The organism is Planococcus soli (assembly GCF_016881065.1).
Taxonomy (GTDB): domain Bacteria; phylum Bacillota; class Bacilli; order Bacillales_A; family Planococcaceae; genus Planococcus; species Planococcus soli.
In genome coordinates this window covers 1-57,671 of record NZ_WXYN01000011.1, presented here as the reverse complement: position 1 = coordinate 57,671, position 57,671 = coordinate 1, and the positions used below count along the sequence as shown (strand labels likewise).

Genomic DNA, 57,671 nt, shown 5'->3' with positions numbered 1-57,671 from the left:
CATGAAATCAAAACAGCCCGTTATATTCGCAATTACTATGAGCAATTAGGTGTTGATGTAAAACACAGTGTTGGCGGAAACGGTGTAGTGGCGACGATCCAAGGCGCCAAACCTGGTAAAACTGTCGCATTGCGCGCCGATTTTGATGCATTGCCGATCCAAGACCAAAAAGAGAATGTTTCTTATAAATCAACCGTTGCTGGCGTCATGCATGCATGCGGCCATGACGGCCACACGGCAACGCTTCTGGTGCTCGGCAAGACTTTGTTCAATATGCGGGACAACTTGGAAGGAACCTATGTATTGATTCACCAACACGCCGAGGAACTGGTGCCTGGTGGCGCAAAATCGATGATTGAAGCAGGTGTCCTGGACGGGGTTGACGCGATTTTCGGCACACATCTTTGGTCCACGACGCCGTACGGCAGAATCGATACGCGCGTCGGCCCAATTATGGCTGCTGCAGACAGCTTTGAGCTCAAAGTCCAAGGACGCGGCGGCCACGGTGCCAGCCCTCACGAAACGATCGATGCGGTTGTCATCGGTTCCCAGATTGTCTCCAACCTTCAGCCGCTAGTATCCAGACGTGTAGATCCACTGGAATCTGCAGTCCTATCGGTTGGTTCATTCGTGGCGCAGAACCCATTCAACATCATTGCAGACCAGGCCATACTTTCTGGTACTGTCCGTTCATTCAAAGAGGATGTTCGGAGCTTGATGGAAACGGAGATGGAGCGTGTTATCGAAGGAACCAGCATGGCCAACAACAGCCGCTATGAATTCAATTTCAAACGAGGATATCCACCGGTCGTTAACCATGAAAAAGAAACTTTGTATGTAAAAGATATCGCAGAAACCGTTCCCGGCGTAGAAGAAGTCTATGACTGTCCGCCTCAGATGGGCGGAGAAGACTTTGCGTATTACTTGGAGGAGATTCCGGGAGCATTCTTCTTCACAGGGGCAATGCCTGATGGCGAGGTTTATCCTCACCACCACCCAAAATTTGATTTCAAAGAAGAAGCCATGCTGCTGGCCGCTAAAACACTTGGCGCTGCAGCAATCAATTTTCATAAATAAAACAAAAACCAAGCCCGGCATCTGAAAATAGATACCGGGCTTGGTTTAATTTTTTTTGGTTTTTAAAACTGTAGCAGTAATGAGAGAAACCGCTAGAATGACGCCAAAAGTCAACAAGGCAGTAATTGCCTCCCCCATCACCAGCAAGACCCCTGCAGAAGCTATGCTTTGCAGAATCTGCATCACCAAGATAAGTTTCCGGACAGCCTGCTGTCTGCTGAATCGGGTCAATGGAAACAGATTATCCATCCGGAAATGCTGGGTATGCGTCAGTCCTTGCCAGATTTGAATGACCGTAGCGAATGCCAATGCTCCGGCAAACAGCGCGACGCCAATCTGGAATGGAATAAACCACGCTCCTACCATAATGATGGCGGTCAGGCGTACCCACAGATAAAACAACTCATCCGATCGGATAAAAGTTCTCCAGACAAGATACAAGTGAGCGTTTTTCGGACCCGGCTTGATAAATCGATAAATCCAGTTCAGCCAAGTTCTCGCTTTGATTTTCCCCTTCAGATGGGGAACATCGGTAAAGTAGTTGGCAAATTGATAGAAACGCAGCATGCGGTTTTCTTCCAAGCCGATAAAATGTTCATAGGCAAAAGGCTTGCCGGCCGCTTTACCCGCAATCCATTTTCCGTAAAGGATGATGGCAAACAGCACCACAACCGCGATGATTAATTGCTCTTCTATATAAAAATAAACAAACAGCCCGACCAGAATAAAGCGCAGCAGCCGGTCCAGCCACACCCGTTCTCCCGACCCTTGCCTGCGAAAAGCGAATTCCGTCTGGACATTCCACCATTTGATCAGCAGCAGCAAAATCGGAAAACCGATTAAGAAAGACGATGGCAGTCCATAGAGCGCATTAACCATCGGCAGCGAGACGATAAAAACGAGGACCGGCAAATACAATTGCGAAAAGAACGACCATTTCAATGCCGGCTTTAAAAACTCATCCAACTTGCTTTCCAAAGGCAAAAAATATACCGAATCCGCTTCCTTCAACAAAGTGGACGGCGGACTGATTGCAAGCAATACGGCGAAGATCACTGCCAATACGAGTGCTCCTGGAAATTCAGGCGGTACATCCTGTATCCATTCGCTGTAAGCGAATCCAGCCGCCCCAATAGCAAACAGCAGGACGACCGCAATATGGCCAGTAAATATATACTTCAGGTAATTTTGGACTTCAACTGTGTATTTATGAAGCCGCTTCGACCAGACATCATGCAAATTCTTCATTGAGTTCATCCTCGGTCATCGCAATATATAAATCGTCCAGTGATGCGTCCGGCATATTGAAGGCTTTCCGCAAATCATCCATTGTTCCGCTGGCCCGCACCCGCCCATTATGAAGCAGGATGATCCGATCGCAATAGCGCTCTGCCGTAGAGAGAATATGAGTCGACATCAGTACCGATGCCCCTGTTTTCTTTTGCTTTTCCATTTGATCCAATAAAGATTTGATACCCAGTGGATCCAGTCCGACAAAAGGCTCATCAATGATGTAAAGCGCCGGATTCACTAGAAACGCACTCATGATCATCACCTTTTGGCGCATCCCTTTGGAGAAATGCGAGGGAAACCATTTTAGCCGTTTTTCCATGCGAAATTCTTTTAGGAGTTCGGCAGAGCGTTTTTCAAACAGCTTTGGTTCTATATTATAGGCCATCGCAGTCAATTCCAAGTGTTCCCGCAGCGTCAGCTCCTCGTATAATACCGGTGTTTCCGGAATATACGAAAAAGAGGAACGGTACGTATCCATATCTTCTTCGAAGGTTTTTCCATTCAATCGGATCTGTCCTGATTTCGGCTCCATCAACCCGATAATGTGTTTGATTGTAGTACTTTTACCGGCACCGTTCAAACCGATCAGCCCAACAAGTTCACCTTTTCCAATCGAAAACGTCACTTCCTGCAGGACCGGCTTGCGTGTATATCCGCCCGTTAATGCATCAACTTCCAAAATAGCCATATACCACACCTCTTTCTTTCTAAAATAAGTTGAACTGAAAAAATCGCTCTAGGTGGACACGTTTCCTTTAAAAGTTATAAAACCGAAATCAAAGGAAGATCTCCTAATTGAATAACTCATAAACTCTTTAACTTATTCATTTATCTATTGTATCAAAACTAACTGCCTAATTCTTTTCGGATATGACAGATATGGTAAAATGAGAAAAATAGAAAGGATGATACTAATGACAAATTGTATTTTCTGCAAAATCATTGCTGGCGAAATTCCGAGCGTGAAAATTTATGAAGATGAACATGTCTTCGCTTTTATGGATATCATGCCCTTATCTAAAGGTCATACCTTGCTTATCCCAAAAACGCATCGTGAGTTTGTCTATGACATGACGCCTGAAGAAGCAGGAAACCTGTTTTCAGTTGCGCCAAAAATCGCCAAAGCCATCAATGAGACGTTTCAGCCTGAAGGAATGAACTTGTTGAACAACAATGGAGCAAAAGCTGGGCAAAGCGTTTTCCATTTTCATCTGCACTTTATCCCCCGCTATGGACAAACTGACGGCTTTGGCGCCAAATGGGTGACTAAAGAGAAAGAGTTCACTTCCGAACGCATTCAGGAGCTGGCCGAGAGCGTCAAGCAAAAGTTAACCGCTGACGCTTGATTTTATAGAGTCGACAGGATAGAATCAGAAATAAGTTTTTCGCCGGCGGTCATGAGGACACGACCGGGAAAAGAACTAGCACATAGCTGAGGAGAGATGAGAAATGAATACGAAGAACCTAGTTTTAATGGCGCTGCTGGTCAGTGTTGGAGCCACACTTTATGTGGTGATTCCAGGCATCAACGGAGGAATGAAACCCGATTTCATGTTGACAATGATGTTTGTCGGCATTCTTTTATTCCCAAATGTAAAAAGTGTATTTTTATTGGCGGTAACAACGGGTGTCTTATCCGGGTTGTTTTCTACCTTCCCAGGTGGATTTTTCCCGAATATCATCGATAAATTCATCACTGCTTTCGTTTTTCTTGCTTTGGTGATGATCCTGAAGAAATTTGTTTCCAAACTGCCAGTCACTATTGCCCTTTGTGCAGTCGGAACGCTATTGTCCGGAACGATTTTCCTTTCAGCAGCCATTTTCGTAATTGGCGCTAATATTCCATTCAGCCTGTTGCTTGCAACAGTGGTTTTGCCTGCAGTGCTGATGAACGGAGTCGCTTTCGCCTTTATTTATCCGATTGTCATCACATTGGTCAAGCGTTCAAAGTTCGATACGGCTGTTTCTCAAGCCGCGTAATACAGAAGCTTTTCGTCATTATTTTTGGCGAAAAGCTTTTTTTATTGAATAGTCATTCATCTTTATGTTTTAATTAGGTTAAATAAAGGAAAAGAGTTTATAGGAAGAAAGGGGCGTTTCATATATGAAAGCATCAAAGTTTTTCTTAGGACTTGCTACAGGGTTGGCAGCTGGAGCTGCAACAGCCTTATTCTCTGCTCCACAGTCTGGAGAAGAGTTCCGTACGACTATGAAGTCGACATCCTCTGAGTGGAAAGAGTACTTAAATGAATTGAAAGAAAAAGTGAACGGACTTAAAGAGTCGATTAACCATTTGACGGAAGAAGCCAAAGCACAATTGCCTGAAGCAGTTGATGGTTTGAAAGCTTCGCTTGAAACTTGGACGGAGAGCACTGCTCCCGCTAAAGAACATCTTCAGCTTGAAATCATGGCTATTCAAAATGCCATCGAAGAGCTGCAGAATACGATCAGCAAAGATAAAAAAGACAAAGATGATGATAAGCCGAAAAAGGAAAAAGTCGACGACGATACACAAAGCGCGTAAACAGCTGCCTCGGGCGGCTGTTTTTTTATTTTGTTGAAATTTATTACTCAATACCCGATCGGAATATGTTGAAGTTAATGGCAATATTCAGAATGCACCATTTCTTTTTCTCAGAAAATTTTCTCTGCCAGTTTGCGGAAAGGGTTAATTGTAAAGGAGAGCTCAGCTTTATAAGTCGATGCCCAAGACTTTATGAGCACTTCTTTTATTCGCTGTAAATTATTTTACTATTCTTACTTTAATTAAGTTTGCTTTACTGCTATAATAAAGAAAATATTTCGGAAGAAAGTTGGTGCTTGTGTGAACGAGAAGGAATATACCATGAAAGAGGCTATGCTGTTTAGCCAACGCATCGGGCAATTGTCGAAAGCTCTTTGGAAAGCTGTCGAAAAAGATTGGCAAATGTGGATAAAACCTTATGATTTGAATATTAATGAGCACCACATTCTTTGGATTTCCTACCACTTAAAGGGAGCTTCCATATCAGATGTTGCCAAATTTGGTGTGATGCATGTTTCCACCGCCTTTAATTTCTCAAAAAAATTGGAAGAACGTGAACTCTTGTCTTTTTCAAAGCGGGACACAGATAAACGCAATACTTACGTGCAGCTAACTGAAAAAGGTGAAAAATTGATGCAGGAAATGATTGAAAACTATCATGAAACTCCTCACTCAGTCATCGATGGTTCTCTTCCGTTACGTGAAATGTATGGAAAATTCCCTGAGTTCATGGATATCATGGCCGTGATCCGCAATATTTATGGAGATGATTTCATGGAAATTTTCGAAGCTTCCTTTAAAAATATCGAGAATAGATTCAGCGAAGAAAACCATGTAATTACGCATCAGGAAAGCAAGCAATAATCAACAATTTCCTAAATTGAATTTATGGTTGCATTTCCCTATAAATCGTTGTATTGTATGTATCGACTCGAAAATGAATTTAGTATTTAGGAGATGCATACATGCACTGCTGGAAAACAATCAATGTGAAAAAACAATATGGATTTGATCGTCTTTTTATGATATCGGCACTTTTTGGAATCGCGGTTTTTATGGCGTCCTATATTGGGCTGGCGATGGCTTATGCCACACCATTATCCGATCAGTATTTCCTGTTTTTCATTCTGGCTCTACTGGCCACCTATCCGGCTCACAAAATCTTGCATTTCTTACCGATGATCGGCTGCCATAAATCATTAAAACTCATCATTCGAAAACATATGAAGGTTTGCCCGGCAATTTTGCTCCATATCAATGAACCGGTTTCCAAGTTCCGATTTCTATTGTCGCTGGCTACACCGTTTCTTGTACTGAATACTGCCATCGTGATTGGAAGTTTGACAATGCCTGAATTCAGCCACTATTTTGCTATGCTTTTGGCCTATCATTCTGCATTGTGTTTAACGGACATCATCTACCTTCGCAACTTGGTTCGTTCTCCCAAGTATGCGTTTATAGAAGAAACAGATACCGGTTTTGAAATACTTGTGCCTCCTGTCATTAGCTGAATCCTGTTTTTTCTTCCCGTCTTTGTTATACTAGGAAGTAAAGTCAGAGGGGAGGAAATCCATGATTATCGCATTCATTGTTATGTTCTCCGTGTTTTATCTTTTCCAGATCAACCGGATGACATTGGCACTTGTCACTTCTCGGGAAATTCCGGAAGAAAATCATCAAAAAATATTCCGCACGATAAATATATTAATCACAATATTACTGGTATCGTTGTATGTAGGCGTAGAATTTACACCTTAAATCCACTTGCCTCTTGGCAAGTGTCTTTTTTTAGGAACTTTTTAAATGTCAAAACGTTTATAATATTGGTAACTACTGCATCTAGATAAGAAGTTGGGAGCGAAATTCAATGAAAAAATCTTTTTTAACAATTACTTTGGCAGCATCTGTACTGGCTTTGGCCGCATGCAGCGACAATGGTGACGGAGAAGTTATCATAACCTCCGACGCTGGGGATGTAACAAAAGATGAGCTTTATGAAGAAATGAAAACGTCGATTGGTGAACAAGCGGTACAAATTCTTATGATCGAAAAAGTTCTTGCTGAAAACTACGAAGTGACCGACGAAGAGGTAAATGCCGAGTTCGAGAGCAATAAAGAAGAGCTTGGAGAAAGCTTTGATCAGTTTCTGACTCAAAACAATCAAACAGAAGAAAGCTACAAAAAAGTCATCCGTTTGAATTTATTGCAGGAAAAAGCATTAACTGAAGGCGTCGAAGTAACAGACGAAGAAATCCAAGCACAATACGACCGCCAAGGTACTGAGTTGAACGCACGCCATATTCTTGTGGCTGATGAAGAGACAGCGAACTCTCTCAAAGAGGAATTGGATGCGGGCGGCGACTTTGCTGCATTAGCCGAAGAAAATTCGACTGACACCGCTTCTGCTGCAAACGGCGGCAATCTTGACTGGTTCGGACCAGGAGCGATGGTTCCTGAATTCGAAGAAGTTGCATATGGCCTTGAAGTGGATGAAATCAGTGAGCCTGTAGCTTCTGAATTCGGATTCCACATTATCCAGGTTCTTGAGACACGCCAGGTGGAAGATCAACCGGCACTGGAAGATCAAGAGGAAGATATTCGTTCTGAATTGGCACTTTCAAAAGCGGATCAAACCACTTTACTCCCGAAAGTTGCTGAATTGATGGAAGAAGCAAATGTAGAGATTCAAGATGAAGATCTTGAAGGCGCTTTGGATGATATTCTGAATCCGCAACCAGCTCCAGAAGCTGCTCCTGCAGAATAATACTTAAAGACTTAAACCCCTTGCTTCCTTTGCTGGAAACAAGGGGTTTTCAGCTTGTTGAAAAAGTCTTCACGCTTTCATTTCGCTTCAGGCGGACGCGTTCCAGGGGCACGACTTCTGCCGCTTCCCTCGCTACGCACACAGTTGCTCGAGCATTGTTCCTGTTGGAGTCGCCGCCTTCCGCTGCATATGCTCCGAAAAATCACGGTTTGTTAGAAGTTTCCCGACAGTCTGAAAACCCCCGCTTCCTTTCTCGGAAGCGGGGGTTTTCATCAAATTTTCGGTTTGTAGAATGAACGATTATCCAGTGCAAAGACGCGTTCTGAAAACTCGCCTTCCTTGGTTTTTCCAAGGACACGGTCCAGCATCATCATCTTGGCATCAATATTGTCGATATAGTGCAAGATTTCGGCTTCTTTGAGCATCGGCTTTTTCGGACTGCCCCACTCTTCCTTGCCGTGATGAGAAAGGATGATATGCTGCAGCAGCATGACTTCTTCCCCTTCAATCTCCAACTCTTCTGCAGCTTTCGCCACTTCTGTCACCATGATGGAAATATGGCCGATCAAGTTGCCCTCTACTGTGTAAGTTGTCGCAATCGGACCGGAGAGCTCAATCACTTTGCCGATGTCATGCAGGATGATCCCTGCAAAAAGCAAATCCTTGTTCAAACCCGGATAAATTTCAACAAGCGCCTTGCCCAACTTCAGCATTGAAACGACATGATCCGCCAAACCGGAAACGTAGTCATGGTGATTGCGTGTCGCTGCCGGAAATGTCAGGAATTCCTGCTGGTATTTTTTCAGCATAAAACGAGTAATACGTTGAATTTGCGGATTTTCCATTTCAAATAGATATTTCATCACTTCTTCCAGCAATTCATCCGTTGATTTTTCCGACGACGGCATCAAGTCTGAAATGGATTGATTTTCTTCAGGTTTTGCCGGCCGGATGCTCTTGATGCGCAATTGGTTTTTCCCTCTGTAGTTATGGATTTCCCCGCCAACACGGACAATTGTTTCCGCTGCAAATATTTTTTCCTGTTCGTCTTTTGTATCCCATAGTTTTGCTTCGATATCGCCGCTCTTATCCTGCAATACCAATGAAATAAAAGGGTTTCCAGTTGTAGTGACGCCCTTGATCGACTGCTTGATCAGCAGGAACTCATCGACGGTCTCTCCAACTGCACGCTGTGTAATTCCTTTAGTCATGAATGAACGCTCCTTTCGGTATTGGCCACCTTGATGATCTGCGCATTAGGCCAAGCCTCCTGCATGCCTTCGTGGCACGTGAAATAAATGAACTGATGCTCTTTTTGCAGCTCTGTCACTAAGTTTATCATTTGCTGCAGCCGACTGCGATCAAAATGGACAAAAGCATCGTCCATAATAACAGGAAACGGATGGCTGTTCTTCATAGATTGGGCTAAAGACAGCCTTAATGCCAAATAAGCCTGTTCTTTCGTCGCCTGGCTGAGTTCCGCAATTCGGAAATGGATGCCATCCTTTCTTTCCGCTTCAAAATAGCCAGCCATATTCATGGTCAACCCCTTATAAGCACCGCCTGTCAACCGATTGAAATAAAGCTGTGCATTGGCTAATACTGCCGGCAGTTTCTTGTCTTTCAATTCATCCATCGTCTGGTTAATTGCTTCCACAATCGCTTTGCTGATGGACCATTGGCGGGCCAAATCGGTAAACTCCGCTTTCTTCTCTTCGAATTGCTGCAGTTTTTCTTCATAAGAGGTATCCGACAATAACAAACGGGTCATTTGCTGCTTATCTGCCTGTTCAGCCAGCAGCTCATTTCGCTCCGCCTTGCACTTTGCCAATCGGAGCTGACAGTTCTCTACTGCCAGTTCAGCATCATCCAACTTCCAGTTCTCCGGCATGCCAACCTCTCCAATAGATTCCAGTTGTCCATCAACGAGTGCAAGCTCCCTTTCCAACTGCTGTTTTCGCTCCCACTCATCCGAGGTCCGGTAAAAAGCAAAGACATCTTCCGCATGGGCATATTCCAACAGGGATAGCTGCTCTTTTTCAAGCTGATTCCGGTAAACAGTCAATCGCTCAATCTCCTGAAGCAGGCCGCCTCTTTTCTCTTTTATTTTGATCCATTGCTCCTGCTGCTGTTTACGCTGCGCCAGTACTGTACGCAAAATCGGCATCAGCTCGCCGATTGCCAACTCTTTGCCGCAGGCTGCTTCCGCTTTCTCAAGCCAATCTTTCTGCCGTTCTTCCAATATCCGAATGTCACCATTGATACGCCCAAGCCGTGAATGGGTGCTTTGAACTTTGCGAAGCTTTTCAAAGAGCTCCAAGACCATTGTCCGGCTCGCTTCCGGCTGAAGGCCAATTTTTAGCAGCAGCTGTTGATACGCTTCTTTTGCAGGACGAGTGGGTCTTTCTTCCAAATAGATGGCGATTTTCTTTTTGATGGCATCCCGCTGAGCCATCAATCCATCCAGATGATGGTCAAATTCTGCGACTTTTTTCGATATCGCGTCGTAGCTGCTTTCATTTCCACCGTACTCTTTTAAGGTCCTGTCGTATTCCGCTGACAGCTCTGCTGGTTTTGGCGTTTTCAAGAACAGCCAGACGCCTGCTCCGACTGCTGCAGCCCCCAGCACCATCAACAAGACGAATGATTGAATAAATCCATAAGCTGCCACGAACACACCCATGGCAATCAAGATAGCGTTAACGAGCTGGCTGTTTCCACTGTTCGCAGTTTGAAACTTCGACGCTGCTTTAGCTTCTGCCAACTTAGCCGCAATGGCCGGCCACTGTTCCGCAGCCATGCGTTCTTTTCCGGAAGGCTCACCAGCCAGAAATGAGGTCAACTCCATTTCTGTTTGGACCAGTTTGTTTTTTTCTTCCTCCAGATTGCGCAGCCGGAAACGCCGATCCTCTTCTTCCATATCCAAGTCCCTCAACTTGCCTACCAATTGCTCTTCATTGCTCAGGGAGACATCTACACTCAAGGCTTGCTGTTCGGACATTCCAAGCAGCGATAAGGTGGTTTGGCGATCCTCTGACAGATCTACGTGTTCATTGAACTTCTGCTCCAGCTGCAGCCGCAATTGATGCCAGTCCGATTCACGGTTCAACAGATTTTCCAAAACCGAAACAGATCCTCCAGCATCCAAGTCAGGCAAACTGTTTTGCTGGTTGAGCAAATGCTCCGTGCTGGCTTTTGTTTCTGACAGCTTATCCACCAGCCGGTCCATCTGCCTTTTTCCATCCACCGGAAATTGAATTGGCCCCATTGCTTTAATCTGCTCTGTCACCGTCTTTTTGTCAGCCAGTAATGGTGCCGCCTGCTGCCATTTGCCAAGTTGTTTCAGTTTTTGGTCTGTTGCCGTTTCTTCAGCTTCAATTGCGGTTAAACGCTGTTCAATTTCCCGCAGCCGTTCTAGATAGGGTCCATATAACTCGGTCCGCTGCCGGTACTCTTTCAGCTCACCTTCAATGGCGCGGAGTTCATCAGCCAAAACATTAATTTGCGGATTGCGGCCGTTTTTTTTGAAGAGCACCGCCATTTCCTTTTCCAGCCGGCTTTCCAGACGTGTCACTGCATCAATGCCGGTCGTTCCGGAAGCGAGAAGGGTGCGGCTCAGCTCTGTTTCACTCAACCCTTCGAGACCCTGCAGTTCATGGATGGAAAATGAAAAAACAGCTTCAAACGAGGCGCGGTCGTAATTGCGCAGCACCTGCTTAAGCTCAGTTTCTGATCCTCTTCTGCCGTCTTCGAAAAAGATTGTGACATCTCCGGAAGATTTCCCTTTTACCCGTTCCACCACCAGTTTTCCATAAACCGGATCGGAAATATGGAGTTGGCCGCCATATTTCCCGCCAGTTTTCGGCTCATAACGCAATTGAGTTTGGTTGCGCGAAGGAAAGCCAAACAGCATCTGGATGATGAATTGCTGCATAGTTGTTTTTCCGGCTTCATTGGGACCATAAAACAGCGCCATCTGGTCCGTCAGATCGATTGTCCGATTTTCATGCCTGCCAAAGCCGTAAATGACTAGTTTTTCGATTTTCATTCCGTCACTCTCCTACCTGCATGCTGCGTTGAATTTTTTCGGCGGCTGCCAGCTGAAGATCGGCGACAGAATGATCCTCCAAAGATTCTAAAAAGCGGCTGCTTTTCGGATGCCTGTATAAATCCTTCAAGACCGCCTTCCATTCTTCTGTGCTCCAGTCATCCATTGTCTGGACCAGCGCCGCCCCGAGTGGAGAAAGCTCCGCTTCATTATCTGCCCGCTGAAACTCTATGCCCTGAATCCAGATAAAATGGTCGAGTGCATCCATCGATTCTTGCAGCGTTTCAAGCAGTTCACTTTCCGGGATTTCGGCTAAGAGCTGGAAACTTTCCGCATCCAGTTCGGTAAACACAATGTCGACTATCGCCATCCCTGTTGCTTGCCCCAAACGGCCAAGCTCACTTCGGCAAGCATCAAGCAATTCATTCATATGGAGAATTCCCTTGACGGCAATGGCTACTTGATCAAATTGGACGACTGATGTCGGAATGAATTCCAGGAAAGTCTCCTTTTTCGACAGGGTCACATCGTAAAAGCCTTTAGCTCCCGACTCCTTTCGGTGGCGCCCTTGAATATTGCCAGGGTAGATAATTGACGGCTCTCGATGGAGTTCCTGGCGTTTATGAATATGGCCCAGCGCCCAATAATCATACTGTTTGCTGAGCAGCTGTTCCCTTTTGAACGGCGCGTAAACGGCATGTGTCGAGTCGCCTTCCAGGCTGCCGTGCAACAGGCCGATCTGATATCCTTCTGCACTTTGCGCTGCTGGATACTGTTCAACCATCGATTCTTTGACATGGCGATTGCTGTAGCTGAAACCGGTAAAGACCACCGGACCGCCGGCAGTTTCCAATTTGAACTGGGATACCGATTCATCAAACGCATGGACATTCTTCGGCAATTCAAAACGCGTCCACTTGCCGCCCAAGTGGTCGTGGTTGCCGTAGCTGAGTATCACCGGAATCCTTTGCTCTGAAAGCTGCTGCATACCCTGCTGAAAACGGGCTTGTGCTCGGATGCTGCGGTCTTCTCCGTCGTAGATATCTCCGACAATCAGCACAAAATCTGGCTTCTCATCAAGCGCATACTGAACGAGCCGATCAAAAGCATCCAAAGTGCTGTCTTTCAGCTTTTTCCAATGTTCTTTCCCCAAGCCCTTCATGCCGATAAATGGACTTCCCAAATGCAAATCTGCGGTGTGGATAAATCGAATCGATTCCATAATTAACCCCTTTTAAAGACCGAATATTTGTTCTTATTTTACCATGGAAATCCCATAAAAAAAACTGTTTGCAAGAAACTTCCTGCAAACAGTTCTCTTATGTTCTACCAAAAAAGTCCATCTTTATAAATCGCTTTGGCTGCTTTGGGCATGGCTAACGGATGCACAGATGCTAAGCGAGTGATCCATAAAAGAGTAGGTTTCTTATATCGGTGCCCACTCTCAACTACTTATTATTCCCTAATCGGATCGCTTTGCGGATATCCTTCAGCGACTGGGACGAGCCGTACATCAGCACGCCGCCGCGGTAGACGCGTGCACCGAACCATCCCAATATGCCAATAGTCACCAGCATGATTCCGATAGACAATAGCGGTTCCCACAGCGGCAGATCCAGCATGCCGACACGCAGGAACATCACTAACGGGGCAAAAAACGGAATAAAGGATGATACCGTTACATAACCGGCTTCCGGTATCGAGATTCCGGAAAATGCAATAAGCGATCCGATAATGATCAAAATCATCATCGGCAGCATCAACTGCTGCACATCTTCCGTCCGGCTGACCAAAGATCCGAGCAATGCTGCCAGCACCGCATAGAGAAAATAACCTAATAGGAAAAAGAGGATGGCAAATAGGAATAGACTGATTTTCACTTCAGAAAACCCCATGACGCTGAAAAAGCCTTCTGTCAGATCCGTTCCAGCCGTTTGAATGGAAAAATAGCCAGCCAAACCGAAAATCATCATCTGCAAAATCCCCAAGGTGCCAATGCCTAATATTTTTGCGAACATGTGTTTAACCGGAGACACACTGGAGATCAGAATCTCCATGACGCGGGAAGATTTCTCGGTTGCCACTTCCATTGCAATCATGTTCGGATAGTAAATCACGGCCACATAGATGAGCATGATGAGCACATAGACAAGCCCTCTTGCCTGGCTCAGCTCTTCCTGAGATTTTGAAGATTCGGAAATGGCCTGCCGCTCAAATTCAATTGGCATAAATAATTGGCCAACCTGGCTATCATCCAAACCAAGCGATTCCGCTGTTAATTCTGTATGTAGGGCCTGAACCGCATTTTCAATTTCGATGCCGCTTCCCATTTCATTGGCAGATTCTGAAATGTAACGGGCTCCCAGCTGTCCATTTTGTGTTAACACCAAATAATCATCAATTGTCCCTTCTGCAATGCTTTCCTGAAGTTCTTCTTCAGTCAAGTAGGTCGGTACAGCTTCAATGCCGCTGTCCATCAAATCAAATTGGGTTTGAAGTTCCGGCACAAGCCCTGCAGTTTCATCCAACACATGCAGCATATTTTCTTCTGCTTCATCGCCTTCAAAAGCAGCAATGATGTTCGGTATGTTCGCCAACAGAAAAAAGGAGGCAACCACAACCAGTGTTGTGATAATAAACGATTTTGTTCTTGCCTTAGTCAAAAATGCTTGCTTGAAAATAATCCAGAAACTATGCATGATTTTTCTCCACTTTCGCAATGAAAATTTCTTCCAGAGAAGGTTCTTCTACTGCAAAATGGCGAAGGGTCCCGAGATTCATCGCGTTAGCCAACAAGACTTGTGCCACGTCTTCATCGGCAATCTGGAACAAGGCGCCGTCTTTGGTTTTGGTAAAATGTTCGACACCTGAGATCTCACTCAAACCGCTGAGGTCAGCGTCCATGTTCAAGCGGACTTTCAGGTTGCCGAATGACCGCTTCACTTTTTTGATTGAACCGCCGGCCACTACTTTGCCGCGGTCTAAAATGCTCATGTCATCGCATAATTCTTCGACATGATCCATCCGGTGGCTGGAAAAGACGATGGTGGCCCCTTGCTTCTGAAAATCCAAAATGGCTCGTTTCAGCATTTCCACATTGACCGGATCGAGCCCAGAAAATGGTTCATCCAATATGAGCAGTGAGGGTTTATGCAACAGCGATGCAATCAATTGAATTTTTTGCTGATTACCTTTTGACAATTCCTCCACTTTTTTCTGCCCGTAATGCGGCACTTCAAAGCGCTCCAGCCAGGCAGCCGTTTCACGCTTGGCATCCGCTTTCGACATCTTGCGCAACTGAGCCAAATACACCAGCTGTTCTTCCACTTTCATTTTCGGATAAAGGCCGCGCTCTTCCGGCAGATAGCCGATTTCCGGACTGTTTGCATATGTAATGGGCTTGCCTTTCCACCGGACTGTCCCGTGGGTCGGGTCCAGCAGTCCCAAGATCATTCGGAACGTTGTCGTCTTGCCGGCGCCATTTGCTCCAAGAAATCCGTGCATCCCGCCTTCTTCGATCGACAAGGAAAGATTGTCCACCGCAGTAAAATCACCAAATTTTTTTGTTACCTGTTCAACATGCAATGCCATTTCCGCTCGCCCCTCTCTTTCTACTTATTACGATGCATCTGCCAAAATGTTTCAAAAATTGCAGGACTTTTCAAAAGAAACCCTTTATACTTAAAATGAATATCCATTCAGAAGGGATTGAATCTCCATGAGAACCTACAAACTGACCGCATTCGAAAAAACGGGGAAACAGATATTGGATGAAACCTTCACGGCCGAAACAGACGAAGAGGCACGCGGCAAAGGGCAAGCCATCTTGGAAGAAAAAGAATTGCTTAAACAAACGCATCGTCTGGCATCACCTGCCGGCAAACTTTTGCTTTTCCATTCATAACAACACAAAAAGCATGGCGGAGAAATTTCCCGCCATGCTTTTTAATTCCCTTTGAATTCAGGTTTGCGCTTCTCGACAAATGCCTGTATGCCTTCCAAGTGATCGGCCGATTTCCGCATCGCTGTTTGCGCTGCCGCTTCCATTTCCAACACCTGCTCCAATTCATGGATCTTCAGTTGATGAAGGATATGCTTGGATGCCAGCTTGGCACTTACAGGTGATGCAATCGTTTCTGCCGCGTAAGCTTCGGCTTGTTCGAGGCCGCGCCCTTCTGCCGTCACTTCTTCGATTAAGCCTTTAGCGAGCGCATCATGCGCTTTTAAGGTCTGTCCTGCCCAGATAATCTGCTGGGCTTTTGGCACACCGACACGTTCTTTCATGAAGAAATGGCCGCCGCCATCCGGCACCAGTCCGATGCCGATGAAATTCATGGCCAATTTGCTGTTTTCTTCGGCAATAACATGATCGCAAGCCAGCGCCATGCTGAAACCCAAACCTGCCGAGGCCCCGTGAATTGCTGCAATTGTGATTTGAGGCAGTGTGTAGAGCGCTTTTGCCAACCGGCTGACATCTTTCATAACCAATTCGATATCCATCGGATGCTCCGGATCCATCATTTCCTTGATGTCGCCGCCGGCAGAAAACGCTCGTCCTTCACCACGGATAATCAACACTTGCACCGTGCTGTCCTGCAGCAAAGATTCGAAGCAATCAGCCAATTCTTTCATCATCGAGCCGTTCATGGCATTCATCGATTTCGGCCGATTCAGCACCAAATGGCCAATCCGGCCTTGTTTCGTCAATTCAATCGTCTCATACATAAAAAAAGACACCCCTTCGTAAAAATGAATTGTCATTCACCTTTACATATTCGGGATGCCTCTCTTTAATTCCTTTATTTCGAAAAAATTACATGCTTTCGTATAAAGATTGTACCGGTTTGATCAAGACGCGATTTACTTCTTCGATCATTTGGCTCAATCCCATTTCGGCTTCAAGCATTGCCAGGATTTTTTCGTTTTGCTGAGCTGCTTGCGCAGTGCTTTGAGCGTTCATCATTTCTTCTTCAGTGATTTCTTCACCTTGTGTCTGCTTTTGCTGAAGAGAGATCTGCAAATCGCGGAAGCTCTTGAACAATTCATTTGCTTCGTTGTCTGAGGTCACTTGAGCAACAGCCTCTTCCAATTTCTTGAACTCGTCTGTCGAGCGGAACGTGCTTTCCAATTTGTTGATGTCGTCGTAGATATTTACTGCCATTTTCATCATTCTCCTCTTTGATTAATTCAGTAATGTGACGATCAATCCTTGCACGATTCCGATAATACCGCCAAGAAGAGCCCCCAATACCGTGATCATTTTAAATTCTCTCCGTGATATCCCAAGCATCAATTCTTCAATTCTGCTGAGCGGCAAAGAATCCACTTGCTCTTTTACCATCGTTTCCATATCAATTTTTGATATGGTTTCTTCCAGTTTCAACTCCCCTTGCTCAAAGACGAAATCAGTAACAAGCGGGGTTATATTGATACTTGTCCATTCTAACCCTCCAGGCCAAGTCTCTGCAAGTGTTGAGTTCAAACGGCTGGAGACCGCAGCTTTTTCCCTGATGTGCTGCTTGACTGCAGCAAGGGCCGATTCAAAGTCAAATTCTTGCAGAAGTTCGTCAACTCTGCGGTCCTGAACTTTTTCCCATTCGCTGTATGCCAGCGTTCCGACCAGTTCAAAAGTGCGGGGAGAATTTAAAAACTTGATGATTTCAGGCTGTATGCGGTCAACCAACGGCTTGGATTCTCCCAGCAGCGAGTGAAGCATGTGGCCGAAACGTCCGCGCGACTCAAAAAATTCATCGAGCAGAGATTTAATCGTTTGTCTGCCATGTGGAGAGTCAAAGTAATCGGTTCCCCGGTCGAGTGCATATTGAACGCCTTCAAATAACTTTGTTTCTGTTTCAGCTTTCCAATTCTCGGGCATCAATTCACGTATGGTCTTTCCTTCGATGTATGCCTGAAGCGAATCTTTCTGAAGATCAACCAAATCGTCCAGTTTTGCCTCTATCCTACGGTCCACTCCGGTTTGTCCAGCTGAAAGGAGCCAGTCATTAAATGATTTTGATGATTCAAAGACATGCTTGCTCAATTGCCGATTTAGCCATTTTTGAATTTTCATATGCATTTCTTCATTGAAAAAACGTTTCTTGAACGTTTCCGGTGTCAGCAAATGTTCAACCACCGTCCGTCCAAGCTGCGTTGACAATTCATTGCGCCGTTTCGGAATCAAACCTGGCGTGAAAGGCATTCGCCATTTCCCAATATATTTGGCTTCGTATGGCCAAAAAAGCATTTTAATGGCCAAGTGGTTGGTTACTCCACCAATCAAAGCTCCGATAATTGCCATAAATGCTAAAGTTGCCAGTAAGTTCACATTTTCCACTCTTTTCTTTTATTCTTTTTCTATTGCTCACTATCCTCTATAATGTAAGGAGTAAAGCAAGGGGGAATCTGCATGCTTCAGCATTTTAAATTCAAGCCGATGTTCGAAAATCATCAACTGCCGGGATGGAACATTTCCTTCTTTTACAAAAACGAACGGATTACCGGAGAGTACCATCCGGATGGCAGCATCATCTGGAACTCAAAGTCTCCTCAAGACGAAGAGACCATCAAAACGATGATCCATGAGTTGATGCTCTACCATGTATACGATTAAAGCGCTGGAAAGTTTCCTGCGCTTTTTTTCGTCCGCCTCTTCAATTATAGGGAACGATGGCCAAATTTAACAGCGATAGCTTCGTGAACTATAAAAAAAGGGAATGCCCCTTACCCAACAGATTGGGTTTGGGACATTCCTGATTGAATTTTATACATCTGGAAATAGGTGCCGCCAAGCTTCATTAATTCTTCATGAGAGCCTGCTTCTGCAATTTCTCCTTTTTCCAGTACCAATATGCGATCGGCATTTTTGATTGTCGACAGCCGATGGGCAATGATGAACGTCGTTCTGCCTTTTTTCAATACGTCCATGGCGTGCTGGATAATTTCTTCTGTCTCTGTATCAATATTGGAGGTTGCTTCATCCAATATCAATATCGCTGGATCGAACGCCAACGCACGGGCAAAGGACACCAATTGCCGCTGTCCGGAAGAAAGCGTACTGCCTTTTTCAACCACTGGCTCATCGATTCCTTTTGGCAAATGGGCCAATACCCTCTCGCCTCCAACCGCTGCCAACGCATCAATGACCATTTCCCTGGAGATCCGTTCATCGCCGAGCGTCACATTCGATTCGATTGTTCCGCTGAACAGGTAAGGGTCCTGCAGAACAATGCCCATGTGCTGCCTAACCGATTGCCTCGGCATGTCATTGACATTGACGCCGTCGATCGTGATGGCACCTTTAGAGACGTCATAAAATCGGAACAGCAGGTTCATGATGGAACTTTTGCCGGAGCCGGTATGGCCGACCAATGCTACTGTCTCGCCTTGCCTTGCTTCAAAAGAAAGATCCTTCAGGACATATTCCTGTTCCTTATAGGCAAACCAAACGTTTTCAAAACGGACATTTCCTTGATAGCGGACAAGTTTTTTATCGACAACCGGTTCTCCATTTTGATCCAACAATCGGAATACCCGTTCAGCGGCGACCAATGCCTGCTCCAGTCGGCCAAACTGATTGACTATTCCGCTGATCGGATTGAACAGCCGGATGATGTAATCGATAAACGCATACAGCACCCCGACTGTGACGAGCGTGCTGCCCGACATGGAAGCCCCCCCGAAATACCAAACAAACAGGATAAAGGTCATGGACCGCAGCACTCCTACCAAGTTATACGAAGCTGCTCCTTCAAGCACCAATAATTTCTTTTGGTACTTGTAATGCTCATCATTCATTTCCTCGAATTCGTCTTTCATCTTGCGTTCCCGGCGGAATGCCTGAATAATGGTCATGCCCTGGATCGACTCATTGATCATGGCGTTCATTTCACTGACTTTCTCCCGCACTACGTGATTGTAGCGGGCTGCATATTTGCGGTATATCAGCATCCAAATATACAGCAGCGGAATCAGCACCAATGTCATGGCTGCCATTTTCCAGTCAAGATAAAACAGCGCAATATAAATTCCGCCCATATACATAAAGCTCGTTGCAAATTGAGACAGCACCGTCACAAACAAATCCCTTATTGCTTCCGTATCATTGGTAATGCGCGACACCACTTTTCCTGCCGGCAAGTTATCGAAATAGCGGATTGGCAAAGTTTGTGTATGCTCATAAACATCATTGCGCATCTTCCGGATAATCCGGTTGGCTCCTTTTTGCAAAAGAATGGATTGCCAGTAGCGGAAAATCGCTGTCACGATGGCAAGCACGAAGAACAAAGCCAATAAATAAGCGATCGGCTCAAAGTCTACTGTAGCGCCTGATACTGCTATATGGTTGTCGATGATTTCTTTGGCAATGAGCGGTGCTGCCAGATCGGCAGCCACTGCGATGGCCAGCATCACCAAACCGGATATCAAAACGCCCTTAAAATTCATTGCATATTGTACTAATCGTTTTCCTGTCCCCATGTCTACACCTCCTCGATTTGCTGCTGGAGGAATTGTTCGTTATACCAGCCTTTTGTTTTCAGCAAATCACCATGAGTTCCTTCTTCTATAATTTTTCCATCATCAAGCACTACGATCCAATCTGCATGCTTTACCGCAGAAAGGCGGTGCGTAGTGATGATGGTTGTCTTGCCCGAACGCTCTGCCTGGATGTTTTCAATGATCCGCGATTCCGTTTTCGCATCGACGGCCGACAAGGAATCGTCCAATATCAGAATTTCCGGGTTTTTGATCAATGCCCTAGCAATCGAAATACGCTGTTTCTGGCCGCCGGACAAGGCTACTCCTTTTTCACCGACCAATGTGTCCAGTCCGCTTGGCAATAGCGCCAAATCTTTTTCAAAATAAGACAGGCGAAGCGCTTCGATCAGTTCTCTCTCGCTGGCGTCCGATTTTCCAAACAGTATGTTTTCCCGGATGGTCCGCGAAAACAAGACATGATCCTGCGGCACATAGCCGATCCAGCTGCGCAATTGGTCTTTCGTCAATTTCTTCAATTCGATGCCGTTCATTAGTATAGATCCTTGTCCGGTCGGGTACTCTCTCATCAATTGCTTGACGAAAGTCGTTTTCCCGCTGCCGGTCTTGCCGACAACACCCAGTGTTTGTCCACTGTTCATCGAAAGATTGATGCCTTGAAGATTGATGGAACTTGACTGTGGATACGTAAAGCTGAAATCCTTGAAGCCAATCTGTTCCGGACGCTCCGTTTTAACAGGATCTTTGGGATCGGTCACATCTTCTGGATAATCCAGTGTTTCATTAACCCGATCCAAGGATGCATTACCCCGCTGAAGAATATTGATCAGTTCGCCGATTGCAAACATCGGCCAGACGATCATACCAAGATAAACGTTGAACGCCACCAAGTCCCCCAGCGTCATCGTTCCTTCCGCCACCAAAAATGCTCCGTAGCCAAGACCCACCATGTAGCTGATGGATGTCAGTACTTTGGTCACTGGCGCAAACAAAGCGTCAATCCGCTCTACTGCCATGTTTTTTTCATAAACATCGTCTGTCATATCGGCAAATTGCTGCTCCGATGCGCGTTCCTGAACATATGCCCGAATAACGCGCACACCTCCGACCGACTCCAGCACACTGTCGTTCATATCGCCGAACGCTTCCTGCGCCTCCATATAACGGGTGTGAATTTTCTTCCCTAGCATTTGGACTACAATCGCCAGGATTGGCAGTGGAATCATTGCAAGGAATGTCAATTCCCATGAAACCAGCACACCCATGGCGACAATAATGGTTCCCATATACAAAGTGGAATCCACCAGTGTCAAAATGCCGAAGCCCGCTGTTTCAGAAATTGCCTTCAAGTCATTGGTCGCACGTGCCATCAGGTCGCCTGTCCGATTTTTCTCGTAAAAAGTCGGGGTCATTTTCAGAAAATGCCCCATGAGGCTGGATCGAAGCTGGCGTTCAATAACATATGCCCCTCCGAATAATTGATATTGCCAAACAAAATTGATCAAATAGGCCAGCACCATGGCTGCCGCCAACACTCCGATATACTGCCACATCAATTCTGCAGTCAATTCTCCCTGTGCAATGGAATCGATCGCTATGCCGATCAGCCAAGGTGGAATGATTTCTAAAATATTTGCAAAAAACAGCAGAACAATAGCTGTGGTATAACGGAGCCAATTTTCTTTAAAAAACCATTTTAATTTCCACAATACATCAAACATTGTTTACGCCTTCTTTCTTTTTTCCAACTCCGCTAATCGCCTTCTAACGATTCCTTGATCATGATTTTCCCTTTATGAAGTATTTTCATCTTCAACAGCTCCTCGTTGATTTTATTTAAACAGCTTTGAAACTGATCAAACCACAAAAAAAAGCGCATGCCTCGTTTATGGGCGCGCGCTCATGAAAACAGGACAATTTTACAGACCCGTCCTGAATATTTCTATTTCCGAAATAAGGTCAGAAAAAAAATACCGGAGGTTCTGATAATGTTATGAAATTGATTTTTTTAACGCTTTTAAACTTTTTCATTATCAAAACCTCCATTTCCTTTTATTTGTTAATTCAAGAGTACCAAAGTCTTTTTTGAATTGTCAAGATTTTTCGAAAATACTTTCTTTTCTAGGAAGCTAGCAAATGTTTCATTCTAAGGCTCAAGGGTATTTTAGAACTAAGAGAATTAGACAGGGGTGGAGAAAATGTATAAAAACATCGCAGTTGCGTATGACGGATCTGACGGAAGCCGGTTTGCGCTTGAAAAAGCAGTCGAACTTGTCAAAGCATTGCCAGATGCCAAACTTTCAGTAATCTATGTCAATGAGGAATCTCGGGAAAGCATTGGCTATATGGATCCAGGAAATGCTTCAGCACCTGTCATTTCTGCCAATGTTGACAGCAATTATGCCCAGTTTATGCCTCCTGGAATCGGCGACGAGGGTTTCAGCCCTCCAAAGGAATATGACGACAATACAGTCGAATATTCAAAGCATATGCATACTTCTATTCAGCAGCAGCTGGATGCACACAATACCAAAGCTTCTGTCCTCGCTCTTGAAGGGAATGCTGCTAAAACGATTTCCGCTTTTATCGAGGAACAGAATATCGATTTACTGGTGATCGGCAATAGCGGAAAATCAGGGTTGCAGAAGTTTTTTGTCGGATCGGTCAGCAAAAAGCTGATCAAAGACTCTTCAAGTTCGATATTGGTAGTCAAATAAAAATCCGGTCTGCTGACAAATTACTTTTTCCAGCAGACCGGATTTTAAACTTCAAAATGAAGAATTATCACAATTTCATCACAAATTTAGTAGTTTATTTTCCTAAAGGATGGGTAAAGATTACTAGTAGAAAAAATACATGTTGACCAACAGGAAGAAGGGATCACCCATGCCAAGACATACAGTTTACTTTTTATCTTCCCACCAGCATCGTGGTTTAATGGCTGAAATTTGGGCTAATCGGCTCATGCTTCCTGATTGGGAAATTCGCAGCGCTGCCTGGACACAGGATTCACGTTCTTCATCCAATGAAATGCCTTTGGAAGTAATGAAAGAAGTGATATTGGACTTGCCTCAAGTTGAAGCACGAACTTACGACCCTGAAGAAGTGAGTGAGGCTGATTTGATTATCGCTTTGCACGACGGCGACCTTGAACAAGGAGACATTCCAACCAACTTGCCCAGCCAGAAGCTGTTGCGCTGGGACATCCGCAATCCCGAGCTTCGTAGCACCGACAGCGTAGAACAATGGGCACTTTATCAAGAAATTTGCGATGAGATCGCAATGAATATAAAAAACATGGAATCTTATTTCCGTGCTGATTACGTATAAAACCTTCACCTGAATTATCGGTGAAGGTTTTATTTGCGTGTAAAGGAATTCTAATGTATAGGAGCCCTGAATTTAAAGTGTGGACTCTTCAATACCAGGTGTTAGGGCACACACAGGCGCTTTCGCTTTTCTTATTGTCCAGACTCCAGTGCCCAGCTCTTTGGGTCATAAGCCAACCCAGCTCTGCGGCAAAAGACGCCACTCCGCTGGTCTGTCTTATGTCCGTCAGAGCTACATGGGCGCTTCCACTTTTCTTATTGTCTAGACTCCAGCAGCCAGCCCCTCGAGTCGCTTCACCCTTACCAACAATGGCAAAGACCGCCATTATCGGTAAGGCTTCCAGCGCTTGTCGGGGCTAACCGGCTGCTTTCGCATTTCTTATTGTCTAGACTCCAGCGCCCAGCTCTTTGGGTCATAAGCCAACCCAGCTCTGCGGCAAAAGACGCCACTCCGCTGGTCTGTCTTATGCCCGTCAGAGCTACATGGGCGCTTCCGCTTTTCTAAGTATAAAGGATTGCGCGTACTGGGCTGCCTTCTGCGCCTTTTATCTTTAACGGCAATGCTGCTAACCGGTAAACCCCTTCTGCCACATCATCCAATACGATGCCTTCCAGAATAAATCGCTGATACCGGTTCATCGCTTGGTGCATCGGCAATTCTTTGCTGGTTTCAGGATCAACCGACGGCACATCGACTCCGAGGAGTTTAACTTCATTGTCAGCCATCCATTCCGCGATCGACTCATCAAACACCGGCCATGTTTCAGGGAAATGGCTTCTGTCTTTCCAGGATACGGTTTTCAGCAATAAAGCTGTAACCCCTTCTTCCAGCGGCTTCAAATCTGTTGCACTAATTGTGCTCAGCCCACTGACGTCCACAACCTGCGCTTTCGACAAATAGATGTCCAAAGGTAGCTCATCTATTCTGATCCCCTGGTCATCGTAATGAAAAGGTGCATCAACATGCGTGCCGATGTGGGTGCTCGACTGCAGTTTTCCAACATTGACTGAACCGCTTTGCTCTTTGGTGACAGACAGTTCATAGCTGAACGGCATATCTCCCGGCCATTCCGGTGTTCCATTGCTCAATTCCATGGAAATATCGATAATTTTTTTGGATTCCACTCAAGCCACCACATTTCGTTCATTGCTGAAGTTTTTGTAGGTTTCGTTTTTCATGATGCTCTGCAGTTTTTCTGCCACTTGCTCCACATCACTGAACGATGTGTAAAATGCGATAGGCGCCAGCCGAATGATGTTCGGTGCACGAAAATCCGGAACGATTTTTGCTTCTTTTAATGCTTTGCAGATCCGTGCAGCCTCTGGATGAGAAAAAGCGATGTGGCCGCCTCTAGCCTCGTCATTAATAGGTGTTACGTCAACCAATTCAGGAATCTTCTGTCCGACCAATTGTCTCAGTAGACTTGTCAGCTCGAGCGACTTTTGGCGAACCGCTTGAATCCCCGCTTCTTCAAACAATTCCAGACTCCCCAATAGTGGAGCCATGCTGAAAATATGCGGCGTCCCAATTTGGTATGCACCTGCACCCTGCGCTTTCGAAAATTCGTGGTCCATATCAAATTGGCGATTCTTGTCCGAACCGAACCAACCGGCATTGCCCGGCAGCAGCTGGTGATGGCGCTCATGCAAGTAAAGTCCGCCCGTCCCCCCAGGTCCCGAGTTCATATATTTATAATGGCACCAGACAGCAAAATCCACTCCCGCATCATGTAATTCATGCGGCATGGCACCAATTGAATGCGCCAGATCAAAGCCGACGAGAATTCCTTTTTGATGGGCTGCTTGTGTAATTTCACGAATCGGCAATAATTGGCCGCTCCGGTAAAGCACAGATGGCAGCAGCAAAACAGCTACATCATCCTCTAACTGTTCGATGATATCATCCAGCAACAGCGTATAGCCGTCTTTGCTTCCGACTTTTCGCATCGCCTCAGCCGGGTCTAATCCCCGCAGACGAAGATGACTTTCCACCGCATAGATGTCGGAAGGGAAATTCAAGTTGTCCACGACGATTGCATAACGTTCTTTTGTCGGCTGAAACACCGTTGACAGCATTTGATGGATATTCGATGTAATCGATCCTGTCACCATTACTTCGTGTGCTCTAGCGCCGACTAAAGGTGCAACGCGTGCGCTCATCGTTTCCGCTAAAGTAAACCAAGGATGCTCTCCTTCAGTCCATCCATCAATGCCAAATGTCTTCCAGCTGTCCATTAAAGCCTGCAGCTTTGCTTCTGCCCGTCTCGACATTAGCCCAAGTGAGTTGCCGTCCATATATACCGTATCTTTTTCTACAAAAAACTCCTGTTTAAATTCCGCTAACGGATCCTGCTGATCTCTTTCTTTGCTTGTTACCATTTCCATCCTCCTTCAGCCATTACATCGCATAAGCGATCGCACCGAGAACTGCCGTAATCAGCACGACAATCCACGGAGCCAGTTTAAAATAGACTAACATTGTGAAGGCGGTTATCGCAATTGCAAAATCAACAGGTCCACGGATTCCTGAAGTGAAGACAGGATCATACAAGGCTGCCAGCAATATCCCGACCACGCTGGCATTGACGCCTTTCAATGCTGCCTGGACACCAGACTTCGTACGTATGATGCTCCAGAAAGGCAAAGTGCCAATGATCAACAGGAACGATGGCAAGAACATGGCAATTACAGCAATCACCACTCCCCACCCGCCATTCATCAATTGACCCAAATAACTGGCCAGTGTAAAGAGTGGTCCTGGCACGGCCTGAGCCGCTCCATAGCCCGCGATGAACGTATCAGGCGCCATCCATTCCGGCACCACTTCCCGCTCGAGCATAGGCAGCACAACATGGCCGCCACCAAAAACAATCGAACCAACACGATAAAAAATATCGAAAATAGCGAAAGAAGTGGATTCAATAAACGGCCGGATCAATGGCAAGCCGATCAGCAATGTGGCAAAAATAGCCCAAGCGGCCAAGCCAGTCTTTTTTCCAAAGCTCAATACCAGTTTGACCGGATCAGGTGCTTTGTCGTTTCGGTAAATAGCATAGCCAAGTATGCCTGCCAAAACAATGACGCCGATTTGCGCCCAGGTTGTCGGTATCAGCAAAATGATGATAGCCGCTCCTACCGCAATCGCGATTCGCTGCCGGTCCGGTGCCAAACTTTTACCCATCCCCAGTAAAGCATGCGCTACAACAGCGACGGCGACAATTTTCAGCCCCTGGATCCATCCGCTGTCGAACGAACCATTGGTGACAATGAGTGCAAATAGCAAAAGCAGGATGACTGAAGGCATCGTGAATCCGAACCAGGACAAAAATCCGCCGAAGATCCCGCCTCGCAGCATGCCAATGGAAATTCCCACCTGTGAACTTGCAGGTCCGGGAAGAAACTGGCAAAGCGCTACTAAATCTGCATAGGCTTTGTCGTCCAGCCATTTCCTTTTGGTAACGTATTCATCTCTAAAATAACCGATGTGCGCAGCAGGCCCTCCAAATGAAGTCAGCCCTAATTTAGTCGAAGCCTTTAAAATTTCTGCATAGTTGTTCCTTTTCTTAGTCATAGCTCTCTCCTTTAAAATTAAAATTCTATCTATAAGCATAACTGTTTGCTTATATGTTTCAACATTAAATTTATGTAAAATTTATGAATGGCTCTGTAATGGAAGCTTTTTGGTATTGACATAACTCCAGAAGACATCGATACTATTAAAAGACGGTTTGACGGCATCTGTCCATTTTACTCATCCAATCTAGAACTTCGCCATTCATATATGAGCTCCCAACTATATATTCTATTAACTAAAATACAAAATAAAGATAGTGAAACGGCCCTCCTTTGAGGGTCGTTTCACTTTGTTTCAGCGACTTGGAGGCGGGAAACTTTATGGACCTGTATACAAACTTACGCAAAGGGGAAAAAGGTGCCTGGATCAGCATTGGTGCTTACGTATTTCTCAGCGCCATTAAGCTCTTTTTCGGTTTTTGGGGTTCTTCTGAAGCCTTGAAAGCGGATGGTTTCAACAACTTGACAGACATCATTGCCTCTATAGCGGTTTTGGTCGGCCTGAGAATTTCCCAGAAGCCGCCGGATGAAAACCATCACTACGGCCATCTGCGGGCCGAGACTATCGCTTCGCTCTTGGCTTCTTTCATCATGGCGGTCATCGGCCTGCAAGTTCTGACCAATGCGATCCGTTCGATTTTCGAACCGGCTGCTGAAGCGCCATCATTGGTCACAGCCTGGGTCGCTTTTTTCTCGGCAATCGTCATGTACGCGGTGTATCGCTATAACTTGAAACTCAGCAAGGAAATCAGAAGCTCTGCTGTACGTGCCGCAGCCTATGACAATCGCTCTGATGCTCTGGTCAGTATCGGTGCTGGAATCGGTATCATTGGCGCAATCTTCGGTGCCCCGATTTTGGATATTGTTACAGCCTTTATTGTCGGCCTGATCATCATCAAAACCGCGCTTGATATATTCAAAGAATCCGTCATCACGCTAACAGACGGCTTTGATGAAGATGAAGTTGAAACCTTGTCTGTCTTGGTACGCAGAGTCCCTGGCGTCATCGCGTTGCGGGACTTTAAAGGACGCAATCACGGCAACGTCATGTTCATCGATTTAACGGTCAGCGTCGGCCCTTACTTGAATGTCGTGGAAAGCCATTGGATCACAGAAGAGATTGAAAGGAAGATTCAGAAAGTAAAACCTCATTGCGTTATTCTGGTCCATATTGAACCGGATTATGCGTATGTCCAGGACAATGAAGAAAACGGATAAGAAAGTTAAAAAATCAAATAAAAAGTCCATGGCGGATCAAAGCCGTGGACTTTTTATTGTATATCACGCAATCCTTGAGCTAACTTTACATCATTTTGGATAAAGTCATGTGCAATGGCATGGCGAATCTGGCTTTCAAGCCTGCCTTTCATCTCGACATCGAACACCTGCACCTCTACCTGAAAATCCAGCGCTGAATTCCGAAACTCAATAAATCGAACATCCGGCTCTTTTTCGGGAGTTCCTTTTATCTTTTTCATGGCCTCCAAAGCTGCTTCTGTCAGAAGCTGTTCTATTTTCTCTGTATCATTGCCATAATCTACACTTACTATTACTCTTGCATACAATTGTGCGCTAGAACGATTCTTGACAATCTGCTCGATAAAATACTGATTTGGAACGACAAGGGTCCCTTCTTTTAATGTCTCTATCACAGTCGACCTGAGTTTAATTTTTGTAATCCTACCGATTTTTTTATCGATTTCCACCATTTCTCCGACTTCCATCGGCCGCTCAAATAAAATGATAATTCCTGAGACAAAATTAGCGGCGATGTTGCGGACACCAAACCCTATACCGATTCCTAAAACACTGAAAACAAAGCCAAGTGCTGTCAGATCCAGTCCGACTGTCGTGAAACTGAGTGCCAAAGCTAAAAACATTACGACATAATACAACAGCCGATTGATTGTGTAGCCCATTCCGATGTCCACATTAAATTGTTCATAAACAAATGGCATAACATAATGGTTAAACGCTTTGACAACACGGCTCGCAAACGTGACAATCATCACGGCAACAACAATCAGCAAGATGGAAATCTCTACCCCTTCTGTTTCATAAAAAGCCAAAGTCAGCCATTGCTCTTTGGAAAAATAGAAAAGAAAGAAAAGAATTCCCCCATAAAGCACCAGCCAGTTTAGTACATCCTCAATTACCGGATAAATGCGTTCTTTGAAATCATTGGAAGAAACCAACTTTTTCAAAAAATATAAGCTTAGGGATTTCGCTACTAGGATTAAAGCCAAGTAGATAAAGAACATAAAAAATTCCCTTATAGATAAGTCCTTTAAAAAAGTGATCCCTTCAAACAGCTGATTATTCTGCATCATTGGCCTCCTTAACTGCTCAGTGCATTAACCCTACAAAAAACTTTTCAGCAGTTTTTCTCTGCCAGAAGTAAATTATAGGAATGTTGGCCAGTGGCTTCCGCCAACTGGTCGACTTTCTCCTGAAGCACTTCGTAATCGAATGATTTCAAACCTTCAGTATCCACACTTTCCAAAACATAGCTATGAGTTTCCCAAAGCTCTTGGTGATTCTGATCGGGTGCAATTTCAGCAGCTACTTTCAAAGATTCTATGATGGAAATTAATACCGAAATATCCTCTTTACCATAATGAGACAACTGATAATAAGTTTTATATAAGATATTTTTATATGCAGGAAAGCGATACAGGACCTGCTCCTTGCCCAGCAAGAACGGCCCGGTTCTCAACTGGCCTACTTGGCCAAGCAGTCTTCCCAGCCTTGTAATTATTTCATTGGCTGTATTCGGATCGTTGATTCCCGGAGATATGGCACGCAGCGCCACTTCCACCAATTTTTGAATGGCAAAGTCGAGATCCTGTTCTGAAGTCCTGGATGTACCAAGCGAATAAAATTTATCGACAGACAGTTCCGCATCACTGACCTTGAAAATATAGAAAATCGGCTTGCCTTCGTAAATATAGTCGCCGGTTTTAACAAGAACCTCAACTTTAAGTTGCTGTTCTTCTGCGTAATCCACAAGCTTGCCGAAGGAGAGATATTGAACATACCCTTCTTTTTCAGCCCGGTGCGTTTCTTTTATCCCTACTGGGTTCCATTTCGCTTCTTCGCTCTCTTCGTCTTCTTGCAGTTTTTCGATTTTGGAAATCGCCCGCTCCGCATCTGTTATCAAGTCATTAATCAGTTGACCTACTTGTACGTTGGTCGCGATATAGTGGATAAAATACGCAAAAGTGGATAAGCAGAAAAAGGCTAGAACGATACCGACAAATGTAGAAATGACATCGGTGGTATACAAATCATCTCTCATGAACAACAGCGACAAGGTGTTGTAGATAAAGCCACTGAGAAAAATCCCCAAAACTCGCCAAGTGGTCTTATCGTGAATGAAGTTCTTCAATGTTCGTGGAGAAAATTGAGAGGAATACATAGTCAGGACAACCAAAATTGTTGAGAAAGTAAAAGTCGTCATCGTTAACAGAGCACCGGATAAGCTCCCCATAATGGTTTTAGCTAAATCAACATTTGTCAAAAGAACTGATGGGATGTAAGGTTTCAACCTTTCAATATACAACAGGTCGACGTAAAAAAAAGTGATCGACAGGAGGACTGCCATCACGATATACAGGGCGGGAGTAAGCCACAGTTTTTCTTTCAGCCAAAATGAGAGTGACTTCATCTTCATTCCCCTTTCTACAGGTATGTACCTTTCTCTTCCCTTTCCCTTGATAGGTTTTGGACAAACAAAAAAGCTGGATACTATCCAGCCTTTGTTGCGTCTTTATTTTAGTTTCAAGGGCAACTCTTTGACGCCCCGGACAATCATGCCCGGCCGCCATTCCAGATCGCTGCTCTTGACAGCCAGGCCCATCTCCGGAAAACGATTGAGAAGGCTGACAATGGCAACTTCGCCTTCCAGGCGTGCAAGAGGTGCACCCAGGCACATATGGATGCCTTTTCCAAATGCCAGATGAGGACTTTTTTCACGCTGGATATCGAACAGTTCGGGATCAGCAAATTTTTCAGGATCACGATTGGCCGAATTTAGCGAAGCAACGACCAGATCGCCTTTTTTCAACGCTTTTCTTTGAAATTCAAAATTTTCGGCTGCCCATCGTGACGTGCTGAATTCCACCGGTCCGTTAAAGCGCAAGGACTCTTCGATTGCCTGATTAACGAGTTCCGGTTTCTCCATTAACAGCTTTCGCTGCTCTGGGTTTTCCAACAGGGACAAAACCGTATTGCCGATTAAGTTTACCGTTGTTTCATGGCCGGCGATGATCAATAGCGTAACCACTCCATACAGCTCTCTTTCGCTCAAGCGGTCGCCTTCTTCCTCTGCCTGGATCAATTTGCTGATCAAGTCGTCTCCAGGCTGCTCGCGGACTTTGGCAAACCACTGGCCTAGGTATTGGACAAATTCATTCATGTGCTGTTGGACAGTGACTCCCAACTCCCCACTGGTGCCTTCGATCATCGAGTTCGACCACAGCCTGAATTTATCACGATCTGCTGAAGGTACACCCAGAATTTCGCAAATGACGATAATCGGCAATGGAAAAGCAAATTCATCAATCAAGTCAATCTGTTTCTTGCCTTCCATTGCCGCCAATAGCTCATCCGTTATTTCCTGTATCCGCTCGCGCATACCCAAAATCATTTTAGGCGTAAAAGCTTTCTGGGCAAGGCCTCGCAGCCGTTTATGGTCCGGTGGATCTGAGAACAGCATGTTTTGTGTAAAGACGCTCATCTGATCCATACTGCCTCCGTAAATTTTTGAAAGATCTTTCGTAAACCGTGGATCTTTCAGCACTTTTTCTGCATCTTCATAACGCGTCACCATCCAGCCGCTCTGGCCATCCGGAAAACGTACTGCGTGTATCGGATCTTCTTCCCGCATTTTGCTGTATGTTGGGTAGGGATTCTGTGTAAATTGCTCTGTAAACAAGCCTGTACCATTTGAAGTCATTTTCATTCCTCCTTTTCCCTCTTCTATACCCTGCGCGCAATAGCGTCACCTCGTTCAAATTTACCAAATTCTCCTATATCCTTACTTTTTGGAAGCAGTCGCTAACGCATGGGCCATCAAACTTTTGACGAATTGATTAAAATGCGCAAACCGGGGATCTTGTGTCTGCCCCTTTTTATACCGATAGTAAATCTGCTGGATGATGACCGCCAGCTTAAAATACGCAAACGTCAAATAAAAGTTCATATCCGAGACGTCACGCCCACTTTTTTCGCCGTAGCTCGCGATAAACTCTTCACGGCTATAGAATCCTTTCAACACCGTTACGGGTGCTTTCCCAAGCCCACTTTTCAATAAATCCGGGTCTTCCGCCTGAATCCAATAGCTCATGGCAGCGCCCAAGTCTGCGAGCGGATCTCCGACTGTCGTCATTTCCCAGTCAAACAATCCCGTTATTTCCGAAAAATCCTCCGAGAACATTGCATTGTTCAGCTTAAAGTCATAATGGATTATCGCAGGTGCCTGCGAGACGGGTATGTTCGCAAGCATCCAGCCCGTAAGCTGGTCTATGCCTTCAATCTTATCTGTTTGCGCACGTTCATAACGGCCGATCCACCCCTCGACTTGCCGCTGCATAAAACCTTCTGGCTTTGCCATATCAGCCAAAGCGGTTTGTCTGTAATCCAGCGAATGAAGTTCAACCAAAGTGTCGACCATTTTCTCTGAAATCTTCCGTCCCACTTGTTCGGTTGCTTCAATTACCTCTGGAAACTCACTGTCCAACACGATACCATGCCTTCTTTCCATAATAAAAAAGGGGCTGCCGATAATGGATGCGTCATCTGAATAGACCAAAGGCTTTGGCGCCGTCTTAAAAATGGGATAGAGCGCAGACAGGATCTTGAATTCCCGTTCCATATCATGTGCTTTAGGTGCGACGGGACCAAGCGGCGGCCGTCTCAGTACCGCTTCCCAACTTCCGATTTGCAGAGCGTATGTTAAATTGGAATGCCCCGTGCCAAACTGGTGTATACGAAGCTCCCCTTGAGGCAAGTCTTTGATGTTTTTGCGCAGAAATTGTTCAAGTTTATCCTTGTCGAGCTCTTCTCCTGATCTTACGGTAATGATCATGCCTTTTTGCTCTACCATTTCTTCACCTCTTTTGTTTCTAATAAGTTTAGCTGACTGGAATAATCGGAATAGTCACTTTATGTTAGCGCTATCATCCATTTAATGCAAGAAGCCTCTTTTCCAATATTCCAAAATTTTTCTTGACCGGAAAGGAGATTTCATTTATCGTTAATGTAACTTGAAGAAAGAGGTGAGGCATTATGGCTATTTTATTTTTGAATACGCAATTCCAGTCTATAGTGTCTCCTTCTGTGTATCGCTGACGATACGCTTCTTCCATTATGCCCGGAGACCACGGACTGCGAATTGCGCGCATCCGTGGTTTTTTATTTTGCATAATTAGGAGGAAACAACATTGACTAAGATAGAACAGTATGGCTGGAACAGCAGCTGGCAGGAAAAAATAAACGCACCGGGAATTCCTGGACGCGTCACTTTAGAGCATAAAAATCTATACCGCGTCGTCACGAACAATGGAGAATGGCTTTGCTCCCTGTCCGGCAAATACAGGCACCAGCACAACCACACCGATTTTCCATGCGTCGGTGACTGGGTTATGGCCGAACAAATGCCGGGTGAAGAAAAAGGCATCATCCATCAGGTGCTGCCCCGCACTTCCCAGTTTTCCAGAAAAACGGCAGGTGAAACTTCCGATATCCAATTGATCGCCGTCAATGTAGATTATGTCTTTTTGGCGATGTCGTTAAATCATGATTTCAACGTCCGGCGCCTGGAGCGTTATTTATTAGCTGCCTGGGATTCGGGATCGAATCCTGTAATCGTGTTGACGAAGAAAGACCAATGCCCGGACATCGAACCGTACTTGCGGGAAGTCGAGAGCGTGGCATTCGGGGTTCCGGTATACGCAGTGTCGGCAGTTACCGGCGAAGGAATAGAAGAACTGCAGCATCAGCTATCCGGTTCAAAGACTGGCGCCTTGCTTGGTTCTTCCGGAGTTGGAAAATCATCGTTGATCAACGCTCTGTCCGGCAGCGAACGGATGCTGGTCCAGGATATCCGTGAAGATGACAGCAAAGGCCGCCACACGACTACACACCGCGAAATGATTCTACTGCCCGCCGGCGGATTGATGATTGATACTCCCGGCATGCGTGAATTTCAGCTTGGGGATTATTCCGAAGGTGTGGAAGCAGGCTTCAGCGATGTGGAAGAGTTGGCACTTGCCTGCCGATTCCGTGACTGCGCTCATAATGACGAGCCCGGGTGCCGCATACAGAAAGCCCTTCAAAGCGGCGAGCTGGATGCCGGACGTTACCAGAGCTACCTGAAGCTGAAGCGCGAGCTCGCCCATATGGAACGGAAAAGTGATGTGGCAGCGCAAAAAGCAGAACGCAATAAATGGAAGCAATTGACCAAAGACTACCGGAAACGTCCAGTTAAAAAACGGTAAAAAAGAGTGCGACGGAAAATTCCGTTGCACTCTTTTATCTTCTTTCCGGCTCTGTCAGTCCGTGTTTGACAGCGTAAAGCGCCGCCTGCGTCCGGTCCTGAACAACCAGCTTGATGAAAATATTGGAAATATGGGTCTTCACCGTTTTTTCAGTGACAAACAATGCAGACGCAATTTCCCGGTTGCTTTTGCCCTTCGTCAATTCAGCCAGCACTTCCTGTTCTCGCGGAGTCAACTGATTGATCGTATGCGGTGCAGGTTCGGCTGGAGCTTTCATAAGCTCGGACGAAGCTTTCGGGTGAAGTGTGTTTTCACCGCGCATCAAACTGCGCAGCGATGCCACTAATTCATCAGGTTCAATATCTTTCAATTGGTAGCCAGCAGCTCCCGCTTCAATTGCCGGAACTACATGGTCCTGATCTGAAAAACTGGTAAGCATCAGCACAATCATATCCGGAAATTTCTCCTTGATCAATCGGGTGGCCTGGATGCCGTCCATGACCGGCATCATCAAATCCATCAACACAATATCCGGCTGAAGCACAGCAGCCATTTCTACGGCTTCTTTGCCATTTACTGCTTCGCCAACCACTTCAATATCTTTTTGTGTTTTTAAAAAGAACAGCAAGCCTCGCCGCACCACATGATGGTCATCGGCTATCAATACTTTCACCATGATTTTCACTCCCTATTAATACGGAATCCGCACCAGGATTTCCGTTCCCTTGCCAATTTCACTCGACCAATCAGCTGTGCCGCCTTCTGTTTCAGCGCGGTCGCGTATACTATGGATGCCGATAGATGGCAGATTGACACCGTGGTCAAAAACAAATCCCCGGCCTTCATCCCTCAGCACCAATAAAACATCTGTTGCGGTAACCGACAAATACAACTCAACTTTATTGACCCCCGCGTGTTTCCGGACATTGTTCAATGATTCCTGGGCAATCCGAAACAAGGTCTCTTCAATGCGTGACGGCAACTGGATAACACCGGTCATTTTAGTTTCGACTGTCAATCCGAGCATTTCACCATAGCCTTTGATGGCATCAAGCAGTCCGCTTTCAAGTCCTTTTGGCCGCAGTTGCCAAATTAACGCCCGCATTTCATTCAACGCTTCCTGTGTCAGGTGCTGGATATCGCGAAACGTTTCCTGCACCGATGGGTCTTGGGACATTTCCACCCCTCCACGGGCAGTCAAGGTCACCGAAAACAGCAATTGATTGACCGAATCATGCAGATCGCGGGCTAACCGGTTGCGCTCCTTTACAAGAGCCAACTCCTGTTCCTGTTTGGTCAAGCCAATCCGCTTGATTGCAGAACCAATTTGAAAAGCGACCGATTCCAAAAGAGCCAATTCGTCTGCAGAAAAACCGACAGTATCCGGTGCAGCAATATTCAACAGGCCGAACTTCTCCTTGCCTGACTGCAGCGGAACCGTAGCATGATGTGTAATGCTGCCGGGTTCACGTGATTTTGCCGGCATGGCATTTTCAATTCGTTGACATGCAATAATATTGGATGCTTTTTCCAGATCGCCATCATGATAGCGCTTGACGCACCAGCAGCCGCCTTTTTGCAGATGCCGGCAATTATTGCCTTCCAAAGATGCCGGCAAATTCGCCTGTGCCACCAATTGATGCTTGCCCTTTTCATCAATAAAAAAAATCCAGGCTGTTTCAAAAGTAGAACCGCTCAATAACTTTCGGATGGCGCCTTCCAACATGCGCACCATGTCCGTTTCCTCATTAAGCAGTTCGGCTATTTCTTTCAGTAACGTGATATTGGAAGGTTCTCCGACCGCCATAAATGCTCACCTCATTCGTACTGATTTAACCATACACGTTTTCAAAAAAATCCTCCCTCGTACTTTTGTACGAGAAAAGCGGAAGCAGCCCTACTAGTAAGAAAAAGCCCCCTTTTCAGGGAGCTGGTTAAATTAACGGCTATTGACTTCTTCCAAAAATGATTTTTTCAGAAGTTCCAGCTTTTCGTCGCTTTCCTGCTGGGTTGCAGCCGTGATGCCGAAATAATACTTCACTTTCGGTTCTGTGCCGCTTGGGCGAACACACACCCACGAGCCGTCCTCCAGGAAGTATTTGATGACATTCGATTGCGGCAATTCGATTTTTTCATTAGTACCCAGATCGACAAAACTGCGATTTTGGGTTTCGTAGTCTTCAATCGATACAACAGCAATGCCGGCAAGCGCCTGAACCGGCTGTTTCCGCAAGTCTTCCAGCAGCGCGGTGATTTCACGTGCACCCTCGATGCCTTTTTTGGTGACGGATACCAGCGATTCCCGGTACCAGCCAAAACGGTTGTACAGCTCAATCAGAATATCATAGAGGTTTTTGCCTTGTTTCTTATAGAAGGATGCCGCTTCGACCAGCAATAAAGTCGCCTGCACCGCATCTTTGTCCCGGGCAAAGTCCTTGATCAAATAGCCGTAACTTTCTTCGTATCCGAATAAAAACTCAAATTGCGGGTCCGCATCATTATGCCGTAATTTTTCCCCGATAAATTTGAAGCCTGTTAAGACATCTTCGCAGCCGATTCCATAAGATTCAGCCACGACACGGCCGAATTCCGAGGTAACAATGGTTTTAAAGATTCGGCCATTTGCCGGCAAGGTATCTTTTATCTGCTTTTGGCTCATCAAATATTCTATCAGTATCGCTCCGGTCTGATTGCCGCTCAGCAACTCGTAATGCCGCCCGCTCCAGACTGCAATGCCGACGCGGTCTCCGTCCGGATCGATGGCAATCAGCAAGTCGGCTTCAGATTTTCTGCCATATTCCTCAGCTAATTCAAATGCCTCAGCTTCTTCCGGATTTGGAGAGCTGACCGTCGGAAATTCACCATTTGGCTCCATCTGTTCGGTCACATACGTTATCTGATCATAGCCCGCATGATCCAACAGCCGTTTGACTGTTGCACCGGAAGCTCCATGAAGCGGTGTAAAGACTGCAGAAATCGGTCTTGCGTCATGCTCCTGAACGGTCAATACGTTGGCCAGATAAGCTTCATCCAACTTTTCATCGATCCGCACAAGCAGCGACTCGTCAAACCCTTCGTTGACAATGGCCAGCTCGTCCTCGACGCGGCTGACATAGTCGATAACGCGGTCAGCATCTTCCAGGTTCAACTGGGCGCCGTCTTCCGCATAGACTTTATAGCCGTTGTATTCCGGCGGATTATGGCTGGCCGTGATGACAATGCCCATAAATGCATTCAAGTAGCGAACGCTGAAGGAAAGCTGCGGCGTCGTCCGTGTGCTGCTGTACAAATACGTATGGATGCCGTTCGCAGCAAAAGTCCGGGCTGCTTCTTCCGCAAATTCCGGAGACATGCGGCGGCTGTCATAAGCGATGACAATTCCGCGTGCCATCGCCTGCACGCCGTTATGTTTTATGTAATCCGCAATGCCTTGTGAAGCTTTTCGCACGGTATAAACATTCATCCGGTTTGTGCCGGGTCCGATTTCACCGCGCATTCCGCCGGTACCGAAAACCAGATCCTGATAGAAGGCGTCTTCCGCCAACTTTTCATCTTCTTTCAGCACATTCAGCGATTGCCGTGTTTCATCATCTAATCCTTCGTGGTCCAACCAGCGTTTGATGCGTTCTTTCCATGACATATACATTCCCCCATCTATAGTGATATAAATTTAACTATTGATCCTCACCTGTAGCTATTCTACAAAACAATCACACATTCCTGCGGAAGTTATGCCGGATCCGCCCTATTAAGATAAATTCTTTTGGTTAATCTTCATTTTACCAAATATTCCAAAGAAAAACCGCTCCCATTTACGGAAGCGGCTGTGATTAATCTTTTTTGTATTCTACCCGGTAAACATCGTGGCGGCGGTCTTTTAATTGCTTGACCGTCCCGTTTTGGCGCTGGCGGCGCAGGATCTCCAAATCGACATCCCCGATCAGCACCATTTCAAGGTTTGGATTGGTTTCTCCGACAATTCCATCACGTGCAAACTCGAAATCGGATGGAGCGAAAATGCCCGATTGAGCATATTGGATATCCATATTTTCGGTTTGCGGCAAGTTGCCGACCGTTCCGGAAATGACGGTATAAATTTGGTTTTCCACTGCACGTGCCTGTGCACAATAACGGACACGCAGATAGCCTTGGCGATCTTCCGTACAGAATGGCGTGAAAATAATATTGGCTCCCATATCTGTTGCAATGCGGGCGAGTTCAGGAAACTCGATGTCGTAGCAGATCTGGATGGCGATTTTTCCGCAATCGGTATCAAAGACACGGACGGAATCTCCGGCAGAAATCCCCCACCACTTGCGTTCGTTTGGCGTAATGTGGATTTTGTACTGCTTGTCAATCGAACCATCCCGACGGAACAGATATGCAATGTTGTAGATTTCGTCGTCTTCTTCTTTGACGAAATGCGATCCACCGATGATGTTGACGTTGTAGCGGACTGCAAGGTCGGTAAACAATTCGATATACTGAGGCGTGTATTCAGTCAGTTTGCGCACGGCCTGGCTTGGCGATGGCTCGTTGAGGAATGACATCAGCTGCGATGTAAAGATTTCGGGGAATACAACGAAATCTGAATGGGCATCTGAAGCGACGTCTACAAAGTATTCAACCTGGCTTGCCAAGTCGTCGAATGATTTGATGGCGCGCATCAAATACTGCACGACACAAATCCGGACCGGCAAACTTGTTTTGAAATGGCGTTTGGATATCGGCTTGTAATCGACATTGTTCCATTCCATCAATGTTGCATATTTGCCGGATGCCAAATCGTCCTGCAGGTAGTTCGGGTTGATGCGCATCAATTGGAAGCCGTTCATCAACTGGAATGTTAATACAGGATCGTATACTTTATGGCGCGATACCGAATCGACGTATTCCCGCGGCGACATTTCATCCGCGTGTTTGTGGTAATTCGGGATGCGTCCGCCGATGATGATGGATTTCAAGTTCAGTTCGCGGGCGAGTTCCTTGCGGGCTTCGTACAAACGCTGCCCGACTTTCATGCGACGGTATTCCGGATGCACCATGACTTCAATGCCGTACATATTATAGCCGTCCGGATTATGGTTGGTGATGTACCCGGCGTCTGTTACATCGTCCCAGGTATGGCGGTCGTCGTATTCATCAAAGTTAATCAACAAACTTGAACATGAGCCGATAACTGTGCCGTCCAATTCGGCGATCATCTGGCCTTGAGGGAAAACACCCAAATGGCTTCTTAATTGTTCTTCTTTCCATGGATCCATTCCAGGAAAGCATAAACGCTGCATTTCAAGAATTGCATTTATATCTGCATAATTCATTTCGCGAATGATCATGCTTTTTTCGAAATGGGATAAATCGAATTGCTCTGCCACAGTACAGCTCTCCTTCACAAAAGTTTCAAACTTTATTATATAGCATAGTTGTTCAGGTTGATATTATTTTACTTGTATACCGATAACAATTATAATTCTATGGAAGTATTTTTTGAAAAGAGGGAACACCAAATGACGAAACGCCAGGAAAATGTTTTGCTTTCCATGTGGGTGGTGGCACTCATTGCCACGTCGGGTTCGCTTTATTTTTCTGAAATTCGCGGTTATGCCCCCTGCGACCTTTGCTGGATCCAACGCATTTTCATGTATCCGCTTGTCATCGTCATCGGCGTGGCCTATGTCCAGAAAAATGTGCGGATCGCAACAACCACACTGATTTTCTCCATTGTAGGCGGAGGGATCTCCCTGTACCATTACGGTTTGCAGAAACTCGATTTTCTGGCAGATTCCGCACCATCCTGCGGGCAAGTTCCATGTACCGGAGAATACATCAATCTTCTCGGCTTTATCACCATTCCATTTTTGGCATTGACTGCATTTATTCTGATTGCCGGAATGAGCTTGTATTTACTGAAGTCCCTTAAGGAGGAAAAGCAAAAATGAAAAAACTTTTAATCATCGCGGGAATTGTCGTTGTCATTTTCGCCGGAATCATTTTTTTGACAAGCCAGGCGAACGATGAAAAAATGGCGGATAACCCGTACGATACAGAAGATCTCGAACAGGCAACGATCGATCAATTGGACGATGAAAATTACCAAAACATTGTTGTTCCTTCTGAACTGGAAGAACAGATTGCCAGCGGCGAGCCGACTACGGTTTATTTCTTCAGCCCGACTTGCGAATACTGCCAGCAGACCACACCTGTTTTGATGCCGGTGGCTGAAGATATGGATGTAGACGTTTTGCAGTATAATCTGTTAGAGTATGAACAGGGCTGGCAGCAATACTCCATCGAAGCAACACCAACACTGGTCCATTACGAAAATGGCGAAGAAGTTTCACGTTGGGTCGGCGCTCAGCCAGAAGAGAATATTGAACAATTTTTCACTGATGTAGTTAAAAAATAACTGACAAAAGGATCATGTGCCTGGCGCATGATCCTTTTTTATGGAGGAAACCAGATGACTTGGAGTTACGAAATCAAAGATGACGGCATGACCGTCGAAGAATTGCTGAGAACCGAATGGGGACTTGGCAAGAAAGTGGTCCATCAAATGCGCATGGCCAAAAGCGTCAAAAATGAAAAATTCCAGGAAGTGGTCTGGAAAGAGCCATTGCCGGCGGGAACTGTCCTGCAGTTCGACTTGCCGCCTGCTGATTCGCCGTATGAGCCGAAACACGATGTCGAGCTGCCGGTCCTTTTTGAAGATGATCACTTTATCGTTGCCCGCAAACCGAAAGGCATGGCGACGCATCCAAACGAAGTCGGCCAAACCGATACCTTCATCAACGCCATCCTTGGCCACATCATCCGCAATGGCGGATCGTACGGTGAGCACGTCCATCGCCTCGATCAAGGAACGTCCGGCCTGTTAATGGTCGCGAAGCATCCTGTCGCTAAAAACGTATTGGACCGCATGCTGGAACAAAAACAGCTGGTTCGTGATTACGAAGCTGTCGTCAAAGGCAAAGTCCATAACAAATCCGGCACCATCGATTTCCCGATCGGCCGCGACCGCCATCACCCGACTCGCCGCATGGTTTCCCAAACGGGCCAAAGCGCCGTGACGCATTATCGTTTGTTGAAGCAGATGGAAGGAAAATCTTTGCTTCACCTGACGCTTGAAACGGGACGTACGCATCAAATCCGCACCCACCTTGCCCATATCGGCCATCCGATTGTCGGAGATACGTTATACGAAGGACCGTCCACTCAGGACGGTGCCTACCATCTTCACGCGTTCCGCATGTCGTTCATCCACCCATTCACCAATCAAAAAGTGGTCGTGGAAGATTCGGCAAGATAAGAAAAAGCAAGTTCCTTTTCAAGGAACTTGCTTTTTCTTATGCTTTAATATCGTCCGGATGTGTGCCGCTGCGCCAGTCCTGGTTCAGTCCATCAATAAGTTCTATTTCTTCTTCCGTCAACGAAAAATCGAATACCTGCGCATTTTCTTTAATGCGCGAAGGCGTTGCGGATTTCGGAATGACGATCAGATCGCTTTGCAGGTGCCAACGGATGATGACTTGCGCAATCGTCTTGCCATAAGTGCTGGCGATTTCCGAAAGCACCGGATCTTCCAATAGCCGGCCGCGTGCCAATGGAGACCAGGACGTTACCGCAATGTCCTGATCGGCGCAAAAGCTGCGAAGCGGAACCTGCGTCAGTTGAGGGTGCAATTCGATTTGATTGACCATCGGTTTGGTGTTGGCCGTTGCCAAAAGTTTCTCCAAATGATGCTGTTGGTGGTTGGAAACGCCGATTGAACGGACCAGCTTTTCATCATAGAGGCGCTGGATGGCGCGGTATGTGTCCACGTATTTGCCTTCAATCGCCCAATGCGTCAAATAAAGATCCAAATAATCAAAGCCAAGGCGCTTCAAGGAAGCTTCGAATGCACGAAGCGTTTCATCGTATCCCTGGTCAGTGTTCCAGACTTTAGATGTGATAAACAGCTCTTCCCGCTTAACGCCGGAGTTCCGCACCGCTTCGCCCACTTCCGCCTCATTGTCGTAAATTGTGGCTGTGTCAATTGCTCCATAGCCTGCATTAATTGCCGTGATCATCGCTTCTACGGCCGCTTCCTTATCGGTCATTTTGTATACGCCTAAACCAAAGCGCGGCATTTCTACACCATTATGTAATGTTTTTGTCGAGTCGATCGCTAATTTCATTATTCATCATCCTCTCTATTTTATTGTACAAATAAAATTAGATAAATTCGACTTTAAGGATTTTTTGTAAGACCCTTGCTTTCTGATAATAAAACGAATAATATATGTTTTGTTGTTTAAAATTGTTCGTGTTTTAGGAGGAGCTTTTTTATGTTTCATTTAAAAGAAAATAATACTACTATAAAGACTGAAATTACTGCGGGAATGACGACGTTCCTGACCATGGCTTATATCGTCATTGTCAATCCTGTCATTTTAGGCGCTGCGGGTGTCCCGTTTGACCAAGTGTTTTTGGCGACCATCATTGCGGCTGCCATCGGTACCCTTTGGATGGCGTTAGCCGCCAATTACCCAATTGCCATTGCGCCGGGCATGGGTTTGAACGCCTATTTTACGTCCATGGTGCTGGGTTCAGACGGTGCCATTGACTATGTTACTGCCTTCGCGGCAGTGTTTATCGCTGGCCTCATTTTCGTCTTGCTGTCGTTGACTTCAATGCGGAAAGTATTGATCGAGGCAATTCCTGAAAACCTGAAGCATGCCATCACAGCTGGAATCGGCCTGTTTATTGCTTTTATCGGCATGCGGCTGAGCGGCTTGATTGTCGCCAATGAAGCCAACCTGGTCGGCTTGGGAGATTTGACTTCCCCACCGGTTGCATTGACGCTGCTCGGTTTGCTGATTACCGTCATCTTTATGTCTTTAAACATTCATGGCGGCATTTTCTACGGAATGATCGTTACCGGTATCGTCGCCTTTTTCACTGGCCAATTAAAATTTGAAGGCGGCTTGATGCAGCTTCCATCATTGCCTGAAGGCATCCTAATTTGGAATCCGATCGAAGCGCTCCAATTGGTCATTGAATTCGGCCTTTACGGCGTCGTCTTTTCATTCCTATTAGTAACCTTGTTTGATACGACCGGTACGATGATCGGTGTAGCCAAGCAGGCTGGCTTGATGAAAGGCAATAAAATGCCGAGAATGCGCCAAGCGCTGCTCGCTGACTCTGTGGCTGCTACAGCGGGCGCAATGGTCGGGACAAGCCCAACTTCAGCTTATGTGGAATCATCTGCAGGCGTTGCAGCAGGTGGGCGCACCGGGCTGACCAGTTTGACGGTTGCTGTTCTGTTTATCATCGCCGCCTTTTTCGGACCATTAGTCGGCGCCCTATCCAATGTGGCCGCGATAACAGCACCGGCATTGATCATCGTCGGAAGTTTGATGATTGGCGCAGTAAAACACATTGAGTGGGAAAAATTCGACGAAGCTTTCCCTGCATTTCTCATTGTCCTGGCGATGCCGCTAACTTCAAGCATCGCAACCGGTATTGCTTTCGGGTTTATTTCCTATCCGTTGATGAAAGTGTTCAAAGGGAAAGGCAAATCGGTTCATCCGATCCTGTATGTATTTGCTGTCTTGTTTGTCATTCAATTGCTGATTGCACCCCATTAAATTATTGCGTTAAAAAAACCGCCAAAAGGCGGTTTTTTTTTAGATGCGTGCTCTGTTGCCTGTCATTGCTGCAGTAATCAGCAAGACGGCTGCTGTAATCAAATGGAACACCCAGCCAATACCTGGAATCCAGGCGATCACGCTTGTAATGATCCCAAGAATCGACCCTGATTTCGGTGAGTATTCCCGGAAACAGAAGAACAATGTAATCGCATGAAGTACAAACATGACACCTAAAGCCGAATAGCCGGTGCTGATGACAAAGCCTCCGCCAATTAATGGAATCGCTAGAAACGCTTCAGCCAGACCCGTGATCCACAGCAAAGCGACAGAAATTTTCATTTTCATCTATTATCATCTCTTCTTTAACTTTCTTATCTACTGTATACGGACGAACATCGAAAAAGTTTCATTTTCTTTCCGTCGACTAACTTTCGCACCGACAGAAATTATCCACATTTCAGTGGATGTTGCATATTTCATTTTTCCCTGTGGTAGGCTATACTAAACAAAGATGCACATTTCAAGGAGGTCATTATTATGAACTTAATCCTTATTTTGGGTATTTGTGTTTCGTTCCTGGTAGCTATTTTCACTGCTGGATACGATGACAAGCCTGGAACAAACGAAAGAGAATAGTACAAAAGGACAGCGGAATCCGCTGTCCTTTTTTCTATTCCAGGCCGGGATAATCCTGCTGGCGCAAGGCTTCATACATCAGAATGGCGGCCGTATTCGACAAATTCAACGAACGGATATTGTCATTCATCGGAATGCGCAGGCAATGATCCGGATTTTGTTCGATCAATTCCTTCGGCAAGCCTTTGGTTTCCTGTCCGAACACAAAGAAATGGTCCCGTTCTCTGTCCGAGTAGTCGAATGATGTATGCGGCTGTGCACCAAATTTCGTAATATAATAAAAATCCCCATCCTTATAGCTGTCAAACAACTCCTGCAGGCCGTCGTAATAATGAATATCGACATGCTCCCAGTAATCAAGTCCGGCACGTTTCAGCATCTTATCGTCCGTGGAGAATCCGAGCGGACGGATCAGGTGCAGTTTTACTCCCGTCCCTGCGCATGAACGCGCGATATTTCCTGTATTCGCTGGAATCAGCGGCTGGTACAACACAATATGAATAGCCAAATCTGTCACTTATCCTTTCAATCTTTCAGCAAAAAATGCCAATCCTTTTTGAATTTCTTCTTGAACTTCTCTATCTTTTTCTTCCTGCTGTGCACGTTTTAGCGCCTCTAGGCCTTCGGCTGTTCCAATCTTGCCGATTGCCCAGGCCGCCGTCCCCCGTATGACCGGCCGTTCGTCGCTCACCAGTAAATTGATCAGCGCAGGCACTGCAGACGTTTCCTTGAAATGCGCCAGCGCCAATATGGCGTTTCGCTGGATCGGCTTTTTGCCCCGCCACGAACCGGACACATATCCGAACTTTTCCTTGAACTCCCGATTGGAAATGGTCAATAGGGGCTCAAGCAGCGGCTTTGCGATTTCCGGATCCGGCTCGAACTCAGCATGGATCCGATTGGCTTTGCGCTTGTTCTTCGGACACACGGTCTGGCACGTGTCACAGCCATACAGCCGGTTGCCGATCTTGCCGCGAAATTCATCCGGCAGAAAGCCTTTTGTCTGCGTCAAAAACGAAATGCAGCGCTGAGCGTTCAACTGGCCGCCTTCAACAATTGCATCTGTCGGACACGTATCGATGCACAACCGGCAGTCGCCGCATTGGTCTTCCATGGCCTCATCAAAACGGAACGGGATGTTGGTGATCATCTCGCCGAGATACACATACGAACCAAATTCCGGCGTAATGATGTTGGTATTCTTCGCGCTCCAGCCAATGCCGGCGCGTTCTGCCACTGCCCGGTCAGACAGCTCTCCTGTATCCACCATTGACCGCATACGCGCTTCCGGGTAATGCGCCGCAATGAATGCTTCCAGAAGCGTCAATCGCTCTTTAAGGGCCGCATGGTAATCCTTGCCCCAGGACGACCGGGAAAAAATCCCTCGCCGCGCACCTTTCACACCCTGCGGTGCATCCGCCATCCGTGTTGGATAAGCGATGGCAATGGCGATGATACTAACTGCTTCATTCAGCAGCAGATCGGGCCGCGTCCGTTTTTCTATATCTGACTCTTCAAACCCCGACTGGTAATTCAACTGCTGCTGGCGAATCAATTGATGCTTTAAGCTATAAAAAGGTTCTGCTGATGCAAAGCCGATTTTATCAATTCCGATCTCCGAGGCATACGCAACAAGCTCTTTTTGAAATTGATCAAGATTCATGTCGTAACCCCTCACTCAATTCTATGATACGATAATAAAAACCCTTACGCGAAAGGAAGATTGCAATGAAACTGACAATCGATCCTCAAATAAATGAAACGCTCAGCGATTTTAAAATTGGCATCATTCATTATAACAATATCACCGTTTCCGAGTCACCTCAAATGTTAAAAGGCCGCCTCCAGCTTTTTCAGGAGCAGCTGTATTTTGATTTGGAAGATAAAGACCTGACGGATTTTCCTGGACTGCTCGAATGGCAGTTGATCTGGAAAGCATTGGGGGCTGACCCTAGCCGTTACCGGCCATCTGCAGAAGCGCTTTACCGGCGGATCAAAAAACAAAATTACTTGTCAACGATCAATTCCGCCATAGACATGAACAGTTTCCTGTCGCTGCAATACGAAATTCCGCTCGGGCTGTACGATGCGGATAAAATTAAAGGCGATGTTGAAATTGCCGTTGCGACTAGTTCAGACCGCTACGAAGGTTTGAATAACCGCGTCAATACCTTGACCGGCATTCTCGTATCCAAAGATACGGAAGGTGCATTTGGCAGTCCCTATGTTGATTCGAAACGGACAGCTGTCACCGAACAGACAAAAAATGCCTTACATATCTTTTACCTGCGCCCTTCCACGGAAAGAGATACCGCTTTGCAGCTCTTGACTGCCGCTTCCAATATGTTTACCGGCATCAACGGTGGAGAGGCGGAGTTTTACGTAGTTTAACGTTAAAATATAGAATGGCTGACGCTCTACGAAAACAGAGCGTCGGCCTTTTATTTATCCAACCAGTTTTTGGTATTGTTTGAATGGAATTTCTTCTCTCTCTCTTCGCAGCTAATTTCAGCTCGTTTTTAAGCTATAAATTCCCCAGCATCGGCGCGTACAGGAGCTAAGCAGCATCTAATAACTTGCCCACTATAGTAAACTCCATCCTGCAGGCATATTCTTTTCTATTCCCACTGCGATGCAGTAAACTCTTCTTACATTGACGAATAAAAGAGGGATCCATACATGAAACGAGTGCATAGCGACATTGTCCAGTTTCGGGGAAGCCATTACGATTTTGGCCGGATGCAGGGAGAATTGCTGAAAGAGTCATTGATTCTCCCCAACCGCAAAAAGCAGCGCAAAGCTTCCAGCCGCCATTTGATCATAGACGAACAACGCGCACAAAACATATTGATAACTTTAGCTCCGCGAGTTTGGGAAGAAATAAATGGTCTGGCCGATGCCCTGGACTGGCCGATGCATGATGCCATCCGTGAGTTCGGCGGCTATTACCTGGAATACACAAGGAGCGGCTGTTCAATTTACACCGAGTCCGATTTTATGGTCCGCAATTACGACAGTTCCCCCGAAGGCTATGAAGGGCGATTTGCCTTGTATCAGCCGACAGACGGCGGATTTGCGACCATCGGACCAACCATGCAAATTACCGGCCGCACCGACGGCATGAATGAAAAAGGCTTGGTAATGGGCTATAATTTCATCAACCGCCGAAATTCTGAGGACGGTTTTATCTGCAATATGATCGGCCGCCTGATTTTGGAAAACTGTGCCACTATTGGTGATGCAGTGGCGTTGCTGGAAGAACTGCCGCATCGCCGTTCCTTCAGCTATGTGCTATTGGACCGCACTGGAAAATCGGTCGTTGTCGAAGCTTCGCCGCGTTCAGTGGTGGTACGTGAATCAGCTGTTTCCACCAACCATTTTGAACTGCTGGTGGAGGAAAACCGCTACCAGACAGACGACTCACGCAGAAGAGAGCAAGCAATGCTTGCGCAGCAGCAAAACCAAATCGATGCGTACAGCGCTTTTCGGCTGTTGAATGACTCCGATAAAGGCGTCTTCTCGAAAAAATACAGTACGGCATCCGGCACCCTGCATACCGCTTCTTATTTCCAGCACAGCCTGGAAGTCGGGTTTGCTATAGGACCTGACCGACTGCCGCTTATGCTCGATTTCGAAAAATGGCTGCAGGGCGAAAGGCTTTACGCCAAACGCATCAACGGAAAAATCGATACGCACCTGCCATTTGCACATATGGTTGAACTGTAAAAACGAAAGGCGCCAGCAATTTAAATGCTGGCGCCTTTTTCCTGTTTAGTTGGAAACTGTCTGTCCACATGGGCAAAACCGATGTCGGTATCCACCGCGCCGTGTATTTTCTGAACTTTTAACTCTTTTCCCTGCAGCCAGCTGTCAAAATTGAAAACTGTGGGTTGCTGATTTCCGCCAATCGCGAACCAGACGCTTTTTTCTTTCGGCAAATAAAGGGACGTATGTATAGTCCCTGCCCAGCTTTTATACAACTTTGAAAACACACCCTTCTCTGTATCGTTGAACAGACGGAATGCCTGCAGTGCATCTTCTGTTTCGTTTTGCTGGTTGTGTATGGCTTCCAGGCGGTCAAACGAATCTTTCAGGTAATTGCGGTTTTCGTGCTGCTGGATTTCAAAATGATTGGTGCAGGCATTGCTGACCCGAACGTCGACCGAGCGAGGGCTTGCTTCAATGATACGTGTTTCACCGCTTGGGTCGGTCACAATGTAACTGAACGATCCACGATGAGGAATCTCTTTCAGCAATGCCACTGCCTCCTGGATGTTGGAGCAAGTTTCCAAAATGATGCGGCCAATCAGGTAACAGACAAATCCATCTCCAGGGTTTTTCCGGTGTGTAAAGTTATAGCCCATGGCCAGCCCTTTTTCATTCATGCCGTCCATTCGTCCGGTAATGCGGGAAGTTGGACCGATAATAGCGTACCCCTGGTCGTTTGGCTGAAACAGGCTAAACCGCCCTTCGTAGGTTTGCGGATGAAAGTCGTAGTTGCGGACCATGAAGTCTGTTCCGGTAACAATCGAACAGCCGGAAGGCATCGCATCGATCCGGTAGCCCCCGAAATCTCGCAGCACATCTTCCATTGGCAATTGGAGGCTTTCCTGAAGACCCGTCAGTTCATCCCAGATTCCCGGCGCGAACTTGCGGTAGGCATTTTGCGTATCCTGTACATCTATTTCAAACCTCGGCCTTTTCGCCTTCCATTGCTTAGTACGATTGTCCAGAGTGATGCTGTCTTTTAAAATCTCTCCTTGCCTAAACCCAAAATCGTAATGGCTTCCTCTAAATTCCAAAATGTCGCTATGTATAGGTCTCATCAAATTCTCCTTTGTTCTGCAGAATTACCTATTATGTTTCAGCATACACATTTCCAGAACGAAACTCAAAAGCTCCGTTCTGAAGATCCCGGGAGCCACAACACAAAAAATCCTGCCTTATGGACTCATAAGACAGGAACAGCCACTGCACTTCGTTGTTATCCTTCGTAGGCGCGCCGCAATACGTTCAGATCCAGCTTCTTCATTGGCATTAGCGCTTCCATAACCCGCTCTACTTTTTCTGTGTCTGCATCGACAATCATGCTATTCAACTCAGTTGGCACCACTTGCCAGGAAACTCCGAATTGATCCTTCAGCCAACCGCAGACTTGCGCTTTTTCATCACCGCCATCGGTCAGTTTGTCCCAGTAATAATCTATTTCGTCCTGAGACTCACAATTGATGATGAACGAAACCGCTTCAGTATATGGAAACGCCGGACTGCCATTTAACGCCAGAAAGTCCTGTCCTTCAATCTGAAACTCGATTGTCAAAACTTTCCCTGCGTCTATGCCATGAATTTCCTTGCCAGCGTAGGTGTAATAGCTCGTACGTCCGACTTTTGAGTTTTTGAAGACCCTTGTGTAAAAATTGACCGCTTCCTCAGCATTCATATCAAACCATAAATTCGGTGTGATTTTTTGAATTTTGCTGTCCACATTCTTCTCCTTCTTCCCGTTTAAAACTGCAGTGGCTATGTATCAGTTTTAAGGGTTTTTTCCGATTTTCTGTACTGGCGGACAATCCATTTCTCCAGTTCCACGATAATAAACACTGAAATCCCAATTACAATCGGCCATGTCCAAAACTGCACTTCCAATGGAACGGTTCCAAGCAGAATGTTCATAAACGGCACGTAGGTAACAGCCAGCTGCACAGCAACCAGGATACCCGATACCAAGAACGCAATTTTATTCGAGAAAAAATCTCGGCTTAACGCAAACTCTGTTTCGCTCCGGCAATTGAATAAATACATCAATTGCGACATCACCAATGCCTGCAGCGTCATCGTATTGATGATCGCCGGATCCACCTGCTGGTCTGCCAAAAGCATATTCATTAATAGGATTCCACCACAGATGATGAGTGAAACAAAAGCGACGCGGAAAATATAATAAGGGCTCAGCAACTTCGCATCCGGTTTTCTCGGAGGCCGTTCCATTGCTCCTGGTTCCAATTTCTCGAAAGCAATTGCTAAGGAAATGGTGACCGCTGAAATCATATTCACCCAAAGGATTTGGACTGCCGTCAAAGGCAAAGCGGTACCGAACAAAATGCTGACAAAGATCAATGCGCCTTCCGAGACATTTGTCGGCAGAATGAACAGGATGGTCTTTTTCAGGTTGTCATAAACGCGCCTGCCTTCTTTCACGGCATTGACAATCGTACTGAAATTGTCATCCACCAGCACCATGCCAGCTGCTTCCTTCGATACTTCCGTCCCTTTTATCCCCATTGCCACACCAATGTCCGCGCGTTTTAAAGCCGGTGCATCGTTGACACCATCACCGGTCATCGCACAAACATGATGTTCAGCCTGCAGCGCTTTGACCAACTGCAGCTTGTTGTTTGGGCTGGTGCGCGCGAAGACATCGTAATTCAATGCTGCATGCGTCAATTGCTGGTCATCCATCCGATCCAGCTCTCTGCCTTCAAGTACGCGTTTGCCGTCTCCTATGCCCATCTGAGCCCCAATTGCCACCGCTGTATCTTTATGGTCGCCAGTGATCATTTTCACGATGATCCCGGCCTTCTTGCATTGCTGTATCGCTTCGATGACTTCTTCCCTTGGCGGATCGATGATTCCTGCCAATCCGATCAGATTGAATCCGGATTCCATATCCTCCTGATCAATGGAGAGTTTGGAAGTGCTGACTCCTTTTACAGCAGCTCCCATTAGCCGCTCTCCTTTATTAGCATGCTGATACATCTTTTCATGCCACTCCGTCCCTTCTCCAGAAGAGGATTCCAAATCGGCCATTTTCAATAAACGCTCTGGCGCCCCTTTTACATAAATCCATTTACTCCCTCCATTTTCGACCAAAGCTGCCATGTATTTATAGCTTGAATCAAATGGGATCTTCGACAGAATTGGAAGTCGCTCTACAGCATCCTCCGCTTTTTCTGCGAGTGTGATGAGACAGCCTTCTGTCGCATCTCCGCTGATCACCCACTGGCCTTCTTCATCACATCTTAAATGTGCTTCATTCACGGTTTTAACAGCCGTTAAAAATTCCAGCAAATCTGGATGATCTTCCAGAATTGCTGATTTTTTGTCGTGAAGAATCGTTCCTGTTGGTGAATAACCGGTTCCGGTCACGGAAAATTCTTTATCTTTTAGCATCACCGAAGTGACAGTCATTTCATTTTTCGTCAATGTGCCTGTTTTATCCGAACAAATTACGGTGACAGCTCCAAGAGTCTCAACAGATGGCAGATTGCGGACAATGGCATTTTTTCCCGCCATGCGCTGTACGCCAAGCGCCAAAATTATTGACAATACGACCGGCAGACCTTCGGGAATCGCTGCTACAGTCAATCCGATAATTGCCAACAGCAAATCGGCTGTTTCGTAATCATGGAACACATAACCGATGCCGAACATTACAGCTGCACTGATGACAATGATCAGTGAAATCACTTTTCCAAAAGCCGCCGTCTGCTTTAACAGTGGGGTCTGCAATTGATCGACTTCTTCCATTGAAGAGCTGATTTTCCCAAGCTCGGTATTTGCTCCGATCGCAACAACAATACCCGTTCCTGAACCAGAGGATACTGTTGTACCCGCAAACAGCATATTCAGACGGTCACCCAATCCGGTATCATCCGGCAGCACAGCCGAATTTTTTTCGACCGCTGTTGATTCACCTGTCAGTGAAGATTCCTCCACATTCAAATTGTCCGCTTCCAAAATCCGGATATCAGCAGGAATCCTGTCACCTGCCGTAAGCACCGCAATATCTTCAGGTACCAATTCGGCTGACGGCACTTCCCTTCTAACCGAATTCCGAAGAGTTGTCGCTTTCAATGACAGCATTTTCCGAATGCTGTCCAATGCCTTTTCCGCTTTGCTTTGCTGGATATAGCCAATAATTGCATTGATGACCACAACCATTAAAATTACAGCTGTATCGACATAATGCCCCAAAAAGAAAGTGATGACAGCGGCACCGAGCAGCACATAAATAAGCACATCGTTGAAATGCTTGAAAAACTTGATGAGTGCCGGATCTTTCTTGGGTTCTGGCAGCTCGTTCGGCCCAAATTCCGCCTGGCGATTTGCAGCCTCTTCTTCACTCAGGCCAGTGTCCGAATCTGTCTTGAAAATCTTCAGTAAATCCGCAACGCCTATCCCGTACCAGTTTTCCGTTTTCATAATTATCCTCCTTCAGGTAGTGGAAATAGAAACGGCTGCGCTAATTTATAAGGTTAATAGATTTTCTTATGTCGCCTATTCTAAACTGAATCTTTCCTTTTTTCCATATATTTCTTATAGTTTGAGTTGAATAATTATGATAGGATGGGAATATTAATTCGTAGGAGGGATTCCAGTGAATCAACTATTTGAAAAGCTTGATGAATTATATGGTGAGATTGTAGATATTCGACGTTATCTTCATGAATACCCAGAGTTATCTTTTGAAGAAGTGGAAACTGCTAAGTACATTGCCCTTTTCCATGAAAAGCTGGGTCATGAGGTTCGAACAAACGTTGGCGGAAACGGTGTACTTGCCTATTTGAAAGGCGGCAAACCCGGCCCCACTATCGCTTTGCGGGCTGACTTTGATGCATTGCCCATTCAAGAACAAACCGATGTCCCTTATAAATCCAAAAATGAAGGCGTTATGCATGCCTGCGGACATGATGGCCACACTGCCAGCTTGCTCGGTTTGGCAAAAGCGCTAAACAGCATACAGGCGGATATTGAAGGTACAATAGTGTTTTTGCACCAGCACGCAGAAGAATTGCCGCCAGGCGGCGCGAATGCCATGATCGAAGATGGCTGCCTCGAAGATGTCGACGTCATTTTCGGCACCCATCTTCAAGCACAGATGCCTTTGGGGGAAATTGGGTATCGATCAGGTCCGCTTCAAGCCGCTCCAGACCGCTTCGATATCAAAATCCTGGGGAAAGGCGGACATGGCGCAAGTCCGCATGATACGAAAGACAGCATCGTAATTGGCGGACAGCTGATCAACAACCTTCAGCAGATCCTCAGCCGCCGAATCGACCCTTTAGAATCGGCTGTCGTTTCCATCTGCAGTTTTGAAGCAAAAAATCCTTACAACGTCATCGCAGACACCGCCGAAATGGTTGGAACCGTGAGGACATTCAAAGAGGATATCCGCAACTTTATCGAAGAGGAAATCGACCGCGTCATCAAAGGAACCTGCCTTGTTTCAGGTGCAGATTATGAATATACCTATACCCGCGGCTACCCGACCACGGTCAACCACGAAGAAGAAACAAAGTTTGTAGCGGCTCTCGCACCTTCTGTTCCTGGTGTAGAGAACGTCAGAGAAACAGAACCAATCATGGGCGGTGAAGATTTTTCCTATTACCTCCAACATAAAAAGGGAACATTTTTCTTTACCGGTGCTAAAAGCCCCGAAGATAGTGAAGCCTATCCGCATCACCATCCTAAATTCAATATCGATGAACGAGCCCTCTTGATTGCCGCGAAAGTTTTAGGAGCAGCTGCATTAAACTACACGAAAAAAGATCAACCCGCTGTCAACGCAAGCTGATCATTGATGGAGAGAAGTTCTCCCACACAGAAGGAGTAGATGCTAAATGGGCGAACAAGCTCTTAAGTTGTGGAAAGATTGGCGATTGCATGTTATTGTTTTGGCAATTGTCGCTGTAACCGAATCGATTGGTACATTCGCTATTCCCCTTGGACCTGGAACCATCCTTTTGCTGCCGATGCTATATGCGGTGGTAATCGGCTTGGCTTTGTATTTCACTCCATTGGTAAACGATAAACAATCAATCAATGCCGAACCCTTGGTATTCCTCTCAGTTTCTGTATTGATCGCGAAGTTTGGCGTACAGGCAGGACCTGCACTGCCACAGATTATTGAAGCGGGACCTGCTTTATTGCTTCAGGAATTCGGGAATCTCGGAACCATTTTCCTGGCATTGCCTTTAGCCGTATTTCTTGGGCTTAAAAGAGAAAGCATCGGCATGACACATTCCATCGGCCGAGAAGCCAACCTTGCCTTGATCACCGATAAATACGGGTTGTCTTCTCCTGAAGGGCGCGGCGTGATGGCCATGTATATTTTCGGGACCGTCTTCGGATCGATTTTCATCGGATTGATTTCAGGATTTTTGGCGACCGTAACACCTTTGCATCCGATTTCGTTTGCCATGGCAACAGGCGTCGGCAGCGGCAGTATGGCGGCTGCTTCTCTCGGTCCCCTAGTCGCTGCATTTCCTGAGATGAGTGAAACGCTAACCGCCTTTTCAGGAGTCAGCAACTTGATTTCTTCAGTGACCGGCTTATATATGAGTATTTTTGTCGGTTTGCCATTGACCGTCAAGATGTATGAAATCCTATCAAAAAATAAAGAGAAAAAAGAAAAAGCGGCGAAAGGGGGCGTAAACTATGTTAAAAAGTCTTAAGGAATGGGTTTTGGTCTTCATAATCATCGGTGCCATCATGCTGACGGGAAATTGGATAGGCTATGATGTATTGCCTTGGAATGCGCTCCCCGGAATAGCCATCCTGATCGGTATCAGCCTTGCCGGATTGATAGTTCACCGCCTGCTTCCTTTCCAGCTGCCCAGTATCGCTTATATCGGCATTATCGGCCTAATTTTGACAATTCCCGGCATGCCTGGAGCCGAGCAGATTGTCATGTATACGACTGAGGTCAACCTTTTGGCCATTGCCACGCCGATCTTAGCTTATGCAGGCGTATCCATTGGCCGCTCGTGGTTCGACTTTGTGCAATTGGGTTGGAAAACCATTGTCATCGGCATGTTCGTCCTGCTAGGCACATTCCTCGGGTCAGCCGTTATTGCCGAAGTCATTCTTCGCTTTCAAGGAATCATTTAAATCCACTAAAAGGCAGACGCAAAGTTTAAAACTTTTGCGCCTGCCTTTTAATTTCTTTTGTTATGGAAGCGTACATAATATTCATTAAAAGTACTCAGTTCCCTTCAGCAGATTCTTACGTGAGTGTAAACTTTTTAAAAGAACTTGCTTCCAATTTATGGGTTTGAATTAACGCAATCTAGTTATATAAAATATAAATGGACTTTTTTTATTTTATCTATTGTACTTTACAAATAAAGGTTTATAATTGATGATGAAAATAACATTTTCTTGATACATATATCATATATTTATCAAGGAGGAATTAAAATGAAGAAGTTTGTCGTCGCTACCATGGTCGCATTTCTCAGTTTGTCCACCATGTCCAGTGTTGCAGCCCATCCACACCATGACGGCAGAGATGATCATGAGTTCAGTGTACGGGAGGAGTTAGCCATCAGCAAAAAAGCACTGAAGAAGTACCGGGACATTGATGTTGCATTAGACGAAGGATTTGTTGGATTAGTACCTGGTGCCTGTGTGCCAAATATGGGAATTCATCTAGTCAAACCGAGCCGAGCAGATGACGCGAAACTTCGCATCAAAAAACCAGAAATCTTGGTTTATGAGCCACTGAAAGATGGCAGCTACAAGCTAGTCGCAGCTGAATGGTATGTACCGGCAGAAGAAACTGATAAGACTCCAAAATTATTCAAGGAGAAATTCCAAGGACCGATGGATAACCATGACGGTTCTGAAGGTCAGCATTATGACTTGCACGCATGGCTCTTTAAAAAGAATCCAGACGGAATGTTCTCACCGGAGAACAAGCGTGTAAGCTGTCAGTATGCTGAATAACAAAATAGATTTTCAATGTTATGAGATAACAAATGTACCGGTGTAAAGCAAACTTTACACCGGTACATTTTTATTGCCCTTGTAAACTATCAAAAGCCAATTCTAACGTAAAATTGCGGCATCGGCTATTCTGCTTAGCTGTCTAAACCAGAATGCTAGCAAGTGCCTGATAAACAGCATTACAAGGAACCCTTTCCTGGCATACAGTTTTTACTTCAGTTCCAATATATGGAGCAAAAGAAAAAGGCCCTGACATTTAAGTCAAGGCCTTTCTTTATGGCGTATTGCGTATACCGGCGGTCGGGGTCGAACCGACACTCCGGTGAAGGAACGGGATTTTGAGTCCCGCGCGTCTGCCAATTCCGCCACGCCGGCAAGTATTGATTTAGCGGACAAGAATTATTATAGCACATCTTATTTCACTCGCCAATACTTTATTACTATAAAATTGTTTTGCAGCATTTGCAGTTATTAATTTAAAACCAGGATCTTTAGATTCCACTTTAGCCAAGAGCTGCGGATTTCTTACCTTACTATAGAACATGCACTCAAATTAGTTTTTATTCATTGAAAAACCCCTTCACTATGATTGCTCACAGTGAAGGGGTTTATAAAGGGCAGGCAGGCCCTTTGATGATACCGGCGGTCGGGGTCGAACCGACACTCCCGTGAAGGAACGGGATTTTGAGTCCCGCGCGTCTGCCAATTCCGCCACGCCGGCAAAACATTATGGAGGCGGCAACCGGACTCGAACCGGTGATAAGGGTGTTGCAGACCCATGCCTTACCACTTGGCTATGCCGCCAAAAATNCAGGGCATGACGGGATCAAAACCCGTTGCCTTACCGCTTGGCTATACCCCATTAATAACTTGGGGCGGACGAGGGGAATTGAACCCCCGAGTGCCGGAATCACAATCCGGTGCGTTAACCACTTCGCCACGACCGCCAACATAAAAATTTTAAAAATGGCAGGGGCAGTAGGAATCGAACCCACATCGGAGGTGTTGGAGACCTCTGTTCTACCGTTAAACTATGCCCCTAAAAACTGGTGGTGGGGGGCAGATTCGAACTGCCGAAC

Annotated in this window: 54 protein-coding genes and 5 tRNA genes (1 of these 59 running past the window's edge); 24 read left to right on the top strand and 35 right to left on the bottom strand. The window is 46.0% G+C overall.

All coding sequences use genetic code 11. The features are described 5' to 3' along the window. Positions 1-1,077 carry the 3' portion of an amidohydrolase gene (locus GJB59_RS04790; RefSeq protein ID WP_142828768.1) on the top strand. 93 nt of this gene lie to the left of the window's left edge, so the window shows 1,077 of its 1,170 coding nt (coding positions 94-1,170); the start codon falls outside the window, past its left edge; its stop codon occupies positions 1,075-1,077. 45 nt (positions 1,078-1,122) lie between these two features. Here GJB59_RS04790 and GJB59_RS04785 read toward each other — a convergent pair whose 3' ends face one another. Together GJB59_RS04785 and GJB59_RS04780 are read right to left on the bottom strand one after the other, a co-directional pair. Next, positions 1,123-2,325: an ABC transporter permease gene (locus GJB59_RS04785; RefSeq protein ID WP_142828766.1), complete on the bottom strand. Its 1,203-nt coding sequence runs from the start codon at positions 2,323-2,325 to the stop codon at positions 1,123-1,125. Beyond that, positions 2,309-3,058: an ABC transporter ATP-binding protein gene (locus GJB59_RS04780; RefSeq protein WP_142828764.1), complete on the bottom strand. Its 750-nt coding sequence runs from the start codon at positions 3,056-3,058 to the stop codon at positions 2,309-2,311. Before GJB59_RS04780 ends, GJB59_RS04785 begins: the two co-directional genes overlap by 17 nt. Positions 3,059-3,284: 226 nt before the next feature. On the opposite strand from GJB59_RS04780, the gene GJB59_RS04775 reads away from it, so the two are divergent. The 7 genes from GJB59_RS04775 to GJB59_RS04745 all read left to right on the top strand — a co-directional run bounded on the left by GJB59_RS04775 (position 3,285) and on the right by GJB59_RS04745 (position 7,658). Continuing rightward, positions 3,285-3,716 carry an HIT family protein gene (locus GJB59_RS04775; protein ID WP_142828762.1) on the top strand — a complete coding sequence of 144 codons (432 nt, stop codon included), beginning with the start codon at positions 3,285-3,287 and terminating at the stop codon, positions 3,714-3,716. A gap of 103 nt (positions 3,717-3,819) precedes the next feature. Continuing rightward, a complete protein-coding gene (locus tag GJB59_RS04770; RefSeq protein WP_142828760.1) occupies positions 3,820-4,350 on the top strand; it encodes a tryptophan transporter in 531 nt (176 codons plus the stop codon). 124 nt (positions 4,351-4,474) lie between these two features. Beyond that, positions 4,475-4,894, top strand: coding sequence for a YtxH domain-containing protein (locus tag GJB59_RS04765; protein WP_142828758.1), 420 nt, complete (start codon positions 4,475-4,477; stop codon positions 4,892-4,894). A gap of 300 nt (positions 4,895-5,194) precedes the next feature. After that, positions 5,195-5,758 (top strand): HTH-type transcriptional regulator Hpr, encoded by a 564-nt coding sequence (locus GJB59_RS04760; protein ID WP_142828756.1) that lies wholly within the window; start codon positions 5,195-5,197, stop codon positions 5,756-5,758. Between the two features lie 101 nt (positions 5,759-5,859). Beyond that, on the top strand, positions 5,860-6,405 hold the full coding sequence (locus GJB59_RS04755) for a DUF3267 domain-containing protein (protein ID WP_142828754.1): 546 nt from the start codon (positions 5,860-5,862) through the stop codon (positions 6,403-6,405). A 61-nt stretch (positions 6,406-6,466) separates the two neighbouring features. After that, entirely contained in the window at positions 6,467-6,652 is a 186-nt protein-coding gene (locus tag GJB59_RS04750) for a hypothetical protein (RefSeq protein WP_006828367.1), read from the top strand. A gap of 109 nt (positions 6,653-6,761) precedes the next feature. After that, a complete protein-coding gene (locus tag GJB59_RS04745) occupies positions 6,762-7,658 on the top strand; it encodes a peptidylprolyl isomerase (RefSeq protein ID WP_142828752.1) in 897 nt (298 codons plus the stop codon). Between the two features lie 272 nt (positions 7,659-7,930). Here the strand turns inward: GJB59_RS04745 and yhaM are convergent, their stop codons facing one another. The 5 genes from yhaM to GJB59_RS04720 form a co-directional block, all read right to left on the bottom strand. Next, positions 7,931-8,869 carry a 3'-5' exoribonuclease YhaM gene (yhaM, locus tag GJB59_RS04740; RefSeq protein WP_142828750.1) on the bottom strand — a complete coding sequence of 313 codons (939 nt, stop codon included), beginning with the start codon at positions 8,867-8,869 and terminating at the stop codon, positions 7,931-7,933. Next, positions 8,866-11,706 (bottom strand): ATP-binding protein, encoded by a 2,841-nt coding sequence (locus tag GJB59_RS04735; RefSeq protein WP_142828748.1) that lies wholly within the window; start codon positions 11,704-11,706, stop codon positions 8,866-8,868. Before GJB59_RS04735 ends, yhaM begins: the two co-directional genes overlap by 4 nt. Positions 11,707-11,710: 4 nt before the next feature. Next, positions 11,711-12,928: a metallophosphoesterase family protein gene (locus GJB59_RS04730; protein ID WP_142828746.1), complete on the bottom strand. Its 1,218-nt coding sequence runs from the start codon at positions 12,926-12,928 to the stop codon at positions 11,711-11,713. A 226-nt stretch (positions 12,929-13,154) separates the two neighbouring features. Next, positions 13,155-14,405, bottom strand: a complete 1,251-nt coding sequence (locus tag GJB59_RS04725) for an ABC transporter permease (RefSeq protein ID WP_142828744.1) — start codon at positions 14,403-14,405, stop codon at positions 13,155-13,157. Further along, complete coding sequence (locus GJB59_RS04720; RefSeq protein ID WP_142828742.1) at positions 14,398-15,297, bottom strand: ABC transporter ATP-binding protein; 900 nt, start codon at positions 15,295-15,297, stop codon at positions 14,398-14,400. Before GJB59_RS04720 ends, GJB59_RS04725 begins: the two co-directional genes overlap by 8 nt. Before the next feature lie 127 nt (positions 15,298-15,424). Here GJB59_RS04720 and GJB59_RS04715 point away from each other — a divergent pair, with 127 nt between their 5' ends. Then, the gene (locus GJB59_RS04715) at positions 15,425-15,610 is read left to right on the top strand and encodes a YhzD family protein (protein WP_142828740.1); all 186 of its coding nucleotides are present in this window, start codon (positions 15,425-15,427) and stop codon (positions 15,608-15,610) included. Between the two features lie 41 nt (positions 15,611-15,651). Here GJB59_RS04715 and GJB59_RS04710 read toward each other — a convergent pair whose 3' ends face one another. From GJB59_RS04710 to GJB59_RS04700, 3 genes are all read right to left on the bottom strand, one after another. Beyond that, entirely contained in the window at positions 15,652-16,431 is a 780-nt protein-coding gene (locus tag GJB59_RS04710; protein ID WP_142828738.1) for an enoyl-CoA hydratase, read from the bottom strand. 88 nt (positions 16,432-16,519) lie between these two features. Then, the gene (locus tag GJB59_RS04705) at positions 16,520-16,867 is read right to left on the bottom strand and encodes a YlbF family regulator (RefSeq protein WP_142828736.1); all 348 of its coding nucleotides are present in this window, start codon (positions 16,865-16,867) and stop codon (positions 16,520-16,522) included. Positions 16,868-16,888: 21 nt separating this feature from the next. After that, positions 16,889-18,031, bottom strand: a complete 1,143-nt coding sequence (locus tag GJB59_RS04700) for a DUF445 domain-containing protein (RefSeq protein ID WP_244946841.1) — start codon at positions 18,029-18,031, stop codon at positions 16,889-16,891. A gap of 81 nt (positions 18,032-18,112) precedes the next feature. On the opposite strand from GJB59_RS04700, the gene GJB59_RS04695 reads away from it, so the two are divergent. Beyond that, a complete protein-coding gene (locus GJB59_RS04695; RefSeq protein ID WP_142828734.1) occupies positions 18,113-18,316 on the top strand; it encodes a YheE family protein in 204 nt (67 codons plus the stop codon). Between the two features lie 110 nt (positions 18,317-18,426). On the opposite strand, the gene GJB59_RS04690 is transcribed toward GJB59_RS04695, so the two are convergent. Together GJB59_RS04690 and GJB59_RS04685 are read right to left on the bottom strand one after the other, a co-directional pair. After that, positions 18,427-20,181 carry an ABC transporter ATP-binding protein gene (locus GJB59_RS04690; RefSeq protein ID WP_142828732.1) on the bottom strand — a complete coding sequence of 585 codons (1,755 nt, stop codon included), beginning with the start codon at positions 20,179-20,181 and terminating at the stop codon, positions 18,427-18,429. Positions 20,182-20,183: 2 nt separating this feature from the next. Further along, on the bottom strand, positions 20,184-21,920 hold the full coding sequence (locus GJB59_RS04685; protein ID WP_142828730.1) for an ABC transporter ATP-binding protein: 1,737 nt from the start codon (positions 21,918-21,920) through the stop codon (positions 20,184-20,186). Positions 21,921-22,397: 477 nt separating this feature from the next. On the opposite strand from GJB59_RS04685, the gene GJB59_RS04680 reads away from it, so the two are divergent. After that, complete coding sequence (locus GJB59_RS04680) at positions 22,398-22,916, top strand: universal stress protein (RefSeq protein WP_142828728.1); 519 nt, start codon at positions 22,398-22,400, stop codon at positions 22,914-22,916. 169 nt (positions 22,917-23,085) lie between these two features. Next, positions 23,086-23,529 carry an arsenate-mycothiol transferase ArsC gene (locus GJB59_RS04675; RefSeq protein WP_142828726.1) on the top strand — a complete coding sequence of 148 codons (444 nt, stop codon included), beginning with the start codon at positions 23,086-23,088 and terminating at the stop codon, positions 23,527-23,529. Between the two features lie 500 nt (positions 23,530-24,029). Here GJB59_RS04675 and GJB59_RS04670 read toward each other — a convergent pair whose 3' ends face one another. From GJB59_RS04670 to chrA, 3 genes are read right to left on the bottom strand one after another with little or no spacing between them, the layout of a single operon-like run. After that, on the bottom strand, positions 24,030-24,653 hold the full coding sequence (locus GJB59_RS04670) for a cyclase family protein (RefSeq protein ID WP_244946840.1): 624 nt from the start codon (positions 24,651-24,653) through the stop codon (positions 24,030-24,032). Continuing rightward, positions 24,654-25,907, bottom strand: a complete 1,254-nt coding sequence (gene kynU / locus GJB59_RS04665; RefSeq protein ID WP_142828724.1) for a kynureninase — start codon at positions 25,905-25,907, stop codon at positions 24,654-24,656. Positions 25,908-25,926: 19 nt separating this feature from the next. Next, positions 25,927-27,099: a chromate efflux transporter gene (gene chrA, locus GJB59_RS04660; RefSeq protein WP_142828722.1), complete on the bottom strand. Its 1,173-nt coding sequence runs from the start codon at positions 27,097-27,099 to the stop codon at positions 25,927-25,929. Positions 27,100-27,422: 323 nt separating this feature from the next. On the opposite strand from chrA, the gene GJB59_RS04655 reads away from it, so the two are divergent. Beyond that, complete coding sequence (locus GJB59_RS04655; RefSeq protein ID WP_142828720.1) at positions 27,423-28,319, top strand: cation diffusion facilitator family transporter; 897 nt, start codon at positions 27,423-27,425, stop codon at positions 28,317-28,319. A gap of 53 nt (positions 28,320-28,372) precedes the next feature. On the opposite strand, the gene GJB59_RS04650 is transcribed toward GJB59_RS04655, so the two are convergent. The 4 genes from GJB59_RS04650 to GJB59_RS04635 all read right to left on the bottom strand — a co-directional run bounded on the left by GJB59_RS04650 (position 28,373) and on the right by GJB59_RS04635 (position 33,207). Continuing rightward, positions 28,373-29,428, bottom strand: coding sequence for a mechanosensitive ion channel family protein (locus GJB59_RS04650; protein ID WP_142828718.1), 1,056 nt, complete (start codon positions 29,426-29,428; stop codon positions 28,373-28,375). Positions 29,429-29,475: 47 nt separating this feature from the next. After that, complete coding sequence (locus GJB59_RS04645; RefSeq protein ID WP_142828716.1) at positions 29,476-30,768, bottom strand: DUF2254 domain-containing protein; 1,293 nt, start codon at positions 30,766-30,768, stop codon at positions 29,476-29,478. Positions 30,769-30,870: 102 nt separating this feature from the next. Beyond that, positions 30,871-32,058 (bottom strand): cytochrome P450 family protein, encoded by a 1,188-nt coding sequence (locus tag GJB59_RS04640; protein WP_142828713.1) that lies wholly within the window; start codon positions 32,056-32,058, stop codon positions 30,871-30,873. 81 nt (positions 32,059-32,139) lie between these two features. After that, positions 32,140-33,207, bottom strand: coding sequence for a phosphotransferase family protein (locus tag GJB59_RS04635; protein WP_142828711.1), 1,068 nt, complete (start codon positions 33,205-33,207; stop codon positions 32,140-32,142). A gap of 337 nt (positions 33,208-33,544) precedes the next feature. Here GJB59_RS04635 and rsgA point away from each other — a divergent pair, with 337 nt between their 5' ends. Further along, positions 33,545-34,600, top strand: coding sequence for a ribosome small subunit-dependent GTPase A (gene rsgA / locus GJB59_RS04630; protein ID WP_142828709.1), 1,056 nt, complete (start codon positions 33,545-33,547; stop codon positions 34,598-34,600). A 34-nt stretch (positions 34,601-34,634) separates the two neighbouring features. Here rsgA and GJB59_RS04625 read toward each other — a convergent pair whose 3' ends face one another. The 4 genes from GJB59_RS04625 to GJB59_RS04610 all read right to left on the bottom strand — a co-directional run bounded on the left by GJB59_RS04625 (position 34,635) and on the right by GJB59_RS04610 (position 39,975). Then, positions 34,635-35,276, bottom strand: a complete 642-nt coding sequence (locus tag GJB59_RS04625; protein ID WP_142828707.1) for a response regulator — start codon at positions 35,274-35,276, stop codon at positions 34,635-34,637. Between the two features lie 15 nt (positions 35,277-35,291). Beyond that, positions 35,292-36,407 (bottom strand): GAF domain-containing sensor histidine kinase, encoded by a 1,116-nt coding sequence (locus tag GJB59_RS04620; protein ID WP_142828705.1) that lies wholly within the window; start codon positions 36,405-36,407, stop codon positions 35,292-35,294. 132 nt (positions 36,408-36,539) lie between these two features. After that, a complete protein-coding gene (locus tag GJB59_RS04615) occupies positions 36,540-38,240 on the bottom strand; it encodes a phospho-sugar mutase (RefSeq protein ID WP_142828702.1) in 1,701 nt (566 codons plus the stop codon). 190 nt (positions 38,241-38,430) lie between these two features. Then, positions 38,431-39,975: a carbon-nitrogen hydrolase family protein gene (locus GJB59_RS04610; protein ID WP_142828700.1), complete on the bottom strand. Its 1,545-nt coding sequence runs from the start codon at positions 39,973-39,975 to the stop codon at positions 38,431-38,433. 132 nt (positions 39,976-40,107) lie between these two features. Here GJB59_RS04610 and GJB59_RS04605 point away from each other — a divergent pair, with 132 nt between their 5' ends. Genes GJB59_RS04605 through GJB59_RS04595 form a run of 3 tightly spaced genes read left to right on the top strand, consistent with a single transcriptional unit; the run spans position 40,108 to position 41,906 of the window. Further along, positions 40,108-40,539: a disulfide oxidoreductase gene (locus GJB59_RS04605; protein WP_142828698.1), complete on the top strand. Its 432-nt coding sequence runs from the start codon at positions 40,108-40,110 to the stop codon at positions 40,537-40,539. Continuing rightward, positions 40,536-41,006: a thioredoxin family protein gene (locus GJB59_RS04600; RefSeq protein WP_142828696.1), complete on the top strand. Its 471-nt coding sequence runs from the start codon at positions 40,536-40,538 to the stop codon at positions 41,004-41,006. Before GJB59_RS04605 ends, GJB59_RS04600 begins: the two co-directional genes overlap by 4 nt. Before the next feature lie 54 nt (positions 41,007-41,060). Continuing rightward, positions 41,061-41,906 carry an RluA family pseudouridine synthase gene (locus tag GJB59_RS04595; RefSeq protein WP_142828694.1) on the top strand — a complete coding sequence of 282 codons (846 nt, stop codon included), beginning with the start codon at positions 41,061-41,063 and terminating at the stop codon, positions 41,904-41,906. A 37-nt stretch (positions 41,907-41,943) separates the two neighbouring features. On the opposite strand, the gene GJB59_RS04590 is transcribed toward GJB59_RS04595, so the two are convergent. After that, positions 41,944-42,774 carry an aldo/keto reductase gene (locus tag GJB59_RS04590; RefSeq protein WP_185960081.1) on the bottom strand — a complete coding sequence of 277 codons (831 nt, stop codon included), beginning with the start codon at positions 42,772-42,774 and terminating at the stop codon, positions 41,944-41,946. Between the two features lie 150 nt (positions 42,775-42,924). On the opposite strand from GJB59_RS04590, the gene GJB59_RS04585 reads away from it, so the two are divergent. Then, the gene (locus tag GJB59_RS04585) at positions 42,925-44,226 is read left to right on the top strand and encodes an NCS2 family permease (RefSeq protein WP_142828692.1); all 1,302 of its coding nucleotides are present in this window, start codon (positions 42,925-42,927) and stop codon (positions 44,224-44,226) included. 39 nt (positions 44,227-44,265) lie between these two features. On the opposite strand, the gene GJB59_RS04580 is transcribed toward GJB59_RS04585, so the two are convergent. The 3 genes from GJB59_RS04580 to queG all read right to left on the bottom strand — a co-directional run bounded on the left by GJB59_RS04580 (position 44,266) and on the right by queG (position 46,528). After that, complete coding sequence (locus tag GJB59_RS04580; protein WP_142828690.1) at positions 44,266-44,574, bottom strand: hypothetical protein; 309 nt, start codon at positions 44,572-44,574, stop codon at positions 44,266-44,268. Between the two features lie 325 nt (positions 44,575-44,899). Next, positions 44,900-45,373, bottom strand: coding sequence for a tRNA (uridine(34)/cytosine(34)/5-carboxymethylaminomethyluridine(34)-2'-O)-methyltransferase TrmL (gene trmL / locus GJB59_RS04575; RefSeq protein WP_142828688.1), 474 nt, complete (start codon positions 45,371-45,373; stop codon positions 44,900-44,902). 9 nt (positions 45,374-45,382) lie between these two features. Beyond that, complete coding sequence (queG, locus tag GJB59_RS04570; protein WP_142828686.1) at positions 45,383-46,528, bottom strand: tRNA epoxyqueuosine(34) reductase QueG; 1,146 nt, start codon at positions 46,526-46,528, stop codon at positions 45,383-45,385. Between the two features lie 65 nt (positions 46,529-46,593). Here queG and GJB59_RS04565 point away from each other — a divergent pair, with 65 nt between their 5' ends. Beyond that, the gene (locus GJB59_RS04565; RefSeq protein WP_142828684.1) at positions 46,594-47,256 is read left to right on the top strand and encodes a B3/B4 domain-containing protein; all 663 of its coding nucleotides are present in this window, start codon (positions 46,594-46,596) and stop codon (positions 47,254-47,256) included. A 288-nt stretch (positions 47,257-47,544) separates the two neighbouring features. Next, positions 47,545-48,591, top strand: coding sequence for a C45 family autoproteolytic acyltransferase/hydrolase (locus GJB59_RS04560; RefSeq protein ID WP_142828682.1), 1,047 nt, complete (start codon positions 47,545-47,547; stop codon positions 48,589-48,591). Between the two features lie 20 nt (positions 48,592-48,611). Here GJB59_RS04560 and GJB59_RS04555 read toward each other — a convergent pair whose 3' ends face one another. The 3 genes from GJB59_RS04555 to GJB59_RS04545 all read right to left on the bottom strand — a co-directional run bounded on the left by GJB59_RS04555 (position 48,612) and on the right by GJB59_RS04545 (position 53,067). Continuing rightward, a complete protein-coding gene (locus GJB59_RS04555) occupies positions 48,612-49,691 on the bottom strand; it encodes a C45 family autoproteolytic acyltransferase/hydrolase (protein WP_142828680.1) in 1,080 nt (359 codons plus the stop codon). 158 nt (positions 49,692-49,849) lie between these two features. Beyond that, positions 49,850-50,350 (bottom strand): VOC family protein, encoded by a 501-nt coding sequence (locus tag GJB59_RS04550; protein WP_142828678.1) that lies wholly within the window; start codon positions 50,348-50,350, stop codon positions 49,850-49,852. A gap of 35 nt (positions 50,351-50,385) precedes the next feature. Next, a complete protein-coding gene (locus tag GJB59_RS04545; RefSeq protein WP_142828676.1) occupies positions 50,386-53,067 on the bottom strand; it encodes a cation-transporting P-type ATPase in 2,682 nt (893 codons plus the stop codon). Positions 53,068-53,242: 175 nt separating this feature from the next. On the opposite strand from GJB59_RS04545, the gene GJB59_RS04540 reads away from it, so the two are divergent. The 4 genes from GJB59_RS04540 to GJB59_RS04525 all read left to right on the top strand — a co-directional run bounded on the left by GJB59_RS04540 (position 53,243) and on the right by GJB59_RS04525 (position 56,592). Then, the gene (locus GJB59_RS04540; protein ID WP_142828674.1) at positions 53,243-54,439 is read left to right on the top strand and encodes a M20 family metallopeptidase; all 1,197 of its coding nucleotides are present in this window, start codon (positions 53,243-53,245) and stop codon (positions 54,437-54,439) included. 46 nt (positions 54,440-54,485) lie between these two features. Continuing rightward, positions 54,486-55,319 (top strand): DUF3100 domain-containing protein, encoded by an 834-nt coding sequence (locus GJB59_RS04535; RefSeq protein WP_142828672.1) that lies wholly within the window; start codon positions 54,486-54,488, stop codon positions 55,317-55,319. Beyond that, positions 55,303-55,755, top strand: coding sequence for a hypothetical protein (locus tag GJB59_RS04530; RefSeq protein WP_142828671.1), 453 nt, complete (start codon positions 55,303-55,305; stop codon positions 55,753-55,755). Before GJB59_RS04535 ends, GJB59_RS04530 begins: the two co-directional genes overlap by 17 nt. Positions 55,756-56,064: 309 nt before the next feature. Then, positions 56,065-56,592 (top strand): hypothetical protein, encoded by a 528-nt coding sequence (locus GJB59_RS04525; protein ID WP_142828669.1) that lies wholly within the window; start codon positions 56,065-56,067, stop codon positions 56,590-56,592. Positions 56,593-56,883: 291 nt separating this feature from the next. On the opposite strand, the gene GJB59_RS04520 is transcribed toward GJB59_RS04525, so the two are convergent. The 5 genes from GJB59_RS04520 to GJB59_RS04500 form a co-directional block, all read right to left on the bottom strand. After that, positions 56,884-56,967 (bottom strand) — tRNA-Leu (locus GJB59_RS04520). A 262-nt stretch (positions 56,968-57,229) separates the two neighbouring features. Beyond that, positions 57,230-57,313: transfer RNA gene (locus tag GJB59_RS04515), tRNA-Leu, on the bottom strand. Between the two features lie 9 nt (positions 57,314-57,322). Beyond that, positions 57,323-57,396: transfer RNA gene (locus GJB59_RS04510), tRNA-Cys, on the bottom strand. Between the two features lie 67 nt (positions 57,397-57,463). Further along, positions 57,464-57,539 (bottom strand) — tRNA-His (locus tag GJB59_RS04505). A gap of 20 nt (positions 57,540-57,559) precedes the next feature. After that, a tRNA-Trp gene (locus GJB59_RS04500) sits at positions 57,560-57,633 on the bottom strand. Positions 57,634-57,671: the final 38 nt, after the last annotated feature.

Bases quoted from the DNA above. Each gene is read 5' to 3' on its own strand.
- GJB59_RS04645 (WP_142828716.1), bottom strand. From the start codon at position 30,768: ATGAAGTCACTCTCATTTTGGCTGAAAGAAAAACTGTGGCTTACTCCC.
- GJB59_RS04650 (WP_142828718.1), bottom strand. From the start codon at position 29,428: ATGCAGAATAATCAGCTGTTTGAAGGGATCACTTTTTTAAAGGACTTA.
- GJB59_RS04715 (WP_142828740.1), top strand. From the start codon at position 15,425: ATGAGAACCTACAAACTGACCGCATTCGAAAAAACGGGGAAACAGATA.
- GJB59_RS04755 (WP_142828754.1), top strand. From the start codon at position 5,860: ATGCACTGCTGGAAAACAATCAATGTGAAAAAACAATATGGATTTGAT.
- GJB59_RS04600 (WP_142828696.1), top strand. From the start codon at position 40,536: ATGAAAAAACTTTTAATCATCGCGGGAATTGTCGTTGTCATTTTCGCC.
- GJB59_RS04745 (WP_142828752.1), top strand. From the start codon at position 6,762: ATGAAAAAATCTTTTTTAACAATTACTTTGGCAGCATCTGTACTGGCT.
- GJB59_RS04590 (WP_185960081.1), bottom strand. From the start codon at position 42,774: ATGAAATTAGCGATCGACTCGACAAAAACATTACATAATGGTGTAGAA.
- GJB59_RS04680 (WP_142828728.1), top strand. From the start codon at position 22,398: ATGTATAAAAACATCGCAGTTGCGTATGACGGATCTGACGGAAGCCGG.
- GJB59_RS04710 (WP_142828738.1), bottom strand. From the start codon at position 16,431: ATGTATGAGACGATTGAATTGACGAAACAAGGCCGGATTGGCCATTTG.
- kynU (WP_142828724.1), bottom strand. From the start codon at position 25,907: ATGGTAACAAGCAAAGAAAGAGATCAGCAGGATCCGTTAGCGGAATTT.
- GJB59_RS04735 (WP_142828748.1), bottom strand. From the start codon at position 11,706: ATGAAAATCGAAAAACTAGTCATTTACGGCTTTGGCAGGCATGAAAAT.
- GJB59_RS04705 (WP_142828736.1), bottom strand. From the start codon at position 16,867: ATGGCAGTAAATATCTACGACGACATCAACAAATTGGAAAGCACGTTC.
- GJB59_RS04780 (WP_142828764.1), bottom strand. From the start codon at position 3,058: ATGGCTATTTTGGAAGTTGATGCATTAACGGGCGGATATACACGCAAG.
- GJB59_RS04775 (WP_142828762.1), top strand. From the start codon at position 3,285: ATGACAAATTGTATTTTCTGCAAAATCATTGCTGGCGAAATTCCGAGC.
- GJB59_RS04535 (WP_142828672.1), top strand. From the start codon at position 54,486: ATGGGCGAACAAGCTCTTAAGTTGTGGAAAGATTGGCGATTGCATGTT.
- GJB59_RS04585 (WP_142828692.1), top strand. From the start codon at position 42,925: ATGTTTCATTTAAAAGAAAATAATACTACTATAAAGACTGAAATTACT.
- GJB59_RS04675 (WP_142828726.1), top strand. From the start codon at position 23,086: ATGCCAAGACATACAGTTTACTTTTTATCTTCCCACCAGCATCGTGGT.
- GJB59_RS04605 (WP_142828698.1), top strand. From the start codon at position 40,108: ATGACGAAACGCCAGGAAAATGTTTTGCTTTCCATGTGGGTGGTGGCA.
- yhaM (WP_142828750.1), bottom strand. From the start codon at position 8,869: ATGACTAAAGGAATTACACAGCGTGCAGTTGGAGAGACCGTCGATGAG.
- GJB59_RS04690 (WP_142828732.1), bottom strand. From the start codon at position 20,181: ATGGGGACAGGAAAACGATTAGTACAATATGCAATGAATTTTAAGGGC.
- GJB59_RS04525 (WP_142828669.1), top strand. From the start codon at position 56,065: ATGAAGAAGTTTGTCGTCGCTACCATGGTCGCATTTCTCAGTTTGTCC.
- GJB59_RS04560 (WP_142828682.1), top strand. From the start codon at position 47,545: ATGAAACGAGTGCATAGCGACATTGTCCAGTTTCGGGGAAGCCATTAC.
- GJB59_RS04770 (WP_142828760.1), top strand. From the start codon at position 3,820: ATGAATACGAAGAACCTAGTTTTAATGGCGCTGCTGGTCAGTGTTGGA.
- GJB59_RS04565 (WP_142828684.1), top strand. From the start codon at position 46,594: ATGAAACTGACAATCGATCCTCAAATAAATGAAACGCTCAGCGATTTT.
- GJB59_RS04750 (WP_006828367.1), top strand. From the start codon at position 6,467: ATGATTATCGCATTCATTGTTATGTTCTCCGTGTTTTATCTTTTCCAG.
- GJB59_RS04555 (WP_142828680.1), bottom strand. From the start codon at position 49,691: ATGAGACCTATACATAGCGACATTTTGGAATTTAGAGGAAGCCATTAC.
- GJB59_RS04620 (WP_142828705.1), bottom strand. From the start codon at position 36,407: ATGGCGGTCGGAGAACCTTCCAATATCACGTTACTGAAAGAAATAGCC.
- GJB59_RS04695 (WP_142828734.1), top strand. From the start codon at position 18,113: ATGCTTCAGCATTTTAAATTCAAGCCGATGTTCGAAAATCATCAACTG.
- chrA (WP_142828722.1), bottom strand. From the start codon at position 27,099: ATGACTAAGAAAAGGAACAACTATGCAGAAATTTTAAAGGCTTCGACT.
- GJB59_RS04595 (WP_142828694.1), top strand. From the start codon at position 41,061: ATGACTTGGAGTTACGAAATCAAAGATGACGGCATGACCGTCGAAGAA.
- GJB59_RS04545 (WP_142828676.1), bottom strand. From the start codon at position 53,067: ATGAAAACGGAAAACTGGTACGGGATAGGCGTTGCGGATTTACTGAAG.
- queG (WP_142828686.1), bottom strand. From the start codon at position 46,528: ATGAATCTTGATCAATTTCAAAAAGAGCTTGTTGCGTATGCCTCGGAG.
- GJB59_RS04640 (WP_142828713.1), bottom strand. From the start codon at position 32,058: ATGACTTCAAATGGTACAGGCTTGTTTACAGAGCAATTTACACAGAAT.
- GJB59_RS04765 (WP_142828758.1), top strand. From the start codon at position 4,475: ATGAAAGCATCAAAGTTTTTCTTAGGACTTGCTACAGGGTTGGCAGCT.
- GJB59_RS04655 (WP_142828720.1), top strand. From the start codon at position 27,423: ATGGACCTGTATACAAACTTACGCAAAGGGGAAAAAGGTGCCTGGATC.
- GJB59_RS04615 (WP_142828702.1), bottom strand. From the start codon at position 38,240: ATGTCATGGAAAGAACGCATCAAACGCTGGTTGGACCACGAAGGATTA.
- GJB59_RS04730 (WP_142828746.1), bottom strand. From the start codon at position 12,928: ATGGAATCGATTCGATTTATCCACACCGCAGATTTGCATTTGGGAAGT.
- GJB59_RS04635 (WP_142828711.1), bottom strand. From the start codon at position 33,207: ATGGTAGAGCAAAAAGGCATGATCATTACCGTAAGATCAGGAGAAGAG.
- GJB59_RS04530 (WP_142828671.1), top strand. From the start codon at position 55,303: ATGTTAAAAAGTCTTAAGGAATGGGTTTTGGTCTTCATAATCATCGGT.
- GJB59_RS04725 (WP_142828744.1), bottom strand. From the start codon at position 14,405: ATGCATAGTTTCTGGATTATTTTCAAGCAAGCATTTTTGACTAAGGCA.
- GJB59_RS04685 (WP_142828730.1), bottom strand. From the start codon at position 21,920: ATGTTTGATGTATTGTGGAAATTAAAATGGTTTTTTAAAGAAAATTGG.
- GJB59_RS04625 (WP_142828707.1), bottom strand. From the start codon at position 35,276: ATGGTGAAAGTATTGATAGCCGATGACCATCATGTGGTGCGGCGAGGC.
- GJB59_RS04785 (WP_142828766.1), bottom strand. From the start codon at position 2,325: ATGAAGAATTTGCATGATGTCTGGTCGAAGCGGCTTCATAAATACACA.
- GJB59_RS04580 (WP_142828690.1), bottom strand. From the start codon at position 44,574: ATGAAAATGAAAATTTCTGTCGCTTTGCTGTGGATCACGGGTCTGGCT.
- GJB59_RS04720 (WP_142828742.1), bottom strand. From the start codon at position 15,297: ATGGCATTGCATGTTGAACAGGTAACAAAAAAATTTGGTGATTTTACT.